Source organism: Mangrovitalea sediminis (assembly GCF_002514725.1).
GTDB lineage: Bacteria > Pseudomonadota > Gammaproteobacteria > Pseudomonadales > Oleiphilaceae > Mangrovitalea > Mangrovitalea sediminis.
In genome coordinates this window covers 344,627-401,085 of the sequence record NZ_NTLB01000006.1, presented here as the reverse complement: position 1 = coordinate 401,085, position 56,459 = coordinate 344,627, and the positions used below count along the sequence as shown (strand labels likewise).

The 56,459-nt window shown below is 58.5% G+C and carries 51 protein-coding genes and 1 tRNA gene (1 of these 52 cut by a window edge); 31 read left to right on the top strand and 21 right to left on the bottom strand.

What is annotated here, in order from left to right; genetic code table 11:
- Together CLR77_RS16920 and CLR77_RS16915 are read left to right on the top strand one after the other, a co-directional pair.
- A protein-coding gene (locus CLR77_RS16920; RefSeq protein ID WP_143269435.1) for a hypothetical protein crosses the window boundary here: on the top strand, positions 1-319 show its 3' end. It extends 3,896 nt beyond the left edge of the window; only the last 319 of its 4,215 coding nucleotides appear in the window; its start codon lies beyond the left edge, outside the window; the stop codon is at positions 317-319.
- Positions 320-445: 126 nt separating this feature from the next.
- Positions 446-1,741: a M18 family aminopeptidase gene (locus tag CLR77_RS16915; protein WP_097461858.1), complete on the top strand. Its 1,296-nt coding sequence runs from the start codon at positions 446-448 to the stop codon at positions 1,739-1,741.
- A 238-nt stretch (positions 1,742-1,979) separates the two neighbouring features.
- On the opposite strand, the gene CLR77_RS16910 is transcribed toward CLR77_RS16915, so the two are convergent.
- A tRNA-Asn gene (locus tag CLR77_RS16910) sits at positions 1,980-2,055 on the bottom strand.
- Between the two features lie 90 nt (positions 2,056-2,145).
- Here CLR77_RS16910 and CLR77_RS16905 point away from each other — a divergent pair.
- Positions 2,146-3,141 (top strand): YheT family hydrolase, encoded by a 996-nt coding sequence (locus tag CLR77_RS16905; RefSeq protein WP_227519968.1) that lies wholly within the window; start codon positions 2,146-2,148, stop codon positions 3,139-3,141.
- Here CLR77_RS16905 and CLR77_RS16900 read toward each other — a convergent pair.
- A complete protein-coding gene (locus tag CLR77_RS16900; protein ID WP_097461857.1) occupies positions 3,087-3,779 on the bottom strand; it encodes an arylesterase in 693 nt (230 codons plus the stop codon). The two genes, CLR77_RS16905 and CLR77_RS16900, sit on opposite strands and share 55 nt — an antisense overlap.
- 32 nt (positions 3,780-3,811) lie before the next feature.
- On the opposite strand from CLR77_RS16900, the gene CLR77_RS16895 reads away from it, so the two are divergent.
- Together CLR77_RS16895 and CLR77_RS16890 are read left to right on the top strand one after the other, a co-directional pair.
- Positions 3,812-4,528, top strand: a complete 717-nt coding sequence (locus CLR77_RS16895) for an ABC transporter ATP-binding protein (protein WP_097461856.1) — start codon at positions 3,812-3,814, stop codon at positions 4,526-4,528.
- Complete coding sequence (locus CLR77_RS16890; protein WP_227519967.1) at positions 4,525-7,008, top strand: ABC transporter permease; 2,484 nt, start codon at positions 4,525-4,527, stop codon at positions 7,006-7,008. Before CLR77_RS16895 ends, CLR77_RS16890 begins: the two co-directional genes overlap by 4 nt.
- 3 nt (positions 7,009-7,011) lie before the next feature.
- On the opposite strand, the gene hisC is transcribed toward CLR77_RS16890, so the two are convergent.
- From hisC to CLR77_RS16870, 4 genes are all read right to left on the bottom strand, one after another.
- On the bottom strand, positions 7,012-8,079 hold the full coding sequence (gene hisC / locus CLR77_RS16885; RefSeq protein ID WP_097461855.1) for a histidinol-phosphate transaminase: 1,068 nt from the start codon (positions 8,077-8,079) through the stop codon (positions 7,012-7,014).
- 157 nt (positions 8,080-8,236) lie between these two features.
- On the bottom strand, positions 8,237-8,692 hold the full coding sequence (locus CLR77_RS16880) for a GNAT family N-acetyltransferase (RefSeq protein WP_097461854.1): 456 nt from the start codon (positions 8,690-8,692) through the stop codon (positions 8,237-8,239).
- 20 nt (positions 8,693-8,712) lie between these two features.
- Positions 8,713-9,900, bottom strand: a complete 1,188-nt coding sequence (locus CLR77_RS16875) for an iron-containing alcohol dehydrogenase (RefSeq protein WP_097461853.1) — start codon at positions 9,898-9,900, stop codon at positions 8,713-8,715.
- Positions 9,897-10,445, bottom strand: coding sequence for a hypothetical protein (locus tag CLR77_RS16870; RefSeq protein ID WP_097461852.1), 549 nt, complete (start codon positions 10,443-10,445; stop codon positions 9,897-9,899). The genes CLR77_RS16875 and CLR77_RS16870 overlap by 4 nt, the downstream gene beginning before the upstream one ends.
- A gap of 174 nt (positions 10,446-10,619) precedes the next feature.
- Between CLR77_RS16870 and CLR77_RS16865 the strand changes: the two genes are divergently transcribed.
- From CLR77_RS16865 to CLR77_RS16845, 5 genes are all read left to right on the top strand, one after another.
- Complete coding sequence (locus CLR77_RS16865; RefSeq protein WP_143269434.1) at positions 10,620-11,414, top strand: type 2 periplasmic-binding domain-containing protein; 795 nt, start codon at positions 10,620-10,622, stop codon at positions 11,412-11,414.
- 138 nt (positions 11,415-11,552) lie between these two features.
- Complete coding sequence (locus CLR77_RS16860) at positions 11,553-12,041, top strand: PaaI family thioesterase (RefSeq protein WP_097461850.1); 489 nt, start codon at positions 11,553-11,555, stop codon at positions 12,039-12,041.
- Positions 12,038-12,469: a PaaI family thioesterase gene (locus tag CLR77_RS16855; RefSeq protein ID WP_097461849.1), complete on the top strand. Its 432-nt coding sequence runs from the start codon at positions 12,038-12,040 to the stop codon at positions 12,467-12,469. The genes CLR77_RS16860 and CLR77_RS16855 overlap by 4 nt, the downstream gene beginning before the upstream one ends.
- A gap of 108 nt (positions 12,470-12,577) precedes the next feature.
- A complete protein-coding gene (htpG, locus tag CLR77_RS16850; RefSeq protein WP_097461848.1) occupies positions 12,578-14,476 on the top strand; it encodes a molecular chaperone HtpG in 1,899 nt (632 codons plus the stop codon).
- Between the two features lie 115 nt (positions 14,477-14,591).
- On the top strand, positions 14,592-14,819 hold the full coding sequence (locus tag CLR77_RS16845) for a DUF2835 domain-containing protein (RefSeq protein ID WP_097461847.1): 228 nt from the start codon (positions 14,592-14,594) through the stop codon (positions 14,817-14,819).
- Between the two features lie 7 nt (positions 14,820-14,826).
- Here CLR77_RS16845 and CLR77_RS16840 read toward each other — a convergent pair whose 3' ends face one another.
- The 3 genes from CLR77_RS16840 to CLR77_RS16830 form a co-directional block, all read right to left on the bottom strand.
- Positions 14,827-15,744, bottom strand: a complete 918-nt coding sequence (locus CLR77_RS16840; RefSeq protein WP_097461929.1) for an aspartyl/asparaginyl beta-hydroxylase domain-containing protein — start codon at positions 15,742-15,744, stop codon at positions 14,827-14,829.
- A gap of 298 nt (positions 15,745-16,042) precedes the next feature.
- Positions 16,043-16,642, bottom strand: coding sequence for a lytic transglycosylase domain-containing protein (locus tag CLR77_RS16835; RefSeq protein WP_097461846.1), 600 nt, complete (start codon positions 16,640-16,642; stop codon positions 16,043-16,045).
- 85 nt (positions 16,643-16,727) lie between these two features.
- Positions 16,728-18,458 carry a proline--tRNA ligase gene (locus tag CLR77_RS16830; protein ID WP_097461845.1) on the bottom strand — a complete coding sequence of 577 codons (1,731 nt, stop codon included), beginning with the start codon at positions 18,456-18,458 and terminating at the stop codon, positions 16,728-16,730.
- Positions 18,459-18,737: 279 nt separating this feature from the next.
- Between CLR77_RS16830 and CLR77_RS16825 the strand changes: the two genes are divergently transcribed.
- The 9 genes from CLR77_RS16825 to CLR77_RS16785 all read left to right on the top strand — a co-directional run bounded on the left by CLR77_RS16825 (position 18,738) and on the right by CLR77_RS16785 (position 28,888).
- Complete coding sequence (locus CLR77_RS16825) at positions 18,738-19,112, top strand: PaaI family thioesterase (RefSeq protein WP_097461928.1); 375 nt, start codon at positions 18,738-18,740, stop codon at positions 19,110-19,112.
- A gap of 125 nt (positions 19,113-19,237) precedes the next feature.
- Entirely contained in the window at positions 19,238-20,107 is an 870-nt protein-coding gene (locus tag CLR77_RS16820) for an SDR family oxidoreductase (protein ID WP_097461844.1), read from the top strand.
- Positions 20,108-20,185: 78 nt separating this feature from the next.
- A complete protein-coding gene (rhtB, locus tag CLR77_RS16815; protein WP_097461843.1) occupies positions 20,186-20,803 on the top strand; it encodes a homoserine/homoserine lactone efflux protein in 618 nt (205 codons plus the stop codon).
- Positions 20,804-20,897: 94 nt separating this feature from the next.
- A complete protein-coding gene (locus tag CLR77_RS16810) occupies positions 20,898-21,803 on the top strand; it encodes a DMT family transporter (protein WP_097461842.1) in 906 nt (301 codons plus the stop codon).
- Positions 21,804-22,076: 273 nt separating this feature from the next.
- Entirely contained in the window at positions 22,077-22,679 is a 603-nt protein-coding gene (locus CLR77_RS16805; RefSeq protein WP_097461841.1) for a peroxiredoxin, read from the top strand.
- A gap of 426 nt (positions 22,680-23,105) precedes the next feature.
- Positions 23,106-24,272: a Re/Si-specific NAD(P)(+) transhydrogenase subunit alpha gene (locus tag CLR77_RS16800; RefSeq protein WP_097461840.1), complete on the top strand. Its 1,167-nt coding sequence runs from the start codon at positions 23,106-23,108 to the stop codon at positions 24,270-24,272.
- Complete coding sequence (locus CLR77_RS16795; RefSeq protein ID WP_097461839.1) at positions 24,272-24,556, top strand: NAD(P) transhydrogenase subunit alpha; 285 nt, start codon at positions 24,272-24,274, stop codon at positions 24,554-24,556. The genes CLR77_RS16800 and CLR77_RS16795 overlap by 1 nt, the downstream gene beginning before the upstream one ends.
- Positions 24,557-24,562: 6 nt before the next feature.
- Positions 24,563-25,963, top strand: a complete 1,401-nt coding sequence (locus CLR77_RS16790; protein ID WP_097461838.1) for an NAD(P)(+) transhydrogenase (Re/Si-specific) subunit beta — start codon at positions 24,563-24,565, stop codon at positions 25,961-25,963.
- Positions 25,964-26,188: 225 nt separating this feature from the next.
- Positions 26,189-28,888, top strand: coding sequence for an EAL domain-containing protein (locus CLR77_RS16785; protein ID WP_097461837.1), 2,700 nt, complete (start codon positions 26,189-26,191; stop codon positions 28,886-28,888).
- Here CLR77_RS16785 and rnt read toward each other — a convergent pair.
- Positions 28,827-29,453 carry a ribonuclease T gene (gene rnt / locus CLR77_RS16780; RefSeq protein ID WP_097461836.1) on the bottom strand — a complete coding sequence of 209 codons (627 nt, stop codon included), beginning with the start codon at positions 29,451-29,453 and terminating at the stop codon, positions 28,827-28,829. The two genes, CLR77_RS16785 and rnt, sit on opposite strands and share 62 nt — an antisense overlap.
- Positions 29,454-29,482: 29 nt before the next feature.
- Positions 29,483-30,544, bottom strand: coding sequence for a dihydroorotase (pyrC, locus tag CLR77_RS16775; RefSeq protein WP_097461835.1), 1,062 nt, complete (start codon positions 30,542-30,544; stop codon positions 29,483-29,485).
- 331 nt (positions 30,545-30,875) lie between these two features.
- Between pyrC and CLR77_RS16770 the strand changes: the two genes are divergently transcribed.
- Positions 30,876-31,826, top strand: a complete 951-nt coding sequence (locus tag CLR77_RS16770) for a flagellar protein MotY (RefSeq protein WP_097461927.1) — start codon at positions 30,876-30,878, stop codon at positions 31,824-31,826.
- A gap of 51 nt (positions 31,827-31,877) precedes the next feature.
- On the opposite strand, the gene CLR77_RS16765 is transcribed toward CLR77_RS16770, so the two are convergent.
- Positions 31,878-32,654 (bottom strand): DUF481 domain-containing protein, encoded by a 777-nt coding sequence (locus CLR77_RS16765; RefSeq protein ID WP_158227229.1) that lies wholly within the window; start codon positions 32,652-32,654, stop codon positions 31,878-31,880.
- 188 nt (positions 32,655-32,842) lie between these two features.
- Here CLR77_RS16765 and CLR77_RS16760 point away from each other — a divergent pair, with 188 nt between their 5' ends.
- Positions 32,843-34,057 carry an argininosuccinate synthase gene (locus CLR77_RS16760; protein ID WP_097461833.1) on the top strand — a complete coding sequence of 405 codons (1,215 nt, stop codon included), beginning with the start codon at positions 32,843-32,845 and terminating at the stop codon, positions 34,055-34,057.
- Between the two features lie 342 nt (positions 34,058-34,399).
- Here the strand turns inward: CLR77_RS16760 and CLR77_RS16755 are convergent, their stop codons facing one another.
- Entirely contained in the window at positions 34,400-37,246 is a 2,847-nt protein-coding gene (locus tag CLR77_RS16755) for an MECDP-synthase (RefSeq protein ID WP_097461832.1), read from the bottom strand.
- A gap of 566 nt (positions 37,247-37,812) precedes the next feature.
- Here CLR77_RS16755 and CLR77_RS16750 point away from each other — a divergent pair.
- Positions 37,813-39,327 carry a fumarate hydratase gene (locus CLR77_RS16750; RefSeq protein ID WP_097461831.1) on the top strand — a complete coding sequence of 505 codons (1,515 nt, stop codon included), beginning with the start codon at positions 37,813-37,815 and terminating at the stop codon, positions 39,325-39,327.
- Between the two features lie 50 nt (positions 39,328-39,377).
- On the opposite strand, the gene CLR77_RS16745 is transcribed toward CLR77_RS16750, so the two are convergent.
- Positions 39,378-40,847, bottom strand: a complete 1,470-nt coding sequence (locus CLR77_RS16745) for a protein adenylyltransferase SelO (protein WP_097461830.1) — start codon at positions 40,845-40,847, stop codon at positions 39,378-39,380.
- 166 nt (positions 40,848-41,013) lie between these two features.
- On the opposite strand from CLR77_RS16745, the gene CLR77_RS16740 reads away from it, so the two are divergent.
- Both CLR77_RS16740 and CLR77_RS16735 read left to right on the top strand, forming a co-directional pair.
- Entirely contained in the window at positions 41,014-41,562 is a 549-nt protein-coding gene (locus tag CLR77_RS16740; RefSeq protein ID WP_097461829.1) for a phosphohydrolase, read from the top strand.
- Between the two features lie 23 nt (positions 41,563-41,585).
- Positions 41,586-42,686 carry a tRNA-queuosine alpha-mannosyltransferase domain-containing protein gene (locus CLR77_RS16735; protein WP_097461828.1) on the top strand — a complete coding sequence of 367 codons (1,101 nt, stop codon included), beginning with the start codon at positions 41,586-41,588 and terminating at the stop codon, positions 42,684-42,686.
- On the opposite strand, the gene CLR77_RS16730 is transcribed toward CLR77_RS16735, so the two are convergent.
- The 3 genes from CLR77_RS16730 to CLR77_RS16720 all read right to left on the bottom strand — a co-directional run bounded on the left by CLR77_RS16730 (position 42,675) and on the right by CLR77_RS16720 (position 46,270).
- On the bottom strand, positions 42,675-43,706 hold the full coding sequence (locus CLR77_RS16730; RefSeq protein ID WP_097461827.1) for an NAD-dependent epimerase/dehydratase family protein: 1,032 nt from the start codon (positions 43,704-43,706) through the stop codon (positions 42,675-42,677). The genes CLR77_RS16735 and CLR77_RS16730 overlap by 12 nt on opposite strands.
- A 46-nt stretch (positions 43,707-43,752) precedes the next feature.
- Positions 43,753-45,411, bottom strand: a complete 1,659-nt coding sequence (locus CLR77_RS16725; protein ID WP_097461826.1) for a methyl-accepting chemotaxis protein — start codon at positions 45,409-45,411, stop codon at positions 43,753-43,755.
- Positions 45,412-45,487: 76 nt separating this feature from the next.
- On the bottom strand, positions 45,488-46,270 hold the full coding sequence (locus CLR77_RS16720) for a pseudouridine synthase (protein ID WP_227519966.1): 783 nt from the start codon (positions 46,268-46,270) through the stop codon (positions 45,488-45,490).
- 182 nt (positions 46,271-46,452) lie between these two features.
- Between CLR77_RS16720 and CLR77_RS16715 the strand changes: the two genes are divergently transcribed.
- Both CLR77_RS16715 and CLR77_RS16710 read left to right on the top strand, forming a co-directional pair.
- The gene (locus CLR77_RS16715; protein WP_097461824.1) at positions 46,453-48,468 is read left to right on the top strand and encodes an AarF/UbiB family protein; all 2,016 of its coding nucleotides are present in this window, start codon (positions 46,453-46,455) and stop codon (positions 48,466-48,468) included.
- A gap of 43 nt (positions 48,469-48,511) precedes the next feature.
- Positions 48,512-49,261 (top strand): TIGR01621 family pseudouridine synthase, encoded by a 750-nt coding sequence (locus tag CLR77_RS16710; RefSeq protein ID WP_227519965.1) that lies wholly within the window; start codon positions 48,512-48,514, stop codon positions 49,259-49,261.
- 15 nt (positions 49,262-49,276) lie between these two features.
- Here the strand turns inward: CLR77_RS16710 and CLR77_RS16705 are convergent, their stop codons facing one another.
- Complete coding sequence (locus CLR77_RS16705) at positions 49,277-49,462, bottom strand: hypothetical protein (RefSeq protein WP_097461823.1); 186 nt, start codon at positions 49,460-49,462, stop codon at positions 49,277-49,279.
- 191 nt (positions 49,463-49,653) lie between these two features.
- On the opposite strand from CLR77_RS16705, the gene CLR77_RS20460 reads away from it, so the two are divergent.
- The 3 genes from CLR77_RS20460 (at position 49,654) to CLR77_RS16685 (ending at position 52,939) form a co-directional block, all read left to right on the top strand.
- On the top strand, positions 49,654-50,946 hold the full coding sequence (locus CLR77_RS20460; protein ID WP_158227228.1) for an energy transducer TonB: 1,293 nt from the start codon (positions 49,654-49,656) through the stop codon (positions 50,944-50,946).
- Between the two features lie 75 nt (positions 50,947-51,021).
- On the top strand, positions 51,022-52,041 hold the full coding sequence (locus CLR77_RS16690; RefSeq protein WP_097461820.1) for a class I SAM-dependent methyltransferase: 1,020 nt from the start codon (positions 51,022-51,024) through the stop codon (positions 52,039-52,041).
- A 37-nt stretch (positions 52,042-52,078) separates the two neighbouring features.
- Positions 52,079-52,939 carry an RluA family pseudouridine synthase gene (locus CLR77_RS16685; RefSeq protein ID WP_097461819.1) on the top strand — a complete coding sequence of 287 codons (861 nt, stop codon included), beginning with the start codon at positions 52,079-52,081 and terminating at the stop codon, positions 52,937-52,939.
- Here CLR77_RS16685 and CLR77_RS16680 read toward each other — a convergent pair.
- A complete protein-coding gene (locus CLR77_RS16680; protein ID WP_097461818.1) occupies positions 52,924-53,190 on the bottom strand; it encodes an acetyltransferase in 267 nt (88 codons plus the stop codon). The genes CLR77_RS16685 and CLR77_RS16680 overlap by 16 nt on opposite strands.
- 181 nt (positions 53,191-53,371) lie before the next feature.
- Here CLR77_RS16680 and CLR77_RS16670 point away from each other — a divergent pair, with 181 nt between their 5' ends.
- On the top strand, positions 53,372-54,172 hold the full coding sequence (locus CLR77_RS16670) for a methyltransferase domain-containing protein (protein ID WP_143269433.1): 801 nt from the start codon (positions 53,372-53,374) through the stop codon (positions 54,170-54,172).
- A gap of 7 nt (positions 54,173-54,179) precedes the next feature.
- Here CLR77_RS16670 and CLR77_RS16665 read toward each other — a convergent pair whose 3' ends face one another.
- Positions 54,180-54,953 (bottom strand): MBL fold metallo-hydrolase, encoded by a 774-nt coding sequence (locus tag CLR77_RS16665; RefSeq protein WP_097461815.1) that lies wholly within the window; start codon positions 54,951-54,953, stop codon positions 54,180-54,182.
- A 223-nt stretch (positions 54,954-55,176) separates the two neighbouring features.
- On the opposite strand from CLR77_RS16665, the gene CLR77_RS16660 reads away from it, so the two are divergent.
- Positions 55,177-55,992 (top strand): UDP-2,3-diacylglucosamine diphosphatase, encoded by an 816-nt coding sequence (locus tag CLR77_RS16660; RefSeq protein WP_097461814.1) that lies wholly within the window; start codon positions 55,177-55,179, stop codon positions 55,990-55,992.
- A 34-nt stretch (positions 55,993-56,026) separates the two neighbouring features.
- Here the strand turns inward: CLR77_RS16660 and CLR77_RS16655 are convergent, their stop codons facing one another.
- Entirely contained in the window at positions 56,027-56,350 is a 324-nt protein-coding gene (locus tag CLR77_RS16655) for an acyl-CoA thioesterase (RefSeq protein ID WP_097461813.1), read from the bottom strand.
- Between the last annotated feature and the right edge of the window lie 109 nt (positions 56,351-56,459).

Sequence of the window (56,459 nt, the reverse complement as noted above, 5' to 3'; positions counted from 1 at the left end):
GGTACTGCTGACATTGGTCGCTTTTTGGGGTCTGTTCGGCGGCATCTCTCAGGGGCTATTGGGGCACCCGGATATGTGGGTGTCCGGTAACGGTTCCCGTGCTGAGTTGTTGCGCTGGTATCTTGACCGGGCGGTGACGCAGGAGAGTCCCCAGTGGGAGGTCGTTACCTTGCCGCTATGGGTCTATCGTGGTTTCATGCTGATCTGGTCGCTCTGGCTTGCGGTCAAGGCCGTAGGCTGGTTGCGCTGGGGATGGCAGATCCTCGTGCTGTCAGGCGGCTGGCGTCATCGTCCGAAAAAGCAGCCTGTAGAGTCGTAAGCGGGGTGCCCTGTTATCCGGGGCACCCGTCATTTCTACGTATCGTCCGTTACCTTACGGCGTATGCGATACTGATCGCCATCCGCGTTCAGCGGACTCTCATTCACCGAAACAGACTGGATCACTATGGACCTGGCAGTTTTCAATGAAGGCCTGCTGCACTTCCTGCAGCAATCGACGACACCGTTCCACGCGGTCAAGACCCTTAAATCCCTCCTCGACGATGCAGGTTTCACTGAGCTCGATGAGCGGGATGCCTGGTCCATACAGCCCGACCATCACTATTACGTGATTCGTAACGGGTCTTCCATCGTGGCGTTCAAAAGCGGTCGTCGGTCTCCACTGGAAACGGGTATTCGCCTGGTCGGCGCCCATACCGACAGTCCCTGTCTGCGGGTGAAGCCGAATCCGGAGCTACACCAAAAGGGATATTTTCAGGTAGGCGTCGAAGTGTATGGGGGTGTCCTGCTGAACCCCTGGTTCGATAGGGATCTGTCCCTTGCCGGTCGCGTCACCTATCAGGACGCTGACGGACAGGTAGGACACGCCCTGATCGATTTTCGTCGTCCCTTGGCCATGGTGCCGAGTCTGGCGATCCACCTCGACCGGGAGGCCAACAACAGCCGATCCATCAACAGTCAACGGGATCTGCCGCCACTCATCGCGCTGGAAAGCGAGGGAATGCAGATTCAGTTTCGCGAGATTCTGAAAGGGCAGTTGCAGGCGGAGCATCCGTCACTGTCGCCCAAGGCAATATTGGACTACGAGCTGAGTTTCTATGATTGTCAGCCGGCAGCCATGTTGGGGCTGAATCAGGAGTTCATTGCCTCCGCCCGGCTGGATAACCTCCTGAGCTGTTATATCGGCGTGCGGGCGATGCTTGATGCGGACGGTGAGCAGCCTGCACTGTTGGTCTGCAACGACCATGAAGAAGTGGGAAGTATGACGGCAGAGGGGGCTCAGGGGCCCTTTCTATCGTCGGTGCTCGAGCGTTGGTTAGGGCGGGAGGACTTGAGCCGGGTTATGGCGCGCTCAATGATGGTATCCGCCGATAACGCACATGCCGTTCATCCGAATTTTGCCGATCGCCACGACGGTAATCACGGCCCGGTGCTGAACCAGGGACCGGTCATCAAGATCAATAACAATCAGCGGTATGCCACCAACAGCCTGACGAGCAGCCTTTACCGCCAGTTGAGCGACGAGCTGAAACTGCCATACCAGACGTTTGTGGTGCGTACCGATATGGCATGCGGCAGCACCATTGGTCCGCTGACAGCGGCCAACCTGGGCGTCAAGACATTGGATATCGGCGTGCCGCAATTGGCCATGCACTCGATCAGGGAGCTTGCCGGCGGGAATGACGGGCATACCCTGTACCAGGTGCTGCGTCATTTCATGATGCACGTGCAACTGCCCTGAAGCGGATGACCGGCGGGCGGCGTTGTCGCTCGCCTCTTTGGCGGCAATGTGCGGGTTCTGGGGTTGGTGATGGTCGAGCGAAGAGTGCTCGTGAGAAATCTCAATCCAACGCGGAGTCGTACAGCTGTTATCCGTCAAACGGGTTGACGACTGGTGTGGCGGAGGATTGGTGAAAGCTGGAAAAGCAAGGGACTCTGCAAGACGTTGCCTGAAGACAGGACATGCCCTGAAAAGAAGTTGGCTCCCCGAGCTGGGCTCGAACCAGCGACCCACGGATTAACAGTCCGTTGCTCTACCAACTGAGCTATCGGGGAACCGCATAAGCGCAGGCGCGCATCTTAAGGGGATCGCTCCCCGAGGTCAATAACCTGGAGCGCATCCCGATGAAGTTTTTGGAAACATCAATGCCTATGAATGACGCCGTATCGAACAATCACTCCGCCACGCCCTATGTCCCACCTCGCTGGCTGCGCAATGGCCACTTGCAGAGCGTATGGCCGACGCTGTTTCGCAAGGTGCCTTTAAAGGCGCCCGAGACGGCCGAACTGGAAACCCCGGACGACGATTTCCTGCGTCTCGACTGGTATCGGCAAGGGCATTCACGATTGGCTATCCTGTGCCACGGCCTGGAGGGGCACAGTCGCCGGCCCTATATCCTCGGTATGGCCCGGGCGTTATTGCAGGCGGGCTGGGATGTGCTGGCCTGGAATTACCGCTCCTGCGGGGGCGTGATGAACCGGCAACTGCGCTTCTATCACAGCGGAGCCACCGACGATCTCGATGTCGTCGTCCAGCACGTTCTGGCGACAACCGCGTATCCCGCGATAGCCCTGGTCGGCTTCAGCATGGGGGGGAATCTCAGCTTGGTCTATTTGGGGGAGCGAGGGCAGTCGCTGGATGCGCGGGTAGTGGGCGCCGCGACATTTTCGGTGCCCTGCGATCTGGCCGGAAGTGCGAGAGAGCTGGCGCGACGGGCTAATCGTATTTATATGCAGCGTTTCCTGACGGAGTTACGCGACAAGATGACCCGGAAGGCGGGGCAGTTCCCCGGACAGATCGATGTGACCGGTTTTGAGCAGATTCGCGATTTCAAGGCGTTCGATGACCGCTACACCGCGCCACTGCATGGTTTTCGGGATGCTGAGGACTATTGGCGGCGCTGCTCGAGCCTCTATTTTCTGCAGCGGATCCCCGTACCGGCGTTGATCGTCAATGCGCAGGACGATCCGTTCCTGTCATCGGAGTGCTACCCCCGGGCGGTTGCAGCGGAAAACCCGATGATTAGCCTGGAATCTCCGCAGTGGGGCGGTCACGTGGGTTTCGTAACCCGATCCAGTGACGGCATTTATTGGTCGGAGCGGCGGGCCGTGGAGTTTTTGGAGTCGCTGGCTCCCCGTTGAGACGGCGCGACCAGCGGGGCCAGCTTGGGCCAGACCACGTCGAGTACCTGCGGTTGGGCTTTGGCCGTCGGATGCAGTCCGTCGCCTTGCATCATGCCGGGTTGGTCGTAGATGCCGGCCAATAGGAATGGCACCAGCGGCACCTTGTAGCGTTCGGCGACTGTCGAATAGATCTTGGCGAAGGCTTCCGTATAACGGGGGCCATAGTTGGGGGGCAGACGGATACCGATCAGGAGGGTCTGGGCGCCGGTTTTTTGTACTTTCGCAACCATGGCCTCCAGGTTCTGTTGGGTGACGTCGAGCGGAAAGCCGCGTAGGCCATCATTGCCACCCAGTTCGACCAACACCAGGACAGGCCGGTATTTGTCGAGCAGGGCAGGGAGCCTCCGCAGGCCACCGTCGGTGGTTTCGCCACTGATACTGGCGTTGACTACTGTCCAGGTGCCGGGATACTGCCGATCCAGGCGCGCCTGCAGCAAGGTGCTCCATCGCTGGTCCAGCGAGACGCCGTAACCGGCGCCCAGGCTGTCGCCCAGAATCAGTAGATGCTCTTTGGCCTGGCTGGCGATCGGAAGCAGCAGGCAAATAATGGCCAATGCGTTCAAATGCCAAGGCGAGGGAAATCGTGATGTCGACATCGGTTTTCCGCAGTGACCGAGAGGGTTTTTTCATGAATGAACGATATTCCGACACGCCTGACGGGGCCTTGCTGCAGGCCAGTGAACTCACCCATCAGGTGGTGGTGGAACAGCATACGTTGACGATCTTGCAGGGCGTCAACCTGGAAATCAAGGCAGGTGAGTCTGTTGCCATCGTTGGACGTTCGGGATCAGGTAAGACGACACTGCTGGGGCTGTTGGCCGGTCTCGATGTACCCAGCGAGGGCACGGTCATCCTCGCCGGTTCTGAGTTGACCCGTCTTTCCGAGGACGAGCGCGCGACCCTGAGGTCTCGCTACGTCGGATTCGTGTTCCAGTCATTTCAGCTGCTCCCGGCTCTGACGGCCCTTGAGAATGTCCAGTTGCCGCTGGAGCTGCGGGGCGATAAGGACGCTGAGAAGCGCGCGCGCCAACTGCTTGAGCGCGTGGGCCTGGGGGATCGGTTGAGTCACCGCCCACGACAGCTGTCCGGGGGCGAGCAGCAACGGGTGGCCATTGCCCGGGCCTTTGCCAGCGATCCACGGATTCTGTTCGCCGACGAGCCAACCGGCAATCTGGATACCGAGACGGGCGCGGAGATCGTCGAGCTGCTGATGACGCTGAATCGCGAAGAGGGAACCACCTTGGTACTGGTGACCCACGACACACAGTTGGCGGCCCGGTGCAGTCGCCAGCTACGCATGGAAGCGGGCCGTCTTGGCGCGGTTCCGGTCGAGGTGTCTGCGTGAAATTTCTGCATCTGCTGTTATGGCTGGGGCGCCGGGACTGGGCGCTGCGTGAAGTGCGTGTGACGCTGCTGGCGGTGCTGGTTGCGGTAGCCACGGTGGCGACTATAGGCCTGTTTGCGGATCAGCTGCAGCGCTCGGTCATGGCCTCCGGTAGCCAGTTCCTGGCGGCGGATCGGCAATTGCGTGGCAGTCAGCCAATGGCGGAGGATTGGCTGAAAGACAGCGCGACGCTGGGGTTGCGGCATGCCGCGATGGTGCGTTTTTCCTCCATGCTGTTTGCCGATCAGCATCTGCAACTGGCTTCGGTCAAAGCGGTGGGGAGTGCCTATCCACTGGCGGGCCAGGTGACCGTCCGCGATACGCCTAGCGGCCCGGTTCGGCGTTTGGCCCATGGTCCGGCCCCCGGCAAGTTGTGGGTCGATGCCAGGTTGCTGCCCCTGTTGCACATCAACGTGGGGGATTCGGTCCAGGTCGGTCAGGCCAGTTTCAAGGTGGCGGCGATTCTGGTGCAGGAACCGGATGCCGGTCTCAGCATGCTGGGGTTGGCGCCGAGGGTACTGATGAATCTCGACGATGTAGCGGCAACCGGCGTTATCCAGCCGGGGAGTCGGGTCGCCTATGTTGATTTCTTCAGCGGTTCGGATCCGCAGCTGAGCCGCTTTCACGATTGGCTGAAGACACGGCTTAGGCCTGACCAGCGCTGGATTGGTGTTAAGGAAGGCCGGCCGGCTGTATCCCGGACTATCGATCGTGCCGAACGTTTCCTGATGCTGGGCGGTAGCCTGGCCGTATTGATGGCGCTGGTCGCCATCGCCGTCGCGAGTCGTCAATATGCAATCCGCCAGTTGGATACCGTGGCCCTGTTGAAAACCTTCGGTTTGACGCAGGCGCGTATCAACCGGTTGTATTTGGGGCGCTTGGCCAGTTGGACGCTGATCGGCACGGGAGGTGGCCTACTGTTGGCGTTGCCGCTCTGGTTCGCCCTGGCCCAACTGGCCAAACGCTGGATTACCACGCCACTGGCCTGGAGTCTGAATCCGGTGGCCTTGTGGCCCGCGGCTGTTACGGCCGTCGTGGCCTTGTTCGCCTTTGCGCTGCCGCCGATCGTCCGCCTGCGAAAGGTGCCGGCCATGCGGGTCCTGCGCAGTCTGCCTGGCGTGGATCTGGTGGGTATTGTGCCGGACGTGACCCTGGCACTGTTGGCCATGGTGGCGTTGATTGCTCTATACGCGCGTAATCTGTGGCTGGTGGCCGCACTACTGGGCGGTTTGGCGGCGCTGCTCCTGTTGTTGGTCCTGATTGGCTGGGGGCTGGCCAATCTGCTGTCTCGGGTCGGCCAGGGGGGCGGGACCTGGCGCCTGGCCCTCATCGGCATGCGGCGTCACCGCAGAGCCCTGTTGTCGCAGGTGGCTGTGGTCGGACTGACCATGATGCTGGTAGGAACGCTGTACCTGGTCAGAACGTCATTGTTGCAGTCCTGGCAGCGTCAGTTGCCGGCCGAGGCGCCCAATGAATTCCTGGTCAATATCGCGCCGGATGCCGTGCCGCAAGTGCGCCGTTTTCTCGACCAGAACAATCTGTCTGCCAGCCACCTCTATCCCATGGTGAGAGGAAGACTGACTGAGATCAACGGCAAGCCGGTGCGCCAGGTGGTGAGTGATGCCAATGAGGTCGAGGCCCTCAACCGGGAGCTCAACCTGACCTGGATGGAAAAACTTCCGGCCGATAATAAGCTGGTGGAAGGCCGGTGGTGGCGCACCGGTATTACCGATGAGGTTTCCGTCGAGCAGCGGCTGGCCGAAAAGCTGGGGTTACATCCGGGTGACCGGGTGACCTTTGTGATCGGTGCCCAGCAATTGACGGCCACTGTCGCCAGCATTCGCAGTGTCGACTGGGAAAGCATGCGTCCCAATTTTTACGTCGCGTTCCCGCCAGGGGCGCTGGCCGATTACCCGGCGACCTGGATTACCAGCTTCTACCTGCCGCACGCGCAGCGCCTCCTGCTGGATCGTTTCAACCGGGAGTTTCCGACGATCACCGTGCTCGATATTGCGCATCTGATCAATCGAATTCATGACATCGTCGGCCAGATTACGCAGGCGGTGGAGGCCCTGCTGGTGATGATTCTGGCGGCGGCACTGCTGGTGGTGATTGCCGTATTGGGCGCGACCTTGCCCGAACGCCAGCGGGAAGGTGCATTGCTGCGAACGTTGGGTGCCCGGAGAGCGACTTTGGTGCGGAGCACGCTGCTGGAGTTTGCGTTGATCGGTGCGATGGCCGGTTTGGCGGGTGTGGCCGCAGCGGAGGGGGCCGTCTGGTTGTTACAGTACCGGTTGTTCTCGGGGACCTTTGAGTGGCACCTGGGGTTGTGGTTGGTCCTACCGGTTCTCAGTGCGTTGCTGATGGCGGTGGTGGGCCGGCTTCAGTTGAAGCCGGTCCTGACCGTATCGCCGATGTTGTTGCTACGGCAACTGGAGTGACGCCTAGGAGGCGGTTTCCAGGATAGCGTCCAGTGCGCTGATGAGCGCAGTACATTCGTCGTCGGTTCCGACGGTAATGCGCAGGAACTGGTCGATGCGCGGCAGTTGGAAGTGGCGAACCACGACCGAATGCGCCCGCAGGGCAGCTGCCAGTGATGCACCTTCGTGGTCCGGGTGGCGGGTGAAGACGAAGTTCGCTGCCGACGGCAGCACCTCGAAGCCGCGAGCGGTCAGCGCTTCGGTCATACGCTCACGGCTGTCGATGACTTGACGGCAGGTCTGCTCAAAGTAGGCCTGATCGCCAAAGGCGGCTACAGCGCCGGCGAGGGCGAGCCGGTCCAGCGGATAGGAATTGAAACTGTTCTTCACCCGCTCCAGCGCCTCGATCAGATCGGGGTGCCCGGCGGCGAAACCGACGCGTAACCCCGCCAGAGAGCGGGATTTCGACAGGGTCTGTACCACCAGCAGATTGGGGTAACGCTCGATCAGTCCGATGGCTGATTCGCCACCAAAGTCGACATAGGCCTCGTCGACGACCACCACTGACTGTGTATTCTTTTCCAGCAGCGTCGCGATGTCTTCAAGCGGTAGGAGGCGACCCGTCGGCGCATTGGGGTTGGGAAAGATAATGCCGCCGTTGGCTTGGGTGTAATCTTCCAGCCGGATGGAAAAGGTCCCGTCGAGCGGAACCGTCCGGTACGCCACTTCATAGAGACCGCAGTAGACCGGGTAAAAACTGTAACTGATATCCGGAAACAGTATCGGCTGGTCGTGTTTGAGCAGGGCACGGAATGTGTGCGCCAGAATCTCGTCCGAACCGTTGCCGACAAAGATGTGCCGGGGGCTGAGTCGATGGTACTCCGCAATGGTCTGTTTCAGGTGATCCGCATTGGGATCGGGATAACGACGCAGATTGTCACCGAGTTCCGTGCGAATCGCTTCGAGCACGGCCGGTGAGGGCGGGTACGGATTTTCGTTGGTATTCAGCTTAACCAGGTTGTCCAGCTTGGGCTGTTCACCCGGTACATAGGGCGTCAATTGACCAACGATGGCACTCCAATATCGACTCATCGATGTCTTCCAGATTGTTCGGGGTGGACTGGGCAGACGCGCAGCTGGCGTCTGGGCGGGACGCGTGGCGTCACCGGGCCCGACAGCATAGCATGAGTACAGGGACGGATGGATATCTGGCGCCCGCAGAAGATCGCCGGTGTCAGGGATGGGGAATCTATTCCGGTGGCAGGCGCCGCAGGCCAATCAGTTGGGTCTCTTCCCAGCCCAGCGCTTTATAGAAGCCGATTGCCGGGTGGTTGTTCCGGTCTGCCAGTAACTGCAGGCGCTTGAGACCGTTGGCGTCCGCCCATTCCTGTACGGCCGTCAGCAAGCGGCGGCCGATGCCCTGGCCGCGGACTTTGCCCGTGACGATAACATCCTCGACGAAGCCGACAGGGCCACCTTCGGCAGTTGAGATCAGGGTTTGTAGCGTGCAGAGACCGACAATGGCGTTCCCCTGTGCAGCCACCCAGAGATGACTGTCGGGTTGCTCGAACAGGAGACGCAACCCCGAGCGCTGTGCGTCGGGGTTGGCGGCGAAGTCGGCTTCAAGCGTAAACAGCTCGCCAATCAGCGCCACCATAGGTTCCAGGTCGGCTGGCGTAGCCGGGCGGATATGGGTGTCTGCCATAGCTACGACCTTCTGTAGGCTCAGCCCCAGGCGTTTTGCAGCACAGCACGGGCATCGGCGAGGCTGACTTCGCGAGGGTTGAACATGATGGAACCATCGTCCAGCGCCATTTCGGCAATGCGGTCAAGCTGGCTTTCCTCGACCTTGCCGGTTTCCTTGAGCGTACGCGGCAGATTACAGCGCTTGTGCAACTCGTCGCGTAGCTTGCGAATGGTGGCTATGGATTCTTCCGCTCGTTGGGCCTTGGGCGTCAGGGCATAGACGTCCGGGCCGGCGAGGTGCAGCAGCAGTTCGCCAAGGGGTTCCCGGATACGCTCCAGGTTGAATTCCAGGACGTAGGGCAGGAGCAGGCTCATGCAGACGCCGTGGGGCAGGTGGCAAAGTGCACCGACCGAGTGGCCCAGAGAATGTACCAGACCCACCATGGAGTTGGAGAAGGCAATGCCTGCCATCGTCGAGGCCTGGGCCAGCTCCAGCCGTCCTTCGCTGTCTTTCGGGTTGTCCATCACCTTGAGCAAGTTGTCGCTGATCTTGCGTACGGCAGCTGCGGCGTAGGCGTCGCTCAACGGGTTTTTCTGCAGGCAGGTAAAAGCCTCGGTGGCATGGGTCATGGCATCCATGGCCGTTGCTGCGGTGATATGCGGCGGCAGCGTCAGCGTCATGCGGGGGTCGATAACGGCGACGTCCGGCAGCAGGAAGGGGGACGAGTAGGGCAGCTTGACCTGCTTGCGGGTGTCGGCGATCACGGCCACCGATGTCACTTCGGAACCCGTGCCGGCGGTGGTCGGCAGTACGAAAAAGGGCTTCAGCGGCCGCTTGAGCACGCCGGCCCCCGCATAGGCGGCGATATCGTCTCCGCCTTCGGACACCAGTATGTTCACCGCTTTGGCGGTATCGATGGCCGAACCGCCGCCGATGGCGATGATCGAATCGCACTTTTCCTGACGATAGATCGCGGCGATGGCGCGCACGACATCGGTGGACGAGTCGGGGGGAACGTCGTCATAGATGGCGACAATTTCCTGATCCGATTCTTCACAGGCGCTGATGACCGGTTCCAGCAGGCCGGCGCCACGCACGCCTTTATCGGTAATGATCATGGGGCGGCTGGCGGCGCGGGAGCTGAGCTCGAAAGGGATATGCTCCAGGGCGGCCTGGCCGGCGATGACTTTTACGGGGCAGAAAAATTCGTAATAGCGGGTATTCATGCGAGTTTCACCGTAGCGAGGAATTGACTGGCGACTTGCAGATAGATGCGGGCGGCCTGCAACAGCTTTTCTGACAGGCCCAGATTGCCCGGGTACTCCTTGACCGCCCGTTCGGCGAGCAGTTTCGGCAGAATGAAGGCCTCCAACCGGTTCAGCACCCGGGTCATGCGCAGGGCGTAACCGATGTCGCCGTCCACCAGCATGCGGTCGTAGGCGAAGGCCTCGGATGTTTTCTCCTGGAACGACAAGACCCGGAAAGCGTGGGCAATGTGTTTGAAGCGGATTGAAAGGTCCGCCGCTTCAGGCCCCTTTTCGCCACAGTAGCGTAATCGGCCCTTGGGCAGCTTCTGCATGACCAGCGCCGGCCCATGTGGCATGACGGTCATTTCAAACAGAAAGCCGTCTGGCAGCACGCGGGTCTCTTCGCGAATGGAGGGATCCAGGTCGCTGATGGCTTGCAGCGATCGTCCGACCACCTCCATCATCAGTTTGACGTAGATTTTGCGGGCTTGGAGCGCCACAGGTTTGATACGACGGGCGAGCATAGACGTTATCCCTTGTCGTGATGGCCGATTCCAGGATTTTTAGAGTTATTGCTCTAGAAGTCAAGCAAGCGCTCAGGGGCTACGGAAATACCGCGACAAGATCACATTGTGGGCGCTAATTGATCAATTGCTGGTATGCTGTATGGAGCAAACGTATATGGAGCCTGATATTCCTTGAGCGCATTTCGTACTTGCCGGTCAGTGTTGCTTCCGGCAATGGTGATTTTCTCGGGGCTCCTGGCCGGGTTTTCACTGTCGGCGAGGGCAGAGATCGCGGCAGCCTCGGTCAATCCGATTGCTGAATGGCCTGTCTTGCGTGCCGGGCTCGAGCCGTTTCCGCCGTTAATTCTGGAAAACGGTGGAGGCGAGAGTGTCGACTGGCTAAAAGCGGCTGCCAATTCTGCCGGTTACCGGTTACACATCATCATCATGCCCTACAGCCGGGCCAAAATCGCCCTGTCCCAGGGCGAAGTGGATATCATCGGCCACACGCCCTATGGCTACGAATCACCCGATTTCTATCACTATGCGCGGGAACTTTCCTGGTCCATCGAAACTTCCCTGGACGCCTTTGCGCGTGATCCGGAACGTCTGAGTCCGGAGGCGCTGGTGAGTGACGAAATAGGAACGCCTTTCGGCAATGCTGAGTTTCTGGCCGCGTTGCTGGATTTGCCCCATGCCCACTTTATTGAGGGGCGACTGGATAACTTGAGTTCCATGCTGACAGAGCGTCGTCTCGATATCCTGATGTTCGAGCGGGCTTCGGTGATGAACAGCCTGCAGAAGGATGGTGCAGGGCCTGTCTACTACCGGCAGATAATGACCATTCCTGCCGGCTTCGCGGTGGCCAGACAGAATAGATTGCTGGCTGACCGACTCGACAAGGCCATGCGAGGGCTGAATGAAGACGCCTATTTTGCCGGATTCCGGCGTTATCTCGATATGCCTGAGACCGGCATCGTTCCCTGATCGATTCCTGCGTGCCGAGAGGCTTCTGTCTGGCATACCCAGGTGCTGAGGCCTGAGCGGTAGTCCGGATCGGCGGCTTTGGGTATAGTTCGCGCATATACGCAGGTCGGCACCGCAATGCGGTCACGGGAGCAACAGATGAAAAAGCAGAGTGCCCAGGACGATGTCCTGTTCGGGCAGGTCAGCCGCTTTATCCGTTCGTTACGGCAAAGCCATTTACTCGGCATCGAGCCGGTGAAGGCGGCAGAAAACGAACTGATTCTCAGGTTACCCTACAGCGAATCCATTGTCGGCGATCCCGAGACGCGAATTATCCATGGCGGCGCTATCACGACCCTGATGGATACGGCGTCGGGGTCCGTTATTATCTGTGCGTTGCCGGAGTTCGAGCTTTGCCCGACCTTGGACCTGCGCGTTGATTACATGCGTCCGGCCGAGCCGGACAAGCCCGTATTCGCTCGGGCTCGCGCCTATCGCGTTACCCGCAATATCGTATTCACGCGCTGTGAAGCCTATCAGGACGACTGTGAAACGACGGTGGCACACTGCGTGGCGACCTTTATGCGCATCGGTGCCGATGCTTCACCCAAAGCCTACCGCGAATTGATCACAGGGGTGAACGAATGAGCCGACGGGATACGATGCACAAGGCGCTTGAACAGGGAGACCTGTCGGCATTGGTGGAGCGGATTCCCTACGCCAAGATGATCGGGCTGGTGTGCGAACGCTTTGGCGACGACCTTATTTTTCGCCTGCCGCCTCAGGAGTCCAACGTTGGTAACCCGATATTGCCGGCTATTCACGGCGGGGTGATCGGCGGCTTTATGGAGTTGTCGGCGGCGCTCTACCTGATGCGCTCCCAGGATACGCCCAAGTTGCCGCGTATCGTCGATTTCTCCATCGATTACCTGCGCGCAGGATTGTTGCGGGAAACCTATGCCGAGTGCCGACTTACCCGACAGGGCAATCGCGTGGCCAACGTCATGGTCACCGCCTGGCAGAAGTCCCGTCTGGAACCTATCGCCACCGCACGCGCTCATTTCCTGATGGCTTGAATTTCTCAGCCACGACCCCATTTTCAATGCCAGCACTTATTCCCAGGTCCCGGGCCTCATGGTCCGGGGCGCTAGCGTAGATCGATTGGATAAGGAGACACTGGCACTATGACGGTCGAAACGCAAAAAGAGACGCTTGGCTTTCAGACCGAGGTGAAGCAGCTGCTGCACCTGATGATTCACTCCCTCTACTCCAACAAGGAGATCTTTCTGCGGGAGTTGATATCCAATGCCTCTGATGCAGAAGACAAGCTGCGCTTTGAAGCGCTGAAAAACCCCGCTTTGTACGAAGAAGATCCTGATCTCAAGATTCGGCTCGAATATGACGAAGAGGCCAAGACCGTCACGCTGAGTGACAACGGCATCGGGATGAGCCGCCAGGAAGTCATCGATAACCTGGGCACCATTGCCCGTTCGGGTACCTCGGAATTCCTGAAGTCGCTGACGGGAGATCAGAAGAAGGATTCCCGGCTGATCGGTCAGTTCGGGGTCGGTTTCTACTCCGCCTTTATCGTTGCGGACAAAGTTGAGGTCTTTACCCGTCGTGCCGGTGTCCCGGTGGCCGAAGGCGTGCACTGGGAATCGAGTGGCGAAGGTGAGTTCACGCTGGAAACAGTCGATCGTCCGGAGCGGGGCACCACGATCGTGCTTCACCTGAAGCCGGAGGAAACCGAGTTCGCCAATGGCTGGCGTTTGCGCAATCTGGTCAAGAAGTATTCCGATCACATTTCCTTCCCTGTCGTGATGAAGGCCGAAGTCTCTGATGACAAGTCGGAAGACGGCGCCAAGGACGAAACGGTCAACGATGCCACGGCCCTTTGGACTTTGCCGCGGACGGAAGTGAAGGACGATGAATACAAGAGCTTCTACAAGCACATCGCACACGACTTCGAAGATCCGCTAACGTGGTCCCACAACAAGGTCGAAGGCAACCTGGACTATACGAGCCTGCTTTATATTCCGGCCCGTGCACCCTTTGACCTGTATAACCGCGAAGCGCCGCGGGGCCTGAAACTGTATGTGCAGCGCGTGTTCATCATGGATCACGCAGAGCAGTTTCTGCCGCTCTACCTGCGTTTCGTCAAGGGCGTCGTGGATTCCAACGATCTGTCTCTGAACGTGTCGCGGGAGATTCTGCAGAACGACCGTACTGTCGACAGTATCAAGACAGCGTTGACCAAGCGCGTATTGGATATGCTGTCCAAACTGTCCACTAACGACGCGGATAAGTACCAGGCCTTCTGGAACGAGTTTGGTACCGTGCTGAAGGAAGGGCCCGCAGAGGATTTCGCCAATCGCGAGAAGATCGCCAAGTTGCTGCGCTTCGCCTCGACCCAGCTGGGCGAATCCACCCAGAATGTGGGGCTGGACGACTACATCTCCCGCATGAAGGAAGGGCAGGACAAGATCTATTACATTACGGCCGACAGCTTTGAGGCTGCGAAGAGCAGCCCTCACCTGGAGATCTTCCGCAAGAAAGGTATCGAGGTGCTTATCCTCTCTGATCGTATCGACGAGTGGATGATGAGCTACCTGAACGAGTACGACGGGAAATCGTTCCAGGATGTCGCTCGCGGCGAGCTTGACCTCGGTCAGATCGAAACCGACGAGGATCGCCAGCAGCAGGAAGAAGCCGCGAAGGCTCATGAAGATCTGCTCAAGCGCGTCAAGGCGGTTCTCACCGACAGGGTCGAGGATGTCCGCGCCACGAATCGCCTGACGGATTCTCCGGCCTGTCTGGTCGTGGGCGATCACGACATGGGCGCGCAGATGCGGAAGATCATGGAAGCTGCCGGTCAGAAGGTGCCGGAGAGCAAACCAATCTTCGAGCTCAACGTCGAGCATCCGCTGGTGAAGCGTCTCGAGGCGGAAACTGCCGAGTCCCGCTTTAACGATCTGGCGACTATCCTCCTGGATCAGGCGGTACTCGCCAGCGGTGATGCCCTGAAGGATCCGGGCAGTTATGTCAGCCGCTTGAACGGATTACTGTTGGAGTTGACCCAATAAGCCTCAGGGTCCGTAAAGCCCGCGCCGATGCGCGGGCTTTTTTATATTGAGTGTCGGCGCTTTCACGGCGAAAATTGGGCAAGCTTTCTTTTGATGGGACTGGCCCGTTACCGAGATGCAGGAAATTATTCTCGACCTTTTCATTTCGCCCGATGAATGGCTGAAAATCTATCGCGGCACGGCGCGTGTCGTTAGAGCCCGTTCGGTCGATGGGCGCCATGTTCAATTTCCCGCCAACATCCTGGCTCGCTACCTGACCCGAGATGGTATCCGCGGCCGATTCTGTATCCGTTTTGACGACCACGGGCGTTTCGCTTCGGTCGAACAGTTCAAAGCAGGCTGACTGGGCGTCAGCTCAGGAAGACGAGATAGAACAACCCGCCCAATAACACCCACTTCCCAACGTAGTAGCCGGTTTTGTTGGTTTTCTTGAAAGCTTTTGCTTTCAGGCGCAGATGGTAAACCTTGTCGAAGATCCGGTTCAGTCCGCCGACCTTTTCGCCATCGCTGTTTGGCGCCTGGGCGGAGCGGATCAGTGTCCATTTGAAGAAATGGTTGAAGTAGGACGCCAATCGATAACGCAGAGGCCGCTCGATATCGCAAAACAGGATCAGCCGGTCCTGTGGGGTGCGGTTGTACGCATGGTGTATGAAGGTTTCGTCGAACAGCACTGCTTCCCCGTCTCGCCAGGAATAGGTCTGGCCATCGACGACAATGGCGCAGTCGTCGGAATTCGGTGTTACCAGACCCAAGTGGTAGCGCAGCGAGCCGGCATAGGGGTCTCGATGCGCGCCCAGGTTGGAGCCGGCTGGCAGGAAGGCGAACATGGCGGCGTTGATCGCTGGAATACTCTGCACCAATGCCAGGGTTTTAGGGCAAAGCTGTGCTGAGGGTTGAGGGTCGTCATACCATTTGAGGTAAAAACGTTTCCAGCCGTTGCGGAAAAAGGAATGAAATGCGACGTCGTTGTGGCTGCTGGCTGCGCGGATATGGCCTTCGTCGAACAGGCTCATCGCCTCGTCCCTGATCTCTTCCCAGTGTTCCTGCAGTGGCTTCAACTCGGGAAACTGGTCCAGGTCCAGAAAGGGGGTGTTGGGTACTGCCGACGTTGTATAGAGCACCGTGTTGATCGGCGCCAGAAAGGTGGAATGATCGCTCAGCTGGCGGGTCCAGGAATGCCTGATTCGCCCGCGGAAATGCACGTAGATAGCTGAGCAGACGAAGGCGGCGAGCAGGATGCCGCGAAATCCGATAAGTGATTCCATCATGGCGCTTCGGTCTACCGAATTGTTCGCTCTCGCGCCGCGCCCGTCCAGGAAACGGAAGAGGCCTGCGAGCAGGTTTGGGGTTCGTATCGAGTCGTCGTGCTGGGCGCTACGGAGGGGATAGAAAGGCAACGACATCCCTGGCGCTACATGGGCGGTCTGCTGGCTCCCGGCAGTCCGTGTCGGGCCTCGCCTGCTGACGAACTCGTCCTGAACAGAAAATCGCAAAAAAGATAAGTCAGCTTATCATTTTGGTGGGGCAGCGCTAGCGGGAGCGAGTAGGGATTTCTGCGTACGTCGACTACTGGTTGTTGACGTACCAGTGGTTCTGCCAGGCATCCATGACCCTTTCGGCGTACCAGACCTTACCGGTGCTGCCGTTGTATCGGGCCAGTCCTCGCATGACGTTGCCGTGTTCTTCGTCGATGTAGTGCTTGAGAATGGTGCACCCATAGCGCAGGTTAGTCTCGATATGGGTGAGATTATCGTTGGGGCGTCCGATTTCCTTCTTCCAGAACGGCATTACCTGCATCAATCCCTGGGCGCCGACACTGGAAATGGCAAAGCGATCAAAAAGACTCTCTACCTGGATGACCGCCAGCACCAGTTCCGGCGTCAGTCCGGCCTGGGTCGCTTCCTCGTGGATCAGTTTGAGGAGTTTGAGGCGTTTTTCCGGGTTGGGGACATAACGGGCGAGACGACCGGACATATCGACCAGCCAGACTTCTGCATCGAACTTGTCCTTGAAGCTCGAGGGGTTATCGACCACTTTTTTCAACGCAGCTTCAACGGCGGCATCCGGCGTTTGCATCGTGTGGGTCGATGACGATGCCCAAGCGGTGTGGCTGAAGGCCAGCGTGAAAAGAAGCGATAGCAGGCAACGGAAAACGGCGGTTGTCATGGTTCCGATGTGTTGTACGGGTTCGTCTCTCAGTGTAGTCGATCCCGGGCAAGTTCAAGCCCGGGATCGTTAAGGCTGAGAACCGTTACGCGTGTTTCTGCAAGGCGTCGACGAGGAATGTCAGAATTTCGCTGGCAGGTATGTCCTGCCTGTCGGCATCGCTGCGTCCCTTATACTCGAAGGTGCCGGCTTCCAGGCCGCGGTCGGAGACCACGACGCGGTGAGGAATCCCGATCAATTCCATATCCGCGAACTTGACGCCAGGCCGCTCGTTTCGGTCGTCCAGCAGGACGTCGACGCCTGCCGAACGCAGTTCGTCATAGAGTTTTTCGGCAGCGCGCATGACCGACGGCGCCTTCTGGGCGTTGAGTGTGACGATGACGACCTCGAAGGGAGCGATGGCGGCCGGCCAGATAATGCCGCGATCATCATGGTTCTGTTCGATGGCGGCGGCGACCACACGGGACACACCGATGCCATAGCACCCCATATCCATCACCACGGCCTTGCCGTTTTCGTCGAGAACGGTCGCATTCATGGCGGCGCTGTACTTGCGGCCCAGTTTGAAGACGTGACCGACCTCGATGCCGCGCTTGATTTCCAGCACGCCCTGGCCGTCGGGACTGGCGTCGCCTTCAACAACATTGCGAAGGTCTTCCACGCGGCCCAGCGCCACATCCCGCTCCCAATTCACACCGGTCAAGTGATAGCCATCGCGGTTAGCGCCACAGACGAAGTCCGCCATGACGGCCGCGCTGCGGTCGACGATCACCGGCAATGTCAGATTGACCGGCCCCAACGATCCGGGCTTGCAGCCTGTCGCTGCTTCGATTTGTTCGTCACTGGCCATTTGCAGAGGGGATGCGACGCCATCGAGTTTTTCCGCCTTGATTTCGTTGAGGCTATGATCGCCACGCAGAACAAGCGCAATCAGAGGCTGCTGGTCGTTTTCGTCGGCTTCGCCGAGGACGATCAGGGTTTTGACGGTCTGCGTCACCGCGACTTTTAGGAAAGCGGAAACATCATCGATGGTGCGTTGATCCGGCGTCGCCACTTCCTGCAGTGTCTGCGCCGGTGCAGGACGCTCGCTGACATCGGGAACGGCTTCGGCCAATTCGACGTTGGCGGCATAATCGCTGACCGTGCTGAAGGCGATGGCGTCTTCCCCTGAAGAGGCCAGGACGTGGAATTCATGGGACGCGTTGCCACCGATGCTGCCGGAGTCGGCCTGCACCGGGCGGAAATCCAGACCGAGGCGGGTGAAGATGCGCGTATAGGCGTCGTACATGGCGCGATAGGTTTCATCCAGCGATTCCGCATCGACATGGAAGGAGTAGGCATCCTTCATGAGGAATTCGCGGGCCCGCATAATCCCGAAGCGGGGGCGGCGTTCATCGCGAAACTTGGTCTGGATCTGATAGAAGTTCGCCGGCAGTTCCTTGTAGCTTTTCAGCTCGTTGCGAATCAGGTCGGTGATGACTTCCTCATGGGTGGGGCCCACACAGAATTCACGGTTATGCCGGTCGTGCAGACGCAACAGTTCGGCACCGTACTGCTCCCAGCGGCCGGATTCCTGCCAGAGCTCCGCCGGTTGGATGGCCGGCATAAGCAGCTCCTGCGCTCCAGCGCGGTCCATCTCCTCCCTGACAATCGTCTCAACCTTGCGCAATACGCGTAGCCCCATCGGGAGCCAGTTGTAGAGTCCGGCAGCGACCTTGCGGATCATGCCTGCGCGCAGCATCAACTGATGACTGATAACTTCCGCATCGGCGGGTGTTTCCTTGAGGGTGGCGATCAGGTAGCGACTTGCACGCATGGTGGTCTGTTCCGTCCTTCTTTTATTAACGGTCTGGAATGGGTGGCCGGCGGTCTATTGAACTTTTTCGGGCCTGTGGCGGTTTATTGTACGGAGCGATGGGGGCGACGTACAGAATGGGTCGACAGTTGTCCGCAGGGATGCGCATCATAAGGTCGCGGAATGTCCCTGCTTCTTTGTTTGGGCGTGGGTCCGCCGACCTGTTGTTTATCGGTAATGAGGTGACTGACATTGCTAGATGCACAAGAAATTGAAGCGCTGATTCGCGAAGGGGTCCCCATGGCGGAAGATATCGGATTCACCGTCGAGGCCGTCGACTCCGGCTATGCGCGAACGCGGGTGCCTTTCAATGCCCGGATGGTTCGCCCGGGCGGTACCCTCTCGGGTCCGGTCCAGATGTCGCTGGCGGATGCCAGCATGTACGCGGCTATCCTGGCGACTCTGGGAAAGGTGGAAATGGCTGTCACCAGCAATTTGAATATCAACTTTCTGCAGCGTCCTGCCCAGGAAGATCTGGTGGCCGAGGCATTTGTGCTGAGAATGGGGCGACGACTGGCCTTCTGCGAGGTTCGCCTGATCTCTGCCGGTAGCGAAACGCTGGTGGCCCACGTAACGGGCAGTTACGCGTTGCCGGCATCGTCCGGTAGCAACTGATCGGTATACACGATTCGTTATTTTCATAAGTATCGAACTTATGCATAATGCCATGGGAAGCGAGCGGCACCGGTGACCATCGTCGCTCGATCGGTGATTGATGGCTTCGGGAAAAGGAGCGGTTCATGGCGGATACGATGCAGAACAAACGGGTACTGATCACAGGAGCCAATAGTGGCATCGGTTACGTTGCCGCTGAGATGTTGGCCGGTATGGGGGCCGAAGTCGTTTTGGCGTGCCGTCGACCGGAAGCGGCCCTGGACGCCTGTAACCAGATTCGCAAGGCGCATCCGGCTGCGAAGTTGGATACGCTGACATTGGACCTTTCCTCGCTGGAATCGGTACGTAAGGCGGCTGCGATCGTCCGGGAGAAATGGCCGGAGTTGGACGTTCTGGTCAACAACGCCGGCATTGCGTCCATGAAGCGTAAGACCTCGGTGGACGGTTTTGAACTCACTTTTGCGACCAACCACCTGGGGCCCTTTCTGTTCACCCAACTGATTCTGCCGACATTGAAAGCCCCGGGAGGGCGTATCGTCAACGTTGCGTCGACAGCTCATCACCAAGGCCATATGCACTTTGACGACCTCAATCTGAAAAAGGGGTACCGGGTCTTCAAGGCGTATTCTCAATCAAAACTGGCCAATATCCTGTTCACGCGCGAATTGGCGAGGCGTCTGGAGGCGAAAGGTATTACCGTGAATTGCCTGCACCCGGGAGCGGTGAAAACGAATATCTGGCCTGGCGATCACTGGTACGAAAAGCTGGCCAGCGCGGCGATCAAGCTATTCCTGATCACGCCGGAGGAGGGGGCCAGGACGACGGCCTGGTTGGCCAGTTCGGATGCGGTCGCAGACAAGACGGGAGACTACTTTTACCGTTGCCGGAAGGCGAAAATTTCGCGGGAAGCCGCTGATGATAACATTGCCCGCCGTTTGTGGGATCTTTCCGTCGAGTGGACGGGGTTGCCGGCGGACGTCGCTGAAACGAGGTGAAGATCTGCCCCTCTAAAGGTGATCGGCGTATGATAGAGCGCCTTCCCGTTAGCGATGGGTTCCATAAAGGAGAGAGCGATGGCCTTCAATACTTGGCTGGTGTTTTTGCTGGCAGCCGTGCTGATCAGTATTTCCCCTGGAGCGGGTGCGGTGAACACCATGAGTAATGGCCTTCGTTATGGCGTTCGCCATTCGCTGCCCGCTATTCTGGGGCTGCAGCTTGGGCTGGGGTCCCAGATTGTCCTGGTCGGCATCGGCCTTGGAGCTTTGCTGGGATCCTCGGAAATTGCCTTCAGTCTGGTGAAGTGGGTCGGCGTTGCTTACCTGATGTGGTTAGGCTGGCAGAAATTCCGGGAAGGGGCTCTGCAGCTCGATGGCGATAAGGGCAGGGTACTTTCTGCGCACCGCCGTTTTTGGCAGGCGACCGTAGTGAACCTGACGAATCCCAAGGCGACGGTTTTCCTGGTCGCGCTGTTCCCTCAATTCGTGGACGCGACAACACCTCATGTTCCGCAGTTCGTGATAATGGGGGCAACGATGATTGTGGTGGATATCGTTGTGATGGTGGGGTATGCCACGTTGGCGACGCAGATCCTTAAGGTGTTGCGCACACCTCGCCAGCAACGACACCTGAATCGCGTTTTCGGCGGCTTCTTTATGGGCGCCGCGGCAGCGTTGGCGGCTTTCCGCAACTAAAGCCCGCTTGAGTCACGACTATTCGACCATGGACCCGTCGCGTCCCGGCGGGCATACTCCCTGCGATCACGAATTATGCTGACTGGGAGGTCATGTGGAGCGACAACGCAAGGCCGTCATGTTAGGGCTTCTGACGGTTCTCCTCTGGTCGACGGTCGCTTCCGCTTTCAAGCTGTCCCTGGCAGCGATGACGCCTGTTCAATTGCTGTTTTATGCGTCGTTGGTCTCTATTTTTGTCTTGGGAAGCGTTCTGGCGCTTCAGGGGCGTTTCTCGGAACTCTGGCGTTATTCCCGGCGGCAATACCTGCAGTCGCTGGGGCTGGGGCTGATGAATCCCTGCCTGTATTACCTGGTCCTCTTCGGTGCCTATAACCGGCTGCCGGCTCAGGAGGCTCAGCCTCTCAACTACACATGGGCGCTGACGCTGACGTATCTGTCCGTTCCTTTATTAAAGCAGCGTCTGAGACCTCTCGACGTCGTCGCCGGCTTAGTCTGTTATCTCGGTGTTGTCGTTATTGCTTCGCGTGGCGATCTACTGAGTCTGCATTTTGCTGACACGATGGGGGTCGTCCTGGCCTTGTCCAGCACCCTGATCTGGGCGCTTTACTGGATAGCCAACACCCGGGATCGCCGGGATCCTGTGGCTGGCCTGCTGCTCAACTTCCTCTTCGGACTACCTTTTATTGCGTTGATCTGCGCCTTCACCGATGGTTTTGAGGTAGAGCGGGCTTCCGGTCTCATTGGCGCGGCCTACGTCGGCGTGTTCGAAATGGGGATCTCTTATGTGCTTTGGCTGAACGCCATGAAACTGGCCGATAACACGGCGACCATCAGCAACTTTATCTTTATCTCGCCTTTCTTATCCCTGATCTTCATTCATTATCTGGTTGGAGAAAAAATCCTGCCGGCGACTTATGTGGGATTGGTTTTGATTGTGGCAGGACTGGTTTTGCAGCGGGTCAAGCGTAAAGTCTTGCGTCGTCGCGTGACGCCGGAATAAGGGCGGCGCGTTACAAGAGGCTCTTGAAATTCATGGCATTGAAACCCACTTGTGATGTTGTGGTATTGGCGATGGGTGTTCGAGCTGAGTTCCAGAACCTTACTGGGAAATCGAATCATAAGCTAAAGCTATAGCTGTGATCGTAAAAATTAATGGCCGGATGCTTCATCGCTTTTCCGGGCGCTGTATATTATGGCGCGACGTCATTTTTGGGCGCTTGCACCTTGGGTGTTTTTGCCTGTCATTCAAAGAGCTAACTGGAGATAGCCGCTAATGAGCGTACTTGTAGGAAAACCTGCTCCTGACTTCACCGTTCCCGCTGTACTGGGCGATGGCACCATTACCGACACCTTTACCCTGTCCGAAGCCATCAAGGGCAAGTATGGGCTCGTGTTCTTCTACCCGCTCGACTTTACCTTTGTTTGCCCGTCAGAGCTGATTGCGCTGGATCACCGGATGGATGCGTTCAAAGAGCGTAATGTGGAAGTGATCGGTGTTTCGATCGACTCCCACTTCACTCACAACGCATGGCGTAACACTTCTGTCGACAATGGCGGTATCGGCGCAGTTCGTTATACCCTGGCTGCCGACATGAATCACGACATCGTCAAGGCGTATGACGTCGAGTCCGATGGTGGCGTTGCCTTCCGTGGCGCGTTCCTGATCGACAAGGATGGTGTTGTGCGTTCGCAGATCATTAACGATCTGCCGCTGGGTCGAAACATGGACGAGTTGCTGCGTCTGGTTGATGCGCTGCAATTCCATGAAGAGCACGGCGAAGTCTGTCCTGCTGGTTGGAAGAAGGGCGACAAGGGGATGGACGCATCTCCGGATGGTGTTGCCAAGTACCTGGCTGAGAATGCCTCTGGCCTGTAATGGTTTTTAGCGTTAGGCGATGAAGTTTTTTTCTTCATCGGAAAAATGCCCGGCAGCGATCCTGTCGGGTATTTTTTTGGGGTTTTAGACGTAAGTCTGATTGTAATTTTTTTACACAACCTTGCAGTGACGGGGGTTGCAGGCCGATTTCGGTCTTTTTTGTTAAACAGGTTCTTGGGTATTTCGTCGATTTTCCAGGCGCTTTCGCCGCTGAGTCTCTTCTGATTTCCGAAGATTTACGGTTGCCAGGAAGGGGGGCAATCGAGTAAAACTACGCCCCGCTGGAAAAGGACCCGCTTTACCGGGAGCGCGCAAACCTGTCAGACGAGGTTGCGAATAAAAAAAGCAAACGCTCTCGTTCACTTTTTTTTGATTCGATTTCTCCTTTTCCCGCCTTAAAGAAACCTACGCATTGGAATAAAACCTATGATCGTCGGTATACCCAAAGAAATCTTCTCAGATGAAGCCCGGGTCGCCGTCATACCGTCCGGTGTTGCGGATCTCGTCAAAAAGGGTTTTGACGTGGTTGTGCAGGCTGGAGCGGGCGACCGGTCCCACATTGGTGACGATGAGTTCCGCGCTGCCGGTGCGAGCCTCGCCGCCGATGCAAAGTCCCTGTACGAGCAGGCTGACCTCGTTCTGAAGGTCCGCGTGCCGACCGAGGACGTCGAAAACGGCTATCACGAAGCAGATTTGATTCGTGAGGGTGCGTCGCTGATTTGCATGATGGATGCCTATTACAGCCTCGACGTCGTACAGAAGCTGGCTGCGCGCAAGGTGCGCAGTTTTGCCCTGGAGTTTATTCCGCGGATTACGCGTGCGCAGAGCATGGATGTGCTCAGCTCCATGGCCGCTATTTCCGGCTACCGAGGCGTTCTCGCCGGAGCCATGTCGCTGCCCCAATACTTCCCGATGTTGATGACCGCGGCCGGTACCATTACGCCGGCCAAGGTGTTCATTATCGGCGCTGGCGTAGCCGGCTTGATGGCCATCTCCACGGCGCGCCGCCTGGGTGCGGTGGTGGAGGCCTACGACACCCGCTCCGCTGCACGTGAGCAGGTAGAGAGCCTGGGTGCCAAGTTCGTCGAGTTCGACCTGCCGGCGCAGGACGATAAGGCGACCGGTGGTTATGCGAAGGCGCAGTCGGAAGAGTTCTATCGTCGTCAGCGTGAGCAGATGGCCCAGAAGGTGGCTCAGTCCAACCTGATTGTCACCACGGCCCTGATTCCCGGCCGCGAGGCGCCAAAGCTGATCACGGCCGATATGTTGCACCTGATGAAAAAAGGTTCGGTGATTGTCGATCTGGCGGCGGAGCGTGGCGGCAACGTCGAAGGCACGGTTCGCAACGAAAAAGTCTACAAGGATGGCGTCACGATCATCGGCTACTGCGATCATCCGTCGCGTGTGCCGGTTCACGCGTCCCAGCTCTACAGCAAGAACATTACGACCTTTCTCTACAACATGTCGAAGGACGGTGAGCTGGAGCTTAACCTTGAGGACGAGATTGTCTCATCCACCATGCTGACGGCCGACGGCGACGTAGTGCATGCGGCGCTGAAAGAACGTCTGCAACCCCAGGAGGCGGGCAACTAATGGATATGCTGATTATCTCCCTGACCATCTTCGTGCTGGCGATCTTCGTTGGTGTTGAAATCATCAACAAGGTTCCGCCGACGCTGCACACGCCGCTGATGAGCGGCTCCAACGCGATCTCCGGAATCGTCGTGGTCGGCGCCATTATCAGCGCCGGTGGCGGTGAGCACACCACGGCCCTGTCCACCATCCTGGGTGTACTGGCGGTCATCCTGGCATCCATCAACATCTTCGGCGGGTTCTTCGTGACCAACCGTATGTTGCAAATGTTCAAGAAAAAGTAATCGCCTATGAACAGTTTTATCAACCTCTGCTATCTGGTCTCGGCCGTGTTGTTTATCCTCGGCCTGAAAGGAATGACCTCACCTAAAACGGCGGTGCGCGGTAACAAGCTGGGCGCCATCGGTATGACTGTTGCCATTGTGGCGGCGCTGCTGGATCACAACGTTCTGTCCTATTGGTGGATTCTGATCGGTCTCGTCATTGGTGGCGGTATTGGCTACGTCTGGTCTAAGCGCGTGCCGATGACTTCGATGCCCGAGATGGTTGCCGCGCTGAACGGCTTCGGCGGTGGTGCATCGCTTTTGGTTGCGGTTGCAAGTTACATCGAAAGCCAGCACACGCCGCTGTTCGCGTCGACGCCGGACTGGAGTATCGCGATGATCGCCAGCGTGCTGGTGGGCGCGGTCACCCTGACCGGTAGCTTCATCGCTGTCGGCAAGTTGATGGGTAAGGTCAGCGATGCCAAGAACGTGCGCCTGTACAAGGCGCTGGTGAAATTGTGTGCCATCGTTGTGTTGGCGGGCACCGTCTACTTCGTGATGCATCCGGCAAATGCCTATCTGTTGATTGGCGTTCTGGGGCTGATCTGTCTGTTGCTGGGCGTCTTGCTGGTTATGCCTATCGGCGGTGCTGACATGCCGGTGGTGATATCGCTGCTTAACTCCTACTCGGGGATCGCCGGGGCTGCAACGGGTTTCATCCTGCACAACAATGGCCTGATCATTACCGGGTCGCTCGTTGGTGCGTCCGGTATCATTCTGACCGGCATCATGTGCAAGGCGATGAACCGCTCGTTGACGAACGTATTGTTTGGCGGCTCGCTGGCCGAGCAGGGCGGCGGTGTGAGCAAAAGCGAATCCGATGCGTTCTACGATGGCAAAGTCAAACAGGCGGATGCCGACGACCTGGCCATGATCCTGGATACGGCTTCCAGCGTGATCTTTGTACCGGGTTATGGTTTGGCTGTTGCGCAGGCTCACCATGCCACCCGAGAGCTGGCGACCTTGCTGGAGAAACGGGGCATCAAGGTTAAGTATGCGATCCACCCTGTCGCGGGCCGTATGCCAGGGCACATGAACGTTCTGCTGGCGGAAGCGGAAGTGCCTTATGAGCAGTTGATTGAAATGGATGTGATCAATCCCGAGTTCCAGCAGGCTGATGTGGCCATCGTCCTTGGGGCGAATGACGTCACCAACCCGGCGGCATCCGATGATCCTGCCAGCCCGATTTACGGTATGCCGATCCTTGAGGTGCATAACGCCAAGACGGTCGCTGTAATCAAGCGCAGTCTTAGCCCGGGCTTTGCCGGCATCCCCAATAAGCTGTTTATCAACGACAACACCTTGATGGTGTTTGGCGATGCCAAAGAGGTTCAGCAGCGAGTTATCGCTGCAATGAACGATCTCTGACATCGATAGACAGCTATTCTAGCCCGCATAATCTTTTGTTTATGCGGGCTTTTTTGTGCTTTTGGATAGGGGCGGAGGCTCTGTCGTGACACCTTGTTCGTCAATCGTTAAAGACCAAACAGAACAACATGTTACAAAACAATACGGCAGATCCCGGTATGTTTACCTACAATTCTTGTGGCTTTTTGTGATTCTGTCAGGAGTGGCCGGAATAACCGGAAAGGCATGCGAAATGTTAGGGGATATGGAGAGTCGTCGCTTCGCGCCGCAGGGAAGGCCTCCCTGCGCTTATCTGCCCGCTTTGTTTGGGCGATGCTTTTATTGCTGGCTGCGATAGCGCAGGCCGAGGCATTTGAGGTACAGCCGTTACCTGATGCGGACAGATTCTCTCCGTCACTGGAGTATGTCGCCACTGCTCATGAAGCTCGGGTTCCCCTGCGGGTCTTTGATGCAGAGGACGCCTTGGCTTGGCGTCCTCTGCCGCAGCGCTCCAGCAGTCTCGGATTCGATGGGGGGCAAGTCTGGTTTCGAACCCAACTGATCAATAACTCGGACCGGGTAATCCATCGACTGGCGGTTGTGCCCGCGCCGTTCCTGGATCACTTGTCGTTGTTCGTCCGCCATGACGGTAAAACCGTCTCTCACTGGATAACCGGGGACCAACTGCCCTTTAAGGATCGCCCGATTCGGCATGCGGACTTTGTGTTTCCGATGACACTGCTGCCTCATGCGTCCTATCAGCTGTATTTCAGTGTCAGCAATAGCGGACCGGCGATGTTGCCGTTAAGCATCTGGAAAGAGCGCGCATTTTTTCTGGAAGATGCACGTTTGAGCCAGATTCATGCGCTGTACTATGGGTTCCTGTTGTTCGCCGTTCTGTTCAATCTGTTGATATTTCTGGCATTGCGGGAATCCACCTATCTCTACTATGTGCTTTTCTCGCTGGCAATCCTGTTGATACAGGCCAGCCTGCATGGAAAAACCTATGAATATCTTTGGCCATCGCACCCCTCCTGGAACGTGGTCCTGCTGATCGGTGTGCCGCTTTCCGTCTTTTTCGGTGGTCAGTTCTCCCGCTTGTTCCTGCCCATACGTAGCGAACTGCCCATGCTTGACAGGGTTGTCGCGACGGTCGCCTGGAGCGCGCTTCTGTGGGCGCCTTTGTCCCTGGTGCTGCCAGCGGTTACCGCCAAAAAGGTGGGGTTGTTGCTGGCCTTTGTGATGGCCGTTCTTCAGGCCGTGGCGGGGCCTTGGCTGTGGGGGCGGGGGGTGCGTGTTGCGCGCTTGTTTACGGTGGCCTGGCTTGCGCTTGAGGCTGGCGTGATTATCGTAATCCTGCGTTCCATTGGCTGGTTGCCGGTCAATGATTTTACGACATCCGGTGTGGAAATCGGTTCGGCGGTCGAGTCCATCCTGCTGTCGCTTGCCATTGTCCAAAGGGTCTATGTGGAACGTAACGAGCGGCTTAGGGCGCAGCAGCGGATTATTCAGGAACAGCAGCGTCGCCAGAGAGCTGAAGACCAACTGCTGTATGAGGCGACGCATCATCCGGTGACCCTGCTCCCCAACCGGACGCTGTTGGAAACCCGTATGCGCCAGCTGATTCAGGATCACCCGGGACAACCGTTTCAGCTCTGGTTTCTGGAAATCAAGCGGTTACGGGATATCGAGAGGATGATCGGTTACGACAGTGCGCGGGACCTGTTGCTGCTCATGGTGGAGCGCATCTCTGCGTTAATACCGGACAGTCCGGTATTTCAGGATATCGATCCGGAAGCGATTCCGCGTCAGCGATTGGCATCGGTAGAGGCTGATACCTTTGCTTTTCTGATTTGCGGGCCACTGCATGACGAGATTGATCAAACGTTACATCAGCTGGTGGCACTGCTTCGGCAGCCTTTCCAATTTGGGCGACTGGCACTCGATCTGGATCCCCGCTTTGGTGTGGCTGTATATCCCGAGCATGATGTCAGTGCCGTCGGGCTGCTGCGCAAGGCCAACATTGCGCTGGATCTGGCTGAGCGGCGTCGGGAATTTTCCGTCTATCAGGAGAAACTGGCGCTTCAGAGCCAGCAGCGCCTGACGCTTCTGTCGGAGCTGGATATGGCGATAGAGCAGGGGGGACTCAGTCTTTGCCTGCAGCCCCAGTTGGATCTGACGACGGGTGACATTGTGTCCCTGGAAGCGTTGATCCGATGGAATCATAGTGAACGTGGACCGATTCCGCCTTCTGAGTTCATCCCCTATGCGGAACAGACAGGGGTGATCACCCGGGTGACGCGATGGGTTCTACAGCGAGCCCTGAGGATTCTCTGTGAGCTGAGTAACCGTGGCTTGGGACATGTGAGCCTGTCGGTGAACATTTCTGCTGTCGATCTGGAAGCCGCGAATTTTGCGCAGGACCTGGAAGAGGACATCCGTCAGGCCGGGGTGTTGCCGCACCGGCTTACGTTGGAGCTGACCGAGACCTCCGCCATGAAGAACGCGCAACTGGCGCAACAGGTGCTGGCGTCTTTGGGCAGTATTGGGGTCGAGCTGGCTTTGGACGATTTCGGGACCGGCTATTCGTCCCTTGCCGTCATCCAGCGCATGACGCTGAACGAAATCAAGATCGACCGTAGCCTGCAAATGGACATAACCCACTCGGCAGATGCCCTGAATATCGTACGGACAGCGGTCGAAATGGGGCACAGTCTGGGGTGCCGCATTGTCGTCGAGGGGGTTGAGGATGCCGAGACGCTGGCCTGTCTCGGCAAACTGGGGTGTGATCGCGTTCAGGGCTATTGGGTCGCTCGCCCCATGCCTGTCGCTGAGGCGTTGAACTGGGTGGCGCGACGTAGCCCGTCAATGACAGGCGCAGCGACTAGGACTCCTGGTTCTGGGATTCTGGAAGAGGCCAGCCCCCAAGGTCCTGCCACCGATTGACAATGGCACAGAACAGCTCTGCCGTCTTTTCCGCGTCGTAAATGGCTGAGTGTGCTTCTCGCGCGTTGAATTCAATACCCGCCAACTCGCAGGCTTTTGCCAGTACCGTGTGGCCGTAGGCGAGACCCGCCAGTGTGGCGGTATCGAACGACGAAAACGGGTGAAACGGATTACGCTTGATGTCGGCCCGGTTGGATGCGGCGAACAGGAAACTGTGATCGAATGTGGCGTTATGGCCTACCAAAATGGCGCGATTGCAATTTTGGGCCCGCACGGCCTTGCGGATCGCGCTGAAGATTTCTCCCAGTGCGTCGCGCTCAGGAATGGCTGCCCGCAGCGGGTTGTAGGGATCGATACCGGTAAAATCCAGAGCGGACTGCTCCAGATTGGCGCCGGGGAACGGTTCTACATGCCGACTGACGGTATGCTCCGGATAGATGGTTCCCGACTCGTCCATGGCCAGAATAACGGCTGCCACTTCCAGCAACGCGTCCGTTCTTGCGTTGAATCCTGCGGTTTCCACATCAACCACAATAGGGAGGAAACCGCGGAAACGCCGGGCCATCAATGGAGCTGTGCTGTCCTCGAAATCTATCACGGGTCACCCTGTTCTGTGTGGCCGGTTTCCGCTAGTCGCCAATGTAAGGTTTCACCGGCGTGCAGGGGTATGATTTCCTCGTCACCAAACGGCAAGGCCTGCGGTACAGTCCAGGGCTCCCTGATCAGGGTGATCTTTTCCTGGTTGCGGGGCTGGCCATAGAAGTCAGCCCCGTAATGGCTGGCGAACCCTTCCAGTTTATCCAGCGCTCCCAGTGATTCAAACACCTCGGCGTACAATTCTATGGCGGCAAAGGCCGAGAAACAGCCCGCACAGCCGCAGGCCGATTCTTTGCGGTTGCGAGCGTGGGGCGCTGAGTCGGTGCCAAGGAAGAAACGAACGTCTCCGCTGATGGCCGCTTTCTGTAAGGCCTCCTGGTGGTCTCGGCGCTTCAGGATCGGTAGGCAATACAGGTGCGGGCGTACGCCGCCGACAAGCATATTATTGCGGTTGAACATCAGGTGTTGGGGGGTGATGGTGGCACCCAATCGGCGAGTTCGGCTTTTCACGAACTGCACGGCTTCGGACGTCGTTATGTGCTCCAGGACCACCCGTAGCTTCGGAAAACGCTCAACCAACGGCTCCAGTACCTGTTCGAGGAAGTAGCGCTCCCGGTCGAAAATGTCGATGCCGTCTGTCGTTACTTCGCCGTGGATCAACAACAGCATGCCGCATTCGGCCATTGCTTCGAAAGTGGGGTAGAGGCGGGTAATCTGCGTCACCCCCGACGCCGAATTGGTCGTGGCGCCGGCCGGATAGAGTTTGCAGGCGACGACGCCCGCAGCGCTCGCCTTGCGTATTTCGTCCGGCGAGGTTTCATCAGTCAGATACAGGGTCATCAACGGCGTGAAGTTGGTGTCCTGCGGTGTCGCGGCGAGAATCCTCTCCCGGTAGGCCAGGGCCGCATCGGTCGTCGTTACCGGCGGGACCAGGTTGGGCATGATGATCGCACGCGCGAAGCGGCGGGCCGTATGCGGAACGACAGCGGCAAGACTGTTGCCGTCACGGACATGGAGATGCCAATCGTCCGGGCGCGTTATGGTGATCGACTTGTTCATGGCGGTTGGACTCTGACTGATCGATATTGGATCGCTGATCTTGATTGATATTGGGTCGCTACAGAGGCGCGGACACTGTCATTGGGTAGTATCCGGCTGGTGGCGCAGATTACAAGCGGTGACAAAAATCCAGCGAAGTATATCAGAAGGAAGGCGTACGGGCGGTAAAGTTTCTGGACGGGAGGCCGCTATAACGACTATGCGGCGATTCCAGGGATGGGGTGGCGAAAGGGGCATTCTCCGGCGCCCTTCGCGGTGCTGCGTGGTTGCCTAAATCCGATATCCCGGATCCATTGCTATTCCGGGCTGTCCCGAACTGCCTGTGGCCGATATGACAACGAACCGCATAATGCTCCGCTGTTTCTGCGCTTCCCTGCTGCTTTGGCAGCCTTTTGCGAAGGCGGTAACCTACAGTGCGGGCATCGAAAACAGTCAGTGGTACCTGTCGTCGTCCATTTTCGATTGCAGCCTGACTCATGACATCCCCAATTTCGGCAAAGCGGTTTTTGAGCATCGTGCGGGCGAGCGCCTGCGGTTTTATCTCGCGCCGGTCGTCAATCCGTTGAAGCCGGGACTCGCCTCCCTGGTTATAGAGGCGCCGGCCTGGCGGCCGGGATCGTCTGTGCATGACCTGGGCACGGTGAAAGTGGCGAAAGGCGACCGTCCGGTGACTATCGGCCCCCGCCCGGCGGCGCAGATGATGGCCAGTTTGCAGGCCGGAATGATGCCGGCGTTGACCCGTGCAGCCTGGTATGGAAAAGAACCGGTTGAAGTCCGTCTTTCGTCAGTGAACTTTTCGCCCAAATTCGCGGATTTCCAGTCCTGTGTCAGTGGGCTGCTGCCGGTTAATTTCGATCAGGTTGTCCGCACCACGGTGCTGTTCGGCGACAACAAGTCAACGTTGACCGCGTCGGACATGGCCAAGCTGGATCGTGTGATTCTCTACGTCAAAGCCGATCAGACTGTCACGAACATCTATGTTGACGGCCACACTGATAGCACGGGGCGGAGGCTGTACAATCGGTTGTTGTCCAAGGGACGTGCTGAGGCGGTGACACAGTATCTGATAGATCACGGGGTTCCCGCTGCCAAAATTACCACGCGCTACCATGGCGACCGCCATCCGATAGTGCGAAATAACTCTCCGGTGGACCGTGCACGTAATCGGCGGGCAACGATCCTGCTAGAACGCAATCCCGATGGCGACTCTGCTGCCGCCACCCAGAGTGCCGGTGCCTCCCAGACGATGGATGTGTCGGAGCCGACTGTCCCTCCGGGCTGATGCCCGTCTCGTCGGACAACCACGAAGACTGTAGGCCGGCGTCGACCGACCTCAAATCTGATAGAGCAGACTGATTTCCGTTTGCGTGTCTGTCGGTTTCTTCGCGTCGGGTGGGTTTTCCACGTAATAGACCGAGTAGGATAGCTTGAGTGCCAGCGAGTCCATGACGTTGGCGACGAGCGCGGTTTCCGACTGCCCTTCGATATTGTGTTGCCCGGAAAGGGTGAAGGTAGCCTCCAGGTTCTGTGTGAATTTTGCCGTCGCACTCAGGGGGAACAGGAACTTGGCGGCGGTTCTGGCCGTCGCATTGCTCTCGTGGCTGTCACCGCTGCTGTCGACGTCTTCGGGTTTTATTCTCGCGTAGCGATAACCCGGGCCGACTTCCAGGTCCAGGTGGGCGTCCTGCTTGCTGTAGTTGAGCGCCTTGTGCCAGGCCCTGAAGCCGTAACCGGCGGAGGCCGTCAGCACGTAGTTGTAGCCGCTGAACTGGTCCTTTAAGGCTGTCGTTCGCCCGAACAGGTAGCGGCTCTCCCCGGAAATTTTGAAATCCCTTTGATAACTTCCTTGGTATCGGGATGCGGTGGTTTTGCCGGAGTCCCTGCTGTAGATGGCGTTGAGCTTGAAATGATCGCGCCAGGTCGGGTCTTGACGCGTCAGGTCCAGCCCACCGGTCGCAGTTGTCTTCTCGGTATTGCCGGAGGTCGACAGGTAACCGAGTGACAGGTTGCCGGACCATTTCGGGATGTCGTTGGAGGGCGCCGGCTGGGCGATAACGAGTCCTGCATAGGGCAGCACCAGGATGACTCCGATGAAAGCGTTGGATTTCAAGGGGCTGTCTCCTCTTTTGTGAATAATTTGTTCGGTATTTCGACGTGTGCAGCCGCCGTTTACGTCACCGTGTGTCATTGCGATCACCTTGGAGCCCACCCCGTGGACACGGAGATCAGGATTGGACCGGGCCGTACAGTGCCGTACAATAGCGCTCCACTTACATTCCGACTTGCTGGAGCAGGCGCATGTCCAAGATCAACAAGGTGGTGCTGGCGTACTCCGGTGGCCTCGACACATCGGTCATCGTCAAGTGGCTGCAGGAAACATACCAGTGCGAAGTCGTGACCTTCACGGCGGACCTGGGGCAGGGTGAAGAAGTCGAACCCGCAAGGGCCAAGGCCCAGGCTCTCGGTGTCAAGGAAATCTACATCGAAGACCTGCGTGAAGAGTTCGTCCGCGACTACGTATTCCCGATGTTCCGCGCCAATACCATTTATGAGGGTGAATATTTACTGGGCACCTCCATTGCGCGCCCGCTGATCGCCAAGTACCTGGTGGATATTGCCAATAAAACCGGGGCGGATGCCATTTCCCATGGGGCCACAGGCAAGGGTAATGACCAGGTGCGCTTCGAATTGGGTGCCTATGCCCTGAAACCGGGCGTTAAGGTTATTGCACCTTGGCGCGAATGGGATCTGAATTCCCGTGAGAAGCTGCTGGCCTACTGCGAACAACATCAAATTCCTGTCGCGCGCAAGAAAGGTAAGTCACCGTATTCGATGGATGCCAACCTGCTGCATATTTCCTATGAGGGACAGGTGCTGGAAAACCCCTGGTCTGAGCCAGAGGAAGACATGTGGCTGTGGAGCGTCTCGCCTGAAAATGCGCCAGACAAGGCTACCTATGTAGAACTGACGTTCGAGCGCGGCGATATTGTGGCGATCGATGGCGAAAGACTTCCGCCGCATGAAATTCTGCTCAAACTCAACCAGGTCGGTGGCGCCAACGGCATTGGCCGGATCGACATCGTTGAGAACCGTTACGTCGGCATGAAGTCCCGCGGCTGTTACGAAACGCCGGGAGGCACCATCATGTTGAAGGCGCACCGGGCCATTGAATCGATCACGCTGGATCGTGAAGTGGCACACCTCAAGGACAGCCTGATGCCCCGTTATGCCGAGCTGGTCTATAACGGCTACTGGTGGGCGCCAGAGCGTAAGGCGATGCAGACCCTGATTGATGAGACTCAGGAGCCCGTCAACGGTGTTGTGCGGCTCAAGCTGTACAAGGGCAACGTCGTTGTGGTCGGTCGTAAGTCGGAGCAATCGCTATTCGATGAAAAGGTGGCGACCTTCGAGGAAGACGAGGGGGCCTACGATCAGAAGGATGCGGAAGGCTTTATCAAGCTGAACGCGCTGCGCCTGCGTATTGCGGCTGGAAAAGGGCGTTCCTATAGCTAAGCAACGTTTTCGATTGTCCTCTGTGCGAGGATGAGTCTGCAAAAAGCCCCTCCGATCGGAGGGGCTTTTTTGTAGTTCATCGCGTTTAAGCGGGAAGGCCGGATTCAGTTTCCGCAAGGGGCTGGCTACCCACCTTCCCCGTGCGCGATTTGCCAGTAAGCCTACTGAAACATGATGGCCTTCACGCTAATCCGCGATGAATCTTTTTTTGTGGATCTTTCTCATCGCTGTGCCTCGGGTTTGCCGCATTCCCGAACGTTCAGGGCACTGGATAGCAAACATTGAGCAAAAGAAAACCCCCGCCGAAGCGGGGGTTTTTGTGTTGCGACCAATCAGTGGTTATTAGTTCTGGTCCAGTGCCGACTTGAGTGTCGAGCTGGAGGTCAGAACGCTGTTGGTGTTTGGCGATACAACAGTACCGCTGGTCAGTCCGGAAATCGTCTCGGTCATCATCTCGCTAAAGGCGTTGGCGGTATTGCTGCCACCCGGACAGATGGTGTCCGTGCTGCTCGCAGGCGTTGCCGGAGAGACGAAGGTGCCGTGACGCGCTTCGGTACAGGGGTTGTCGCCCAGGAAGAACGATGCTACCGGCATTGCGGTTCCGGCCGTAGCGGTTGTAATCAGTCCCAAGCCGTTGCCATCGGCCAGCTTGCCGCCGCCCAGACCTTGGTCGACCAGTGCCATCAGGGGTTCCGTGCCAGCCAGCGGGGCCGACAGGGCCTGACCCAGCGGATTGACGTTCGCCTGGTTCGGCACGACCTTGTCGCCGACCACTTCTTCCATCAGCAGGTTGGGCTTGTTCGTCGACTTGATCGTCGCACCCAGGTCGACGCCGTAGTTCACCGGGTCTGCACCGTCGATCATCGACTGCATGATATACATGAAGTTCTCGAAGTTGGACGTGCCCTGGGCTGCACCGCCTGCTGCCAACGCTTGCAATACCTGACCGGAGAATACGGTGGAGTTTTCTACCAGTTTGGTCAGCATGCCACCGGTGTTCATCAGAGCGACGCTCTGCAGGTTCTTGAATGCTGGGTTTGCACCCAGTCCCAAGCCCTGAGTGGTCGAGTTATAGCTGGCTTGAACCGTCGGATCGGTACTGATCTCAGAGAACACCGTACCAGTGATGCCGCCGAGCGAATGGCCCACGAAGAAGACAGGCTTGCCGCTGAGCTGATGGGTGCTGCTGTTGTCGAGACTCATGGCGTTAATCGACGCTGACAGGTTCAGCAGGTCCATCACGCCCTGGCGAAGGTTGTCCCGGGCTGTCTGCAGGTTCACCAGGTTGATGAACAGGCTGCCGGAAGACACCTTGGTGATATCGGTTTCCTGTGCCGCACTGAACGTTGTCGGCTTGCTGGTATCACGCGTGAACATGAAGTGCCGTTCACCGATATAGGATGCGTTCGGGAACTGGGTCTTCAGGGTGGCATCGCTCACCAAGGGCGTCAGTCCTGAGATAGTGCCTACCGTACTGCCACCCAGACCGTGCAGGGGTTGATCGATGGCCACGGTCGCCAAACAGGTGTTGGAGGTGTTGACGGCAAAGTTGATCGCAGGGAAGGTTGCCACGCTGCGGTCGACGGTGATGCCATGCTGGAAGATGACCACACCGTTGATGCCGCTGGGGCAGACTGTAGTGTCAGGGTAATAGACCACGACCGGTGCGGCGACATAGGCTGTCCGCTGCGGGAACGGATAGTTGTAGGTCACGTTAAAGGCGGTTGCAGTCGTCGAGCCGGGAACGGCGTCTCGCGGGAACTGGAAATTCGACAGGCCGGGATAGGTTGCCTGCTGCGCTGTGATTTGCGTATTCAGTTCTTTCTCGATATCTGTATTGCCCTTCCAGTGGCCGTTGATCAGGCCGCTGCCATCAGTGCCGGGCAACTGCAGATAGTAGGGCAACTGGATCGCACCTTGATAAACCATTGTGTGGCTGGCCGCATACGCGAGTGCAGTGTTGGAAGCAGCCGCTGCAGCGACGGCCGCCATTTGTGCGGCAGTTTTGGTTTCACTTTGGATGAAATAGGTCGTGCGGCTCTTCGGATAGGGCAGTTCATCCTTGGCAGCCGCCGTCGCGATAGCCGTGCCGACGATGGTGCTGGCCAGGCTTGAATTCGCACTATAGGTGCCTACATCCGCCAACACGGCACTCTTCAATGCATTGTAATAGAGCGCGTAGAAGGTGGTTTTCTGATAGTCCGCAGAAGGGCCGTTAACAATAGCGTTGAACAGCGAGAACACATCGCTGGCTGTGTAGGTCACGTTATGATTGTCAAAATAGTCGCGGATTACCTGCAGACCGGAATCCAAGACCATTTTCTCGCCGAGCGTATTCAGGTAGGCACCTGGCGCAGCCAGGGTCTTAAGTACCTTGCCCGGTGACGAGGTTGTGAAACTGTATGACAGGGTCACGCTGTTGCTGACGCTGTTGGCTTTCAGTATGCCTGCTGCCAGGGCGTCTTCGCTTTGAATCAGGGTGCGGATAGAGTCGAGATTCGAGGGGCCAAGAGGCTGGTCGCCTTTGAACCAGTTGTATTCTTTGGAAGGCTGGGTCGGCTTGCCGTCCGCACCGGTTACGCCGTTCGTGATGACCACGAGGAATTTGGTCGCGCTAGGCAGCGGCTTGAGCGGTGTGATGCGGATAACGTTGTTGCTGCCGCCGTCGAGCGAGATCACCGATACGCGGTAATCCAGGCTGGCGAGCTTGGTGGTGTCGACGGGCGACGTCGAGTTGATATTCGTGGGATCGACATTCGGAATAGCGTCAGGCAGCGAGGTACTGGCGGCCTTCATGTTCAGAGGGAACAGGAAAACCGTCTTTCCCTTCAGCACGGTGCTGGGGTTCAGCGAACCGCTGAACTTGATATCGGTCTGGCCGGAAGTTGAGAAGCCTGCCAATCCGTTGATCGCCTGGGATGCGGGATCTGTTCCCGTGTTGTATCCGGTGAAATCGTAATACTTGCTCTGCGAGGCGCCCAGCAGCAGGAGCAGATCGTAATTGGCCGGGAATGCGACGGACGGCGAAAGCGGGTTTGGATTAAAAACCGGCGTAACAATGCTCGCGTCCTGGGTCGTGTCGATAATCGTTGGCTGGGGATCTGCATTGCCGGTCGAGGCACCCTGGAGACAGCCCGTAAGGGCGACCGAAGAGGCCACAGCAAGACTTATTAGCGTTTTCTTGAGCATGTGAGGGACCTTCTCGCCTGTTTTATTGTGTCGTTATTCGAAAGTCTTCTTTGTTATCAGCGCTGCGTGGCTGACGATCCTTGGTATTCCTTAGGCTTGCACTATAGCTAAGCGAAGCCAAGCTGTGATCGCACGAAAGTGTGATTATGCATTCCCATAAAAAGTAGCCGGGCGCCGTGCTTTTGTCGAATTTTTCCGGGTTCTTCGGTGTGTTAGCGCACATTTCGGGACGAAATCATTCTGCCGGGGAATACCGGTCAAGCCAAGCGAGGGGAAAGCCGGCCGCTTCTGTTTCGGTTACGGACGAATCCTGCCGTTTGACAAGAGGTCGAACTGAATCCTGGGGCGGAATGGGGTAAAATGCTGTCCGGTCCCGTGGCGCCCCAACGCAAAAGCGTATCGGACGAGGTTCTTCAGCCCATCCGCGCCCGTCACCCAGCGTAATCGTCAGCGTCGAAACGCGCTTTCCCGGGCCGTCCTCTCGCCTTGATTGTATGGCGTGGGCAGGGCGGTGTTTCCGGATGACCGAACGTAGCTAAAGAGTCTACTCAGCAGAGAGAGAGCCCATGACCACAGTGATTCGCCAGGACGACCTGATCGAAAGTGTCGCCGATGCGTTGCAGTTCATCTCCTACTATCACCCCACCGATTTCATCAAAGCCGTGCATGAAGCCTATGAGCGGGAAGAGTCCCAGGGCGCCAAGGATGCCATGGCCCAGATCCTGATCAACTCGCGGATGAGCGCGCAGGGGCACCGTCCGATCTGTCAGGATACCGGGATCGTGACGGTCTTTGTGACGGTGGGGATGGATGTCCGCTGGGATGCGACGATGAGCCTGGACGACATGATCAACGAAGGTGTTCGCCGTGCCTACACGAACGCGGATAATGTCCTGCGGGCCTCTGTCCTGGCTGATCCGGACGGTGCCCGTCGCAATACCAAGGACAACACGCCGGCCGTGATACATCACAAACTGGTGCCGGGTAATACCGTGGATGTCCATGTGGCGGCCAAGGGCGGTGGCTCGGAAGCGAAGTCCAAGTTTGCCATGCTGAACCCGTCGGACTCGGTGGTCGACTGGGTGCTGGAAATGGTGCCCAAGATGGGGGCGGGCTGGTGTCCGCCCGGCATGCTGGGCATCGGTATCGGTGGTACCGCCGAGAAGGCGATGGAACTGGCGAAGGAGTCGCTGCTGGATCCGATCGATATTCACGAACTCCAGGCCCGTGGTGCGTCAAATCGTGCCGAAGAGCTGCGCCTGGAGCTGTTCGAAAAGGTCAACCAACTGGGTATTGGTGCCCAGGGGCTGGGTGGACTGACGACGGTTCTGGACGTCAAGGTGAAGGACTACCCGACCCACGCCGCCAACAAGCCGGTCGCGATCATTCCCAACTGTGCCGCCACTCGCCACGCGCATTTCGTGCTGGATGGCACTGGCCCTTCACTGCAAACACCGCCGAGTCTGGACGACTGGCCGGATATCACCTGGGAAGTGGGCGAGAATGTTCGCCGGGTGAACCTGGATACGGTGACACGTGAAGACATCAAGGCTTGGCAGCCGGGCGAAACGGTCCTGCTGTCCGGCAAGATGCTGACTGGCCGGGATGCAGCCCATAAGAAGATGGTCGATATGCTGGCCAAGGGCGAGAAGCTGCCTGTCGATCTGACCGACCGCTTCATCTATTACGTCGGGCCGGTTGATCCGGTACGGGAAGAAGTCGTCGGCCCCGCGGGCCCGACCACAGCAACCCGCATGGATAAGTTTACCCGCACCATGCTGGCTGAGACCGGCCTGATGGGCATGATCGGGAAGGCCGAGCGCGGACAGGTGGCGATCGATGCGATTCGCGATTTCGGCGCCGTCTACCTGATGGCGGTCGGTGGGGCGGCCTATCTGGTGTCCAAGGCGATCAAGGCGGCCAAGGTCGTGGCCTTCGAGGAACTGGGGATGGAGGCGATCTACGAATTCGAGGTCGAGGACATGCCCGTGACTGTTGCAGTCGACACCAAGGGGGTTTCCGTTCACCAGACCGGTCCCCAGATCTGGCACGACAAGATCATCGCCGCCCAGCGCGCCTGATCACGTGTTTCGGCGCCACCTTTTCGGTGGCGCCCATTCCTCTCAAGCGGTCAGGAAGAGCAGCTGATTGACAGCTTTCTTCCCCAGTCCGGCGGTTCTTTCGCATAGCGCTCGTAGTCCGGTTGCTCGTCGTAAGGCTGTCTAAGCACCGCGAGCAGGCGGTTGACCTCCGAATAATCGCCCTGCTGCGCCTGCTCTATTGCCTGTTGCGCCAGATAGTTGCGCAGAATGTACTTGGGGTTGGTCGCCAACATGCGATCGTATCGCCCTGTGTCGGTCAGGCTACCTTCTGTTTCCAGCCGCTTGCGATAGCGTGTAAGCCAGTCTTCGCAGGCTTCGCGATTGACGAACAGGTCGCGGATGGGAGCCGCATCGGGGTTGCCAAAGTGGCTCAGTCGTCGGAAGAACAGGGTGTAATCCACCCGATGCTCGTGTAATAGGCGGAAAAGGTCCATCACCAGGGACAGGTCATCCTCCTGTTCCGTCGTCACTCCCAGTTTGCGACGCATGTTGCCTAGAAAGGCAGTGTTGTAGGCGGTTTCATACTGACTGAGAGCGCGTCGAATATTGTCTTCCGGGAGAATGGCGGTGAAGGCGCGGGCCAGGCACTGGCTGTTCCAGAAGCCGATCAGCGGCTGCTGGTTGAACGCATAACGGCCGTTGTGATCGGAGTGATTGGAAATAAAGCCGGCCTGGAAGTCGTCGAGAAAGGCGAAGGGGCCGTAATCGAAGGTGTCGCCAATAACCGACATGTTGTCGGTATTCATGACGCCATGGGCAAATCCGATCGCCTGCCAATGAGCGATCAACTGGCCGGTTCGGGTCAGTATCCGGGTCAGCAATGCCTCGTAGCGATCTTCAGCAGACGGATGATCCTGCAAGTCGGGGAAACAGGTCTGGATCGTATAGTCAGCCAGGGTTCTGACGGCCTCTTCGCCCTGGTGGTAGAAGGCATATTCGAAGTGCCCGAAACGAAGGTGGCTTCGGGCCAGGCGCATCAACGTGGCAGCGGTTTCCTGACCTTCCCGATAGACCGGGTCGCTGGCGGAGACGATAAAGAGGCCGCGCGTGGTGGGAATACCCAATCCGTTCATCGCCTCACTGCACAGGTATTCGCGGATCGTCGAGCGGAGAACGGCACGTCCGTCCCCGAAACGGGACCAGGGGGTGCGGCCGGCGCCCTTGAGGTGCCAGTCCCAGCGCCGACCATCGCGATCCAGCGTCTCGCACAAAAGCAGGCCCCTGCCGTCGCCCAGATCGGGATTGTAGGCACCGAACTGGTGGCCGGTGTACTTCATGGCCAGCGGCTCCATACCTTCCAGAATCCATTGTCCTGCTCCCAGCTCTGCCAGCGCCTGCCGGTCCAGTGTTTCCGGGTTCAACCCCAATTGCAGCGCCAGCGGTTCATTGAGACTCACCAGTTTGGGATCGTGCAGGGGTTCCGGCATCACCCGCCGGAAAAATGACTCCGGCAATGCCGTGTAGGTATTCTGGATATTCAGTGTTTCCAGCGAGGACATCGTCAATTTAGGTCGATCACTCTAAAAGTGCCTGTTAGTTTGCTTCATTGAACGGGTGGCTTCCCCATCGGCCTATACCGTTCCTGGTGAGACGGGCATTCGGGCTTTCCGCGTCGCATTCCTGTCAGGAGTCGACGCTTCTAGTCTGTCGGCGAGGAGAGGTCCAATGCAAGAAAATCTGCCCTTGGTCGAACGCATATTGACGATGCTCGGCGGCTCGTTGCAGGAAGACTTTCAGCGGTACCGAAACCATGTCTACCGGGTAATCCGGCTGACAGAGGCGTTTCTACCGGCTCTTGAAGAAGAGGAAAGGGCGCTGATTCAGGTTGCGGCTGCCTGGCATCAGGCGGGGATCTGGCAGCACAAAACGCTGGATTATCTGGAACCGTCGGCTGATCACGCCAGTGCCTGGCTGGCCCAGCACCTTGAGGTGGGGACCTCGTCCCTGGCCTATAAACAGCGCTTGGTTCGACAAATGATCTTGAACCAATACCGGCTGCGGCCCTGTCGCCAAACGAAGCTGGTGGAGGCGTTTCGCAAGGCTGTATGGAGCGATCTTCTCGGCGATATCTTTCGTTTCGGCTTGCCGCGCGCACAGTTTCGTTCAATTCGGCAGGCTTTTCCGATCAGGGGATACCAGCGGCGGGGCTGGGCACTGGCCATAGAGCGTTGTCGCCATTTCCCGTTTTCGCCGTTACCCATGCTACGCTGGTGAGTTTTCACGCGTAGGATTTTTTTATGACGGATGTGCCCCGCCTGCTGGTGCTGTCTGCCTATGATGCCGGTAGTCATGCCCGCTGGCGGAAAACGCTGATGTCGGGGGTGGAGGACTGGACCTGGCAGGCGTTGACCTTGCCGCCCCGCTATTTCCGCTGGCGGATCCGTGGGAACCCGTTGAGCTGGCTCAATGAAGCTTCTCTGGATGAGCATTGGGACCTGGTGGTCGCCACATCGATGGTTGACCTGGCGACGTTGCGTGGCTTGCATCCGCGGTTGGCGGGGACGCCGGCAGTACTCTATTTCCATGAAAACCAATTCGCCTATCCCGGCAGCGATCGTCAGCACGCCAGCATCGATCCGGCGATGGTCAACCTGTATGCGGCGTTGTCGGCCGATAGACTGGTTTTCAACAGCGACTGGAACCGGCGCAGTTTTCTGGCGGGGGTTGAACAGTTGCTACAGCGCCTGCCAGATGCCGTCCCAACGGGAATAATCGACCGGCTTGGCGAAAAGGCCTCGATCCTGCCGGTTCCCCTGGAAACGGATGTCTTCCGCCCACATGACGCCGTCCCGGATTTTTCGCGACCTCATGTGCTTTGGAATCATCGATGGGAGTACGACAAGGGGCCGGAGGTCCTGTTGGCATTTGTCGAACATTTGAAAGGTCTCAAGCAGCCCTTCAGGCTCAGTGTCGTGGGGGAGGGTTTTCGTCGCTGTCCGGCACCCCTGACCCGGCTTCGGGAGGCTCATAGTGACGTTATCCACCACTGGGGATTTATCCCGGAGGTGGAAGACTATCGGAGGCTATTGGCGCAGGCGGATCTGGTACTGTCGACCGCGTGGCACGATTTTCAGGGGCTCAGTGTGCAGGAGGCGATGGCCGCTGGCTGTTTGCCCTGGGTGCCGGACCGTCTGGCCTACCCGGAATATGTGCCGAACGGGTTCCGCTATCCGGCGGTGGAGGATGCGATTGCGCAGGGGCAGGTGGCGGCAGAGAACCTGGTCTCTGCGCTGGCCCATTGGCGGGCGGCGCCTCCTGCCGTTCCCGATATCTCCGGTGTGGCGGCCTCGGCGCTGCTGCCCCGTTACCGCAGCCTGTTCGATTCCCTATTGCGCTGACGGCAGGTGTTGACGCACCTTTTGGGCGGTAGCAGGCTTCAGGCGCTGCTGTGCGAGAAGCCAGTCGATACAGTCCCTGAGTGTCTCCCTGGCGGGCCTGGGGTTGAGGCCGAAAGTCCGGTTGGTTTCGGCAGTGTCCAGATAGCAGTAGCGTTCGACGACTTCGTAGACCAGATCGTAGGTGACCGGCGGCGTTTTTCTGATCAGCCGAAAGAGGCGCTCGACCCATTTCGCCGACCATAGCATCAGTCCCCGGCTCAAACCGACGTGCAGCGGCCTGATACCTGTGAGCTCTCCGAGCAGGCGGCCAATCTGGCGCACTTCCAGATTTTCGCCACCCACAACGTAACGACGGGCATTCTCTCCAGTTGTCAGCGCCGCGACGTGGGCAGCAGCTACATCCCGTACATCCACCAGATTGAGGCCTCCCTGGTAGGTCTGGCCCTGGCCGTTGAGCCAGTCCCTGACCAACTGGTTGGAGGGCGTGATCCGGTAATCGAGTGGACCCAAGACAAGGGCAGGGCACAGGACAACGAGGTGGATGCCGTATTGTCTGGCAAGGGCCTGGGCAGCTTCTTCACTGAGCGTCTTTGCCACATAGTAGGGGTTGTGGGGATCGCGGTTCCAATCGTCGCCGGTCAACAGGTGCTGCGGATCGTAGGAAAATCCGATGGAGGCCACCGAGCTGGTGTACACGATACGTTTGATGCCGCGGGCGTGAGCCGCCTCAAAAATATGGCGTGCTCCCTGTAATGCCGGGGCGACAATGACCTCCGGGTCTCGCGCTTGGGTTTTATAGACGGCGGCGAGGTGAATGATGGCGTCGACGCCCTCGGTGGCGGCCATCACCGACTTTTCGTCCATGACATCACCTATTACGCGCTCGCAATCGACGCCTTCAAGGCCTCTCAGGTCGGCGTTGGGTCGAACCAGGGCGCGTACCTCATGGGCGGCGGCAGTTAGCTGGCGCACGACATGCGCGCCGATGTGGCCGTTGGCGCCAGTGACCAACACCTTCATTTATTGACCTCCAGGGAAAGACCGGCCAGAGGCTGGCCGGGTGCTGTCAGGTTTTTGCAGACCGTCCGTTGGTACGGAACTGGCTGACGATATTTTCCAGGGTTTCTGCCGAGCTGGATAGTGTGTGGGTGGCGTCGACCGTTTCTTTCAGACGGCTGACCAGATCGTCGCCATAGCTGGCGACGCCATTGAGGCTGCGGCTGATCTCGCCTGACGTTTGAGTCTGTTCCTCGGCAGCGGCGGCTACATGTTGGGTCAGTTCGGTGATGGTGCCGACCAAACGGACGATGGTTTCCAGGGCTTCGCTGGCTTCGAGGACCTGGGTACGGGCTGATTCAGACTGTTGTTGGCTGGCTGTCATCGCTGCAACGGCCTTGTCCGCACCTTGCTGGAGACGCGAAATCATCTGTTGGATTTCGTCCGTCGAATCCTGGGTACGCTGGGCGAGGGAGCGGACTTCGTCGGCAACGACGGCAAAGCCGCGGCCCTGCTCGCCGGCCCTGGCAGCTTCGATAGCAGCATTGAGCGCGAGCAGGTTGGTCTGGTCGGCCACTCCGCGAATGACATCCAGCACCCCGCCGATATTCTGGGACTCCTGAGCCAGCTCCGTCATTGTCGAGGCGGACTCGGCAATGTTGCCTGCTAGGGTTTCCATGGCCTGGTTGGTGGTCTGTACCAACTTACCGCCTCGTACGGCTGCGGCATCGGCCTCCTTGGCGGCTTCGGCGGATTCACCTAGGCGCCGGGCGACGTCCTCGTTGGTGGTGACCATCTGCTCGACAGCAGCAGCGACGGTATCGAGTTCCTGCTTTTGCTCGGCGGATGCCTGTTCCGCGCCTTTGACGACCCGGATGACATCTCCCGATGTTTCCCGGTTGCGACTGATCACGCCGTCCAGTTCGCCAATCATCTGGCCGATCTTGGTGGCAAAGGTGTTGAAGGCTTCTCCGAGCCGGGCCAGCTCGTCCTCGCCCGCGGTCGGTAACCGCTGGGTCAGGTCTCCGTCACCGGATGCGATATTCTCCAGTGCGTCGGCGCTGGATTCGAGTGGCTGAATAATACTGTGGCCGATCATGAAACTGGCGATTATCAGAATCAGCAGCCCTGCTGCGATCAGGCCTGAGCGGGTGATCATGGCGTCCCGGAAATCGGACGAGATATCGTCCAGGTAGACGCCGGAGCCGACAACCCAGCCCCAGGGTTTGAACAGTTTGACGTAAGAGGTCTTTTCGACCGGCTCGTCGTGACCGGGTTTGGGCCACAGGTAATCTACCCGGCCTTCACCCTTGGCTTTGGCAACGTCGACAATGGCCTGAAACAGGTGCTTGCCGGCAGGGTCTTTCACAGCGGCGAGGATCTTCCCGTCCAGCGATGGCTTGATGGGGTGCATAATCATGCGGGTGTCGAGATCGTTGATCCAGAAATAGCCATCGTTACCATAGCGGAGGTCGCCGAGAACAGATTTTGCCTGGGCCTGCGCCTGTTCTTCGGTCAAGGTTCCGGCTGTCTGCAACTGGTAAAAGTGATTCAGTACACCAGCGGCTTCTTCCACCACATTGCGTGTCTGGGCCTGACGGTCGTGGAGCAGGGTTCTGTACAGCGAGCTGCTGCCGAAATATTCCAGGCCCAGCAGCAACAGGACGGCCAGCCCGAACAGGATCAACAGGCGGCGTTGAATGCTCAGCCGACGCAGCATTTCGATCATGGGTGGTACCTCAATTATTCTTGTCTGGCTCCCGGTGTCCGGGAATGGTCTAAGTCAGTCTAGACCTTGAACGGGATTATGTAAGGTCGAGCGCCGGATTCGCCGGGTCCGGTCTGGCGGCCGACGGAAGCTCAGGTAGCCAGTCAAGAGCTGTCACAGCGTCGAGGAAGCGTCCTTCCAGCGGAGCCTGGAGGATCAGCGGGGCGCCGGTTCCCGGGTGCGATAGCGACAGCTGATAGGCGGCCAGCAGGAGACGGTCGACACCAAACTGTTCCTTGAAGAAGCGGTTGTGGGGGCCCTTACCGTAAGTGGTATCGCCGATGATCGGGTGGCTGATATGTTTGAGATGACGCCGCAACTGATGGCGCCGCCCGCTGCGAGGCGCCAGGTCCATCAAGGCATAGCGGCTGGTCGAGTAACGTTTGTCGACGCTGACGGGGAGCTCCCGGGTGGCGAGCCGGTGGTAGAGGGTCAGGGCTGGCTGGGGCTCGGCATCAGGACGTTTCCGGCGCGAATTGAGGTCGTCGATGTCGGCAATCGCATGGCGGATGATGCCGCCGAGAGGCGGATGGCCGCGAACGATCGCCAGATAGCGCTTGCGGACGCTTTGCTGTTCGAACTGACTGCCGACGTGTTTCGCCGTTTCGGCATCGAGCGCAAACAGGAGCACGCCTGAGGTCGGTTTATCCAGCCGATGGACCGGATATACCCAGCGTCCCAGTTGGTCACGCAGCATCGCCATGGCAAAACGCGTTTCCCGCCGGTCCACCGGGCTGCGGTGCACCAGCAGTCCTGTGGGTTTGTGAATGGCGACCAGATAGTCGTCCTGATAAAGAATTTTTAGCGGGGGTGTTTCCACGTCATCTGTCTGCGTTGTAGGGTGGTTTGCGGGTGGCTGAGCCAGGCTGGGCATATCGTCAGCACAGACGTTAGCACAGACGCCTCGGTACACAGTACAATGCCCTGTCTCAGGAAGATGAAAGGCGGGTCCGGCAACTCCCCCGGCGGGGCCCAGCGTTCCAGCATCGGATAGCGTGGTACATGTCGTCTCAGGACAATAGACCAGTCAAAAAGCCGCAGGGCCCGTCCGCAGAACGGCTCGAAGGCAAGAAGATCATCGAGATCAACCTGCCGGTCCTGAAAGCCCGCACTGACGCCATTTTACGTGGCGCGGGTTCGTTCGCCATGAGTACCGCGAAACTACCATCCGCCTTCGTTCCTTTGGCGAGGTTGCTATTGCGGGACGAGGACATGACGCGGGCGGAGCTGGCGACCGAACTGGACCGCCTGTTTGCGGTGTTGTACGAGCATCCCTTGTCCGAGCACAGCCGTGCGTTGACGGTCTACCTGCGACGCTATCGCTTGATTCCCAATGAGGAATCCACTGAAAACCTGATCCGATTCCTGGTCAAACAGGTGGTGTTGCGCAGTCCGGTGGAAATTCCGGACGTCATCGTCGATGAATTCTGGCATTTCTTTCAGGAGCTGATTGCCGCTCCCGAATTGAAGGGGCTGGTCGAACTCAATCTGGAGATAACCCGGGCAGTTCTGCGGACTTATGAACCTCTATTGGTAGACCTTCTTAACCGGGTTAAGCACCTGCGACGGGTCAATCAGGTAGCGTTGGCCGACATGCTGGGCAAGGTTCAGGTCCTGCGTGGCGACCTCGTGATCCTGCGCCGCCAGATCCGGGCCATTCGCTATATCAAGCCGTTCCTGCAGACTGATCCCCAGGATTTTCACGCCCAGGCCCAAATCGTCGCCAAGATGGTGCGGGAATTCGGTCCGCTATTCGTCAAGATGGCGCAGGTGGCGGCGGCCAACTCGGACTTTCTGCCGGAGGAAATCGCACGGGAGTTGCAGGTCTTCCAGGAAGACGTCGACCCGATGTCGCCGGAGGAGGTCAATCAGGCCTTCATGGAGTCGCTGGGTAAGCTGCCACGGGATATCTATTTCAACTTCGACGTCAATGCGCCGCTCAAGTCGGGTTCCATCGGTTCGGTCTATCTGGCGAAGAAGCCGGTTCAGCGAGATGGTATGGAGCTGTTGGTGCCGGTGATCGTCAAGGTTGCGAGGCATAATCTGGAGCGTGAGTTCCAGATGGGGGCGCTGGCGATAGAGCTGATGCTGGTCAGCTCCCAGTACTGGGCGCCGCATTCAAAGCTGCTACCCTTCCTGCGAGCCATGGCTGAACAGGTCAAGGAATTCACCCGTGGCTTTGAGCAGGAACTGGATTTCGAGGCCGAAGCCGTCGTACAACGGCGCTTTGCCCAGCGTGCCGAGTATTCGAAGGTGTGGCATGTACCGGACGTGTACTCGGTATCCGGCCGCATCCTGGAAATGGAGTTCCTTGAGGACGCCGTGGCGGTCAACCGGGCACTGGCTGCAGAAACCGGGAAGCCCCGTCGGCGTCTGCAGCGGCGAATTGCCGAACACTTCCTGTTTGCGATTCTGGAACAGTTGGTGGTTCACCAGGAGTTCCATGGCGATCTGCATCCCGGCAATATCCTGGTCAACGAACGTGGCGAACTCTATCTGATCGACTGGGGTAACGTGGTCGATATGCGTGGCAAATGGTCGATGATCTGGAATTATCTGGTGGCCGTGCTGGCCGGCGATACTGAGCGCCTGGCTGATAGCCTGATTGGCATGAGCACCGAACCTGACATCCATGCTGAACGGCGTGACGATATTGTCGCAGCGTTGAATGAAACGCTTCAGAAAAAGCGTATTGCGCCCTTGCACCGCAAGCCGGTTCGTACGCTTTACCGTGAAGGCGTTCCGGGGCTGCGTCGGCGGCTGCAGACGGCAATGCACCTGATGTCGAACACCTACCAAATGGGGCTGGTCGTGCAGAGCGACTACCTGCACCTGTCCCGCTCCCTGGTAGCCATGGCCGGTACCTATGCGGGCTTTTACAAGGGCATGTCGCCGCTGATTCTCGGCCGGGACCTGTCTGTGGATCTGGCACTGTTTCCGTTCAATCTGGCGCGTGAGCGGTTCTGGGAGCGTCGCGGGCAGTTGCTGATGGCACTGAGGGACGAGCGGCTCTCATGACAAGAGTCCGTTTGCCCGGTCGTTTCGTCAAAAGACGCCTCTGATGATGTTGGCATGTCCTCCATTTTCCCTGGTTACCGCTAACGACGACTTTGTCCTGATCGACAAGGCGCCGAGCATCGATATGCATCAGCGTGGTGAACAACCGGGAATCGTGACTCAGGTGCGTGAAGCGCTGGGGTTCGACGAACTCTATCCGGTCCACCGTTTGGATAGCATGACCTCCGGATTACTGTTGCTGGCCAGGCACCGGGCGGCGAATCAGGCGTTATCAGGACTGTTTCGGGAGCGGCGGGTCGAAAAGTATTATGTGGCGCTGTCCGATCGCAAACCATCCCGTAAGCAGGGAAGGGTTGTGGGGGATCTGCTGAAAAGTCGGGACGGGAGCTGGAAGCTGGCCAAGACCATGGAAAACCCTTCGGTAACCCGCTTTCTCAGCCAGGGCACTGGGCTGGGATTACGCCTTTTCCTGTTGCGACCTTTCACCGGCAAGACGCATCAATTGCGCGTTGTTATGCGCAGTCTCGGCGCGCCGATTTTGGGCGACCCCCGTTATTACTCCGGTACCTCTCCCTATCTGGCGGGCGAAGGCACCCTCTCAGGAGCCGATCGCGGCTATTTACATGCCTTCGGACTTGTTTTTCCCTGGCAGGGAGAGGTTCTGCACTGGGTGGTGCCACCGACGCAGGGCAGACTATTCAATGAACCTGCGGTCAGGACGTCGCTGGAGGCGTGGTCTCAGCCCTGGTCGCAAGGCTGGCCGGAAGGGAGTCTTCTCGTCCCCAAACCCTGAATCGGGTGGGAGACCTTACGTCAGTGTGGTCTTTTCCTTGCCGCAGCGGATGCAGCGAGAGAGTGTCACCAGCCGCCCCTGCTTCACATCAAACTTTCGTTCCTGAACGATCTTCCATTTGTGGTAACCGTTCTTGCACAGGGTATGGGCCTTGGCGCGTTTTTTCAGGTCCGGTTTGCGAAAAGGAATGACGTTCGACATGGTAATTACTCTGGCGAAATACTATTGCAGGGCCTTAATGCGCCCTCTCTGCCATCGCCCATTACGGCGTTGTATGATACTCCCCAGCCGCGAATAGTATGGCACGATGTCGTGTCTCCCGGATATGTCTGAACCGGTAGGGTCAGTGATGCCGGCGAAGGGGAGGCGGATCTGCGGTTTCTGGATGGTGCATGAGCGTACTGGTCGACAATTTTCAACCCTCTTCCGATGAACCGGTGGCGAACGCGCGCTCCCGCCGAAGTCTTGTGCTGTGGCTGGTTCTGATCAGCCTGCTGGTGCATATCGGTGTGCTGATCTACCTCAATCAACGATGGCTGCTATGGCAGAAGACCCTGGCAGAGAAGACACCTCACGATATTACGTTGGAATTGCAGACACCGTCTTTGCTGAAGGCAAAAACGCCGGTGAAGCCCAGCGCGGTTGAGAAATCGCCTCCGAAACCGAAGCCAAAACCCAAGCCGGAAGAAAAACACGAGGCCAAACCAAAGCCCAAGCCAAAACAGGAACAGGCGGCCGCCACGCCGCCTAGACCTATGCCGGCGCCTAAACCTAAGCCGCTGCCGAAGCCGGCGCCTAAACCCGCGCCGAAGCCGCAGCCCAAGGTCCCCAAACCGCCGACCGACGATAGGCCGCCGCTACCTCGGGATACTGCGAATACGGTGGACCTGCGCGGTAACACCTTTAAGGGGCCGGATACCCAGCAGCCGGTGCATGGTGATCATCCCAAAGCCGACCAGTTACCTGAAGTGGCCGTTGGTCATCAATTGGGCAAAGCGCCAGGGAGTGATAAGCGCGTTGGGAAAACGGCACAGCCGAAAGGTCATCCCAACATCAAGCCTGAAAAGGCCGGGCATGGACTCGCCAAGGCGCCAAAGGTGGCGCCTGCGTCCCAGTCCTCGGTAGCCATGACGCGAGCTCAGAGCCAGCAAAAGGTCGCCAAGCCGACGCTAAAGCCAAAGAAATTGGCGACCGAGGCGCTGGCCAATGCCTTGTCGGATATCAGTATGAGCAATGGCCAGCGATCCGGTACCGGAGCTTCCTTGGGTATTCCTCAGGGCGAAAAGGACCGATTGAAGGGCATGCAGGCGCTGAACGATCAGAGCCTCGGGAAAGTCCGCGTGGGTGAACCTTTTAGCGAAATCGAGGCGCGGCGTATCCGTATGGTCAATCTGTACCTGCGCGCCATGCGCAAGCAGATCATGGCACAGTGGCATCCGCCGGCAAGCAGCCTGCCATCGGAAAGCGGGGTCGTGGTTTTTGAGCTGGATTCCGAGGGGTTCCTGGTCAACGCCTATGTGTATCTGCCGAGCGGCGACCCGTTGCTGGATGAGAGTGCCCTGGATGCTGTCAGGGCCGTGGTGCGTTATGACGTGCCCAAATCGGAGATGGTCGCCTCCGAGTATTACCGTTATTTGCGCTTCACCTACAGCGGTCAGGCTGTCGTCCCCGGCCAAAACCAGTAGAATTGCCCCTCTTTGGGTGTCCTGTGCGGCCAGGCCGCGACGCCTCGGTCTTTATTCGAAGAGATTTTGGGGTTCATGTTCAATACCAGTGAAGTCGTCTTACGCAATCGAAGCCGCTTAGCCGGCAACCTGCTCGTGTTGGGGCCGCCACAGGACAGCCTGCTGAGCGATCTTGGCGCTCAAGGTGTCGCACTGAGCGAGCATTTCGGCACCTCGCGTATGTTGCCTCGGCCTGCGGGTATGGACGTGGTGTTTGGCTGCGACCTGGCGGAACGCCCCGAGGCCCGTTTCGAGCAGGTGCTGGTGTTTATGCCCAAGGCCAAGCAGGAACTGGCCATGCGCCTGGCCCTGGCGACCAGTGTTATCGCACCGAACGGCACGGTGTTCCTGGTCGGCGAGAAGCGTGAAGGTATTGCCGGGGGCGCGCGACTATTGGCCGCGCAGGGTGAGGCCATGAAGCTCGATATGGCGCGCCATTGCCAATTCTGGAGCTTGCGTCCCACCCAGCCGGGAACCCCGTTCCGCCTTGAGGATTGGTTGCGGCGGTTTGACATATCGGTTAGCGAAACGACGGTGTCGGTGGCAGCGTTGCCGGGTGTATTCAGTGAGGGACGCCTGGACGATGGGACCCGTTGCCTGCTGGAGACGTTTGACTCGCCGCCCACGGGGCGTCGTGTCCTGGATTTTGCCTGTGGTGCAGGTATCGTCGGCGCCTGGCTGACGAAGCGGTTTGACACGCTTGCAGTCGACTATGTGGATGTGCAGGCTCAGGCACTGGCCTGTACGCGGCAGACGCTCTCCTGGAACGGTGTGAGCGGACAAGTCTGGCCTAGCGATGGCTTATCCGGTGTGAGCGGCCGTTACGATACCATCGTGACCAATCCTCCTTTTCACAGCGGTGTGAAGACAGACCTTTCTGCGACAGAGGGATTCTTGCGGGCTGCTGCCCGGCACCTGGTTCCCGGTGGCGAGTTGCGTTTGGTGGCCAACAGCTTCCTGCCATATCGTCCCCTGATCGAAGCTCATATCGGGCCGGTTGAGATCCTTACAGAGAATCGTCGCTTTACCGTCTACCGCGCAAGAACCCGCCGGTAGTCCGGTGACCGTTTCCTCAAATCGGAACCATGACACTATGGCTGAGCGTGTCCGCATCGATGGCAAATGGCAGGTGACCGAACAGGTTGGCGCCCTGGATATATTGGCGGAGCGGACCGGGTTGCCCCGTCAGCGGATCAAGGATGCCATGGCGAAAGGGGCGGTCTGGCTGATACAGCGGGGGCGGCAGCGGCGACTGCGAAGGGTTCGTCACCTTTTGCAGGCTGGCGATAGCGTTGCCATCTATTACGACAGTCAGGTTCTTCAAGCCAGTGTTCCTGCGCCGGTACTGGTGGCGGACAGGGGGAATTTTTCCGTTTGGGACAAGCCCCCGGGAATGCTGTCCCAGGGCTCGCCTTATGGCGATCACCTGAGCTTGTTGCGCTGGCTGGAATCTGCGGGGTTCCCGAAACGGCAGCATTTTCTCGTGCATCGTCTCGATCGCGAAGCCAGCGGCGTAATGGTGGTGGCACATCAGCGTGGTGTGGCGGCGGACCTCTCTGCCCAGCTCCAGGCAAGAACCACGGAAAAGGGGTATCAGGTTGAAGTCCGTCTCGATGACGATCGGCGTTCACAGTTGGCCAGTGGCGAGGTCTGGACGTTGGATGCGCCATTGGACGGTAAAGCGGCCGTGACACGGGTGATGCTGGCACAACCTGCCGGGGACGGGTTGCCGGATTTGCTGGATATTCGCATCGAGACCGGACGCAAGCATCAGATTCGCCGCCACCTGGCTGGTGCCGGATATCCGGTGTTGGGCGATCCCCGTTATAGCAATGCCCAAACCCGGGCACCGGGATTGCGTTTGAGGGCGGTTTCGCTGGCTTTCCGGGCGCCGGGCGAGGGGGATGAACTTCGTTTTACCGTCGCCGGATTGCGCGATCAGGCGCCATTATAGCCCGGTGCCTGTTCCTGGGGATTGCGGTGCAGTCGTCGGTAATCGTCTTCCTGGTAATGGACATCCCACCAGCAGTGAGGGAGTTGTTCACCGGAGGGAAATGTCATGTCCTGCTTATTGAAATATTCGGGTTCGGGCAGTTCTTCGCCCCAGAGCAGTCGTCCCATGACCCGCGTCTCGGTAGGATCGGTCAAGGTACCGATATCGCTGATGTCAATCAGGTGACCGCTGTGGGCTTGTCTGAGTAACATGATGCGGCTCCTCCCGCTAGGCTTTCCGAACCGGCACATCCTGTTCGGAAGTGTTGAGTGGCTTGGCATTGTCGATACGACAACCTTGTAAAATCAATCTGCGCGTCTTGTCGGGCGCTGTCAATGGATCCATGACTGAGGCCAGCGTGTCGAAAAGGGTCTCCGGTTCCAGGAGTGGCAGGTGGTAGAGGCATCCATGCAACGTCATCGCAAAGATCGAATCTTCAACGGCGTTTCCGACCGTTTCCTGCGCAATATCTATGGCACGCGGAAAGGGGCTGTGCGGTTAGCACTGCTCTGGCGTGATTTTGAGGATATGCTGCCGGCGCTGGTGTCCGGTGAAACGCCGATGAGTGTGTTGGATCTTGGCGCCGGGGTGGGGCAGATCAGCTGTCGTCTGGCAGCGCTGGGGCATCAGCTCACGCTGGTTGAGCCAGCTCAGGAGATGCAGGCCCTGGCCCGTCGGTACTGGCAGGAACAGGGGCAGGATATCGACCGGGTGCGCTGGGTGACCGCGAGAGTGCAGGAGCTGCCGGACGGAATCCCGGCCGGCCAACTGGTCTTGGCCCACGCACTCCTGGAGTGGCTGGCGGACCCTTTTGCAGCACTGCCGGGCATTGCCGGCCAAGTTGCACCGGGAGGCTGGCTTTCCCTGATGTTCTACAACCGTCATGCCGCTGTCTGGTCAAACCTGATGCAAGGCAATCTGGAACGTGTTCGGCGCGGTTATCTGCGCGGACGCCGAAAAAGTCTGGCGCCGATCAGTCCCCTGGAGCCGCAAGCCGTCCATGCTGCGCTGGAAGACCTGGGTTTTGAGGTGGCCTGCTTCAGCGGCATTCGTATCTTTTCCGATTATATGGCCGATCCGGAACAGGCGTCTTTGAACGAGGTTATCGAGACGGAGGCCTTTCTTTCCCGCCAGGAGCCCTATCGCAGCCTGGCGCGCTACATCCACCTCCTGGCGCGAAAGCCCGCCCTTTAGACGTCGGTTAACCAACAGGCGTGGATGAGGGGGGCGCGTGTCGCACTGGGCCCGGCAAAGACAGGTCGAACCGGTCTCCGGGATTGGCGACCTGAAGACCCCTCTCTCGCATGACCGCAGCCTCCCGGCTGCTGTGGTAATGGTAGACGACCATGCGTCGCCGTTGTTCGTCCGTATATTCCCTCAGCAGATCCTCCAGCCCCGTGTGCGAAGGGTTTCCGGTCAGCGCGCAGTCATGGAAAATCCGTTCTCCCTGACTGGCATGGGCCACCACCTGCTCCGGAATCGGGCGGGTGTCGCCGGAATAAAAGAACTGGCCGGGGAGTGCCAACCCCCAGGCGGAACCTGGCAGATGGTGTCGGGTGGGGAAAACGCGAAAGCAGAGATCGTCGAGCCAGAAGCGGTCGCTGACGGGACAGAGTTGGAAGACGTCCCAGAAGTTACTGCCGCCTTCTGCAACCTGTCCGGGATAATCCGCCAGTCGAGATTGCAGGGCGGGTATCAACGGCGCAGGCACGAACAGCTTGGTCAGCGGATAATGGCCGCCGAACCGAAGGCGATAGAACAGCGCCTCCAGGCCACCCGCGTGGTCCAGGTGCAGGTGTGTCAGGAAAACAGCGGGAGGCGGGCGGCCGTAGGCTTCCTCGAACCCCGAGGGAACGGTGAAACCGCAATCGATGAGCAGCAGGGGCGACTGCGCCTGTTCCAGCACCAGGCTGGCATTACCCAAGGCATTGGCGCCAGCGCTGCCAACACCCAGAAAATGAACCGATAGCGCCATAAGCGGTCGTTATTCCTTATCGTTCCCGGCCTGGATAGGGTCCTGTTTTGACATGACAGGGCAATGACGAGCTGTCTGTATCGGCGAAAGCCCCGTGCCCAGAGGGATTTTCCGGGATAGTCCCGGCTTTCTCAAGCGGCTGTCACCGAACTGTCGTCAAGCCGTCACGTTGGCGTCACCCCCTGGCGCAACCATGGACCTGCCAGTTCATGGGAGGGTGCACATGTATAGCTACCGCAGCGTGTTCATATCCGATGTGCATCTGGGCTCTCCGGATTGTCAGGCGGATTATCTGCTGGATTTCCTGGAGCATGTCCAGTGTCAGAAACTCTATCTCGTGGGTGACATTCTCGATCTTATCGCGATGCAGCGGAAGATGCGTTTCCCGCCGAGTCACCAGGCGGTTATCGCCAAGCTTGTGGCGCTTGCCAATAGCGGGACTGAGGTGGTCTACGTACCCGGCAATCACGACGTCGAGATGCGTAATTTCTGTGGCCAGTCGCTGGCCGGTATCGAAGTGCGCAGCACCGCTATTCACGAGAATGCCGATGGTCGCCGGTTCGTCGTCTGTCACGGCGATCAGTTCGATCAGGTCGTGCGCTACAGCCCGTTGTTGCTGTTGGTGGGCGAACGGGCCCATGAATTCCTGTTATGGCTCAATCGCGGCTGTCATGCCTGGCGGCGGATGCGTGGCAAACCCTATTGGTCCCTGGCCGCCTGGCTGAAACAGCGGATTGGGAAGGCTCAGGCCTTTATCCGCCGCTTCGAGCAGGCGGCACTGACGGCGGCCGAACGGGACCATCGCGACGGCTTCATCTGCGGCCATATCCATGTGGCCGGCTTTCGTCAGGGGCGCAACGGCCTCTATTGCAACGATGGTGACTGGGTGGAGCATTGCACCGCGTTGACCGAGGGGTTCGATGGTTCCCTTGAGATCCTGCACTGGTCCGAGAATCCCTGTGTTGTGGCCCGTGAACCCAAACCTGCCCGCCAGGGCAGTGGGGTGCCAGAGACGCCGCCGCTGGGAGTTGCCGTCTGACGGGAAGCAGTCTGCGCGCTGAAAGCGGCCGGTCTCAGGTGAGTGGATTGGCCGCGGAAACACCTGCCCGGTAATCCTTCAATTGCTGCCGCATTGTCAGGCGGGCTTCACGGCGCATGTCCGCCTCTTCGAAACGGCGTCTCTGCACATCGGTCTCCGGTATCACGTGAGGGACATTCACCGGGTGCCCGAATTCGTCCAATGCCAAAAAGGTGACGTAGGCGGAGACGATATGGCGCTCCTCGCCGGTGTAGCTGTTCTCGGCGACAACCTTGACCCCGATCTCCACGGACGATCCCCAGGCCCGGTTCAGGGCGACGCGAAAAATCGATGTATCGTTTTCCTTTGCTGGGGTCATCGTGACTGTCTCTGAGCGCCGATGATTTAATTTCGTAGGAATCTTGCAAAAAATTAATGCTGGGTTATAAAAAAATGAAGGACTGTTCGATTTTGCCGGGTTCAGTCGG

What these genes read in the sequence shown, in the direction of transcription:
- CLR77_RS16750 (WP_097461831.1), top strand. Translation starts at nt 37,813, where the DNA reads ATGACCACAGTGATTCGCCAGGACGACCTGATCGAAAGTGTCGCCGAT.
- CLR77_RS16895 (WP_097461856.1), top strand. Translation starts at nt 3,812, where the DNA reads ATGAATGAACGATATTCCGACACGCCTGACGGGGCCTTGCTGCAGGCC.
- CLR77_RS16835 (WP_097461846.1), bottom strand. Translation starts at nt 16,642, where the DNA reads ATGACAACCGCCGTTTTCCGTTGCCTGCTATCGCTTCTTTTCACGCTG.
- CLR77_RS16745 (WP_097461830.1), bottom strand. Translation starts at nt 40,847, where the DNA reads ATGTCCTCGCTGGAAACACTGAATATCCAGAATACCTACACGGCATTG.
- CLR77_RS16735 (WP_097461828.1), top strand. Translation starts at nt 41,586, where the DNA reads ATGACGGATGTGCCCCGCCTGCTGGTGCTGTCTGCCTATGATGCCGGT.
- hisC (WP_097461855.1), bottom strand. Translation starts at nt 8,079, where the DNA reads ATGAGTCGATATTGGAGTGCCATCGTTGGTCAATTGACGCCCTATGTA.
- CLR77_RS16705 (WP_097461823.1), bottom strand. Translation starts at nt 49,462, where the DNA reads ATGTCGAACGTCATTCCTTTTCGCAAACCGGACCTGAAAAAACGCGCC.
- rnt (WP_097461836.1), bottom strand. Translation starts at nt 29,453, where the DNA reads ATGGCCCGGCGTTTCCGCGGTTTCCTCCCTATTGTGGTTGATGTGGAA.
- CLR77_RS16840 (WP_097461929.1), bottom strand. Translation starts at nt 15,744, where the DNA reads ATGATGGAATCACTTATCGGATTTCGCGGCATCCTGCTCGCCGCCTTC.
- CLR77_RS16660 (WP_097461814.1), top strand. Translation starts at nt 55,177, where the DNA reads ATGTATAGCTACCGCAGCGTGTTCATATCCGATGTGCATCTGGGCTCT.
- CLR77_RS16690 (WP_097461820.1), top strand. Translation starts at nt 51,022, where the DNA reads ATGTTCAATACCAGTGAAGTCGTCTTACGCAATCGAAGCCGCTTAGCC.
- CLR77_RS16725 (WP_097461826.1), bottom strand. Translation starts at nt 45,411, where the DNA reads ATGATCGAAATGCTGCGTCGGCTGAGCATTCAACGCCGCCTGTTGATC.
- CLR77_RS16770 (WP_097461927.1), top strand. Translation starts at nt 30,876, where the DNA reads ATGACAACGAACCGCATAATGCTCCGCTGTTTCTGCGCTTCCCTGCTG.
- CLR77_RS16665 (WP_097461815.1), bottom strand. Translation starts at nt 54,953, where the DNA reads ATGGCGCTATCGGTTCATTTTCTGGGTGTTGGCAGCGCTGGCGCCAAT.
- CLR77_RS16790 (WP_097461838.1), top strand. Translation starts at nt 24,563, where the DNA reads ATGAACAGTTTTATCAACCTCTGCTATCTGGTCTCGGCCGTGTTGTTT.
- CLR77_RS16860 (WP_097461850.1), top strand. Translation starts at nt 11,553, where the DNA reads ATGAAAAAGCAGAGTGCCCAGGACGATGTCCTGTTCGGGCAGGTCAGC.
- CLR77_RS16740 (WP_097461829.1), top strand. Translation starts at nt 41,014, where the DNA reads ATGCAAGAAAATCTGCCCTTGGTCGAACGCATATTGACGATGCTCGGC.
- CLR77_RS16915 (WP_097461858.1), top strand. Translation starts at nt 446, where the DNA reads ATGGACCTGGCAGTTTTCAATGAAGGCCTGCTGCACTTCCTGCAGCAA.
- CLR77_RS16900 (WP_097461857.1), bottom strand. Translation starts at nt 3,779, where the DNA reads ATGTCGACATCACGATTTCCCTCGCCTTGGCATTTGAACGCATTGGCC.
- CLR77_RS16825 (WP_097461928.1), top strand. Translation starts at nt 18,738, where the DNA reads ATGGCGGAAGATATCGGATTCACCGTCGAGGCCGTCGACTCCGGCTAT.
- CLR77_RS20460 (WP_158227228.1), top strand. Translation starts at nt 49,654, where the DNA reads ATGAGCGTACTGGTCGACAATTTTCAACCCTCTTCCGATGAACCGGTG.
- CLR77_RS16800 (WP_097461840.1), top strand. Translation starts at nt 23,106, where the DNA reads ATGATCGTCGGTATACCCAAAGAAATCTTCTCAGATGAAGCCCGGGTC.
- CLR77_RS16760 (WP_097461833.1), top strand. Translation starts at nt 32,843, where the DNA reads ATGTCCAAGATCAACAAGGTGGTGCTGGCGTACTCCGGTGGCCTCGAC.
- CLR77_RS16875 (WP_097461853.1), bottom strand. Translation starts at nt 9,900, where the DNA reads ATGAATACCCGCTATTACGAATTTTTCTGCCCCGTAAAAGTCATCGCC.
- pyrC (WP_097461835.1), bottom strand. Translation starts at nt 30,544, where the DNA reads ATGAACAAGTCGATCACCATAACGCGCCCGGACGATTGGCATCTCCAT.
- rhtB (WP_097461843.1), top strand. Translation starts at nt 20,186, where the DNA reads ATGGCCTTCAATACTTGGCTGGTGTTTTTGCTGGCAGCCGTGCTGATC.
- CLR77_RS16655 (WP_097461813.1), bottom strand. Translation starts at nt 56,350, where the DNA reads ATGACCCCAGCAAAGGAAAACGATACATCGATTTTTCGCGTCGCCCTG.
- CLR77_RS16785 (WP_097461837.1), top strand. Translation starts at nt 26,189, where the DNA reads ATGCGAAATGTTAGGGGATATGGAGAGTCGTCGCTTCGCGCCGCAGGG.
- CLR77_RS16730 (WP_097461827.1), bottom strand. Translation starts at nt 43,706, where the DNA reads ATGAAGGTGTTGGTCACTGGCGCCAACGGCCACATCGGCGCGCATGTC.
- CLR77_RS16715 (WP_097461824.1), top strand. Translation starts at nt 46,453, where the DNA reads ATGTCGTCTCAGGACAATAGACCAGTCAAAAAGCCGCAGGGCCCGTCC.
- CLR77_RS16820 (WP_097461844.1), top strand. Translation starts at nt 19,238, where the DNA reads ATGGCGGATACGATGCAGAACAAACGGGTACTGATCACAGGAGCCAAT.
- htpG (WP_097461848.1), top strand. Translation starts at nt 12,578, where the DNA reads ATGACGGTCGAAACGCAAAAAGAGACGCTTGGCTTTCAGACCGAGGTG.
- CLR77_RS16845 (WP_097461847.1), top strand. Translation starts at nt 14,592, where the DNA reads ATGCAGGAAATTATTCTCGACCTTTTCATTTCGCCCGATGAATGGCTG.
- CLR77_RS16870 (WP_097461852.1), bottom strand. Translation starts at nt 10,445, where the DNA reads ATGCTCGCCCGTCGTATCAAACCTGTGGCGCTCCAAGCCCGCAAAATC.
- CLR77_RS16880 (WP_097461854.1), bottom strand. Translation starts at nt 8,692, where the DNA reads ATGGCAGACACCCATATCCGCCCGGCTACGCCAGCCGACCTGGAACCT.
- CLR77_RS16710 (WP_227519965.1), top strand. Translation starts at nt 48,512, where the DNA reads ATGATGTTGGCATGTCCTCCATTTTCCCTGGTTACCGCTAACGACGAC.
- CLR77_RS16805 (WP_097461841.1), top strand. Translation starts at nt 22,077, where the DNA reads ATGAGCGTACTTGTAGGAAAACCTGCTCCTGACTTCACCGTTCCCGCT.
- CLR77_RS16795 (WP_097461839.1), top strand. Translation starts at nt 24,272, where the DNA reads ATGGATATGCTGATTATCTCCCTGACCATCTTCGTGCTGGCGATCTTC.
- CLR77_RS16685 (WP_097461819.1), top strand. Translation starts at nt 52,079, where the DNA reads ATGGCTGAGCGTGTCCGCATCGATGGCAAATGGCAGGTGACCGAACAG.
- CLR77_RS16680 (WP_097461818.1), bottom strand. Translation starts at nt 53,190, where the DNA reads ATGTTACTCAGACAAGCCCACAGCGGTCACCTGATTGACATCAGCGAT.
- CLR77_RS16905 (WP_227519968.1), top strand. Translation starts at nt 2,146, where the DNA reads ATGCCTATGAATGACGCCGTATCGAACAATCACTCCGCCACGCCCTAT.
- CLR77_RS16855 (WP_097461849.1), top strand. Translation starts at nt 12,038, where the DNA reads ATGAGCCGACGGGATACGATGCACAAGGCGCTTGAACAGGGAGACCTG.
- CLR77_RS16755 (WP_097461832.1), bottom strand. Translation starts at nt 37,246, where the DNA reads ATGCTCAAGAAAACGCTAATAAGTCTTGCTGTGGCCTCTTCGGTCGCC.
- CLR77_RS16830 (WP_097461845.1), bottom strand. Translation starts at nt 18,458, where the DNA reads ATGCGTGCAAGTCGCTACCTGATCGCCACCCTCAAGGAAACACCCGCC.